Here is a 56,374-nt window from a genome sequence, read left to right on the forward strand (position 1 = left end):
GCGCCGGCCGTCTCCGGGACGCGCGTGTGATCGAGCGCGCGCGTCCCGGAACGGTCACCCCGCACCCGGGGCACCCAGATGCAACCCATACGGGAACCGGATGCGGCCCACTCCGTCCTCCTGGTCCCTCCCCGACGCTCGGCCCCGCCCGAGCGGGAGGCACCCCACGCAAGCCCCGCACCACCTCCCTGAAACCCGCGTCAGAGCCGACGCGCACCCGACCGGAGGAGAGCCGCAGTGGCCGACCACCCCGTAGACGAAACGCTTCCACCACTCAAGATGGCGACCACCGGCCTGCAGCATGTGGCCGCCATGTACGCGGGAGTCGTCGCCCCGCCCCTGATCGTCGGCGCGGCCATAGGCCTGTCCGCCACCGACCTGACCTTTCTCACCGGCGCCTGCCTGTTCACCGCGGGCCTCGCCACCCTGCTGCAGACCATCGGCATCTGGAAGATCGGTGCCCGGCTGCCCTTCGTCAACGGCGTCACCTTCGCCGGTGTCGCCCCCATGACCGCCGTCGTCGCCGCCACCCCCGACAAGGACGACGCCCTGCCGATCATCTTCGGCGCGGTCATCGTCGCCGGACTCCTCGGCTTCCTCGCGGCGCCCTTCTTCAGCAAGGCGGTCCGCTTCTTCCCGCCGGTCGTCACCGGCACCGTCATCACCCTGATCGGCATATCCCTGCTGCCCGTCGCCTTCGGCTGGGCGCAGGGACCCGACCCCTCCGCCGACGACTTCGGCTCCGCCACCAACCTCACCCTGGCCGCCGTCACCCTCGTCATCGTGCTGGTGCTGCGCCGCTTCACCCGGGGCTTCGTCAAGCAGATCGCCGTACTGCTCGGCCTGGTGGCCGGCACCCTCGTCGCCATCCCGTTCGGCGTCACCGACTTCTCCCCGGTCGCCGAGTCGGCCGTCGTCGGCTTCCCCACCCCGTTCCACTTCGGCGCCCCGCAGTTCCAGCTCGCCGCGATCGTCTCGCTGTGCGTGGTGATGGTCGTCTCCATGACCGAGTCCACCGCCGACATGCTCGCCCTGGGCGAGATCGTCGAGCGCCCCGCCGACGAGAAGACCATCGCGGCCGGCCTGCGCGCCGACACCCTCGGCTCCGCCCTCGCCCCGGTGTTCAACGGCTTCATGTGCAGCGCCTTCGCCCAGAACATCGGCCTGGTGGCGATGACCAGGATCCGCAGCCGCTATGTGGTGGCCACCGGCGGCGGCTTCCTCGTCCTGATGGGCCTGTGCCCCATGGCCGCCTCCCTGATCGCGGTTGTGCCGCGCCCGGTCCTGGGCGGCGCCGGCGTGGTCCTGTTCGGCTCGGTCGCCGCCAGCGGGATCCAGACCCTGGTCCGCGCGGGCCTGGAGAAGGACAACAACGTCCTGATCGTGGCCGTCTCGCTCGCCGTCGGCATCATCCCGATCAGCGCGCCGCAGTTCTACCACGCCTTCCCGGAGACGGCCCGCATCGTCCTCGACTCCGGCATCTCCACGGGCTGCGTGGTCGCCGTCCTGCTGAACTTCGTCTTCAACCACATCGGCAACGGCCGCAGCGACGCCGCCGAGGTCACCCATCCCATGGAGACGGACGTCAGCCGTCCCACGGAGACGGACGCTCATTCCACGGAGACGGAAGCCCATTCCACGGAGACGGAGGAGGAGATCACCGGCTCGCCGAAGACGGCCCGGACCACGCCATGAGGTTCGCCAGCAGCTCCGCCTGCTCGATGGCGTCGTCCAGCGCATGGTGCGTGTGCCGGCGCCGCGACAGCAGCTCCCGCGGCATCGTCCCCTTGACCACCGCCCTCAGCGGCAGCCCCGCCCGGGCGGCGTACAGGGTCTTCATGTCCAGGCATCCCGAGTGCCCGAAGGGGCTGGCCCCGGTGAACCGGATCAGATACCAGTACAGGAACGTCCAGTCGTAGGAGGCGGGGTAACCGCACATCACCGGCTGCGCGCCCGCCTCCGCGGCGCACTCGCGCACCCACGCGGTGAACTCGCTCATCGCCCGGCCCGGCTCGGCACCCTCGGTGCCGAGCCGGTCGCGGTCCAGCCCGCTGACCGCCAGCGCCTCCGGCACGAACTCGCCGCTGATCGGCTTCAGTTCCCGGTAGAACGTCCGCTCCCCGGGATCGGCCGCGGCGAACCCGTCGGCACTGTGCACCCCGGCGACGGCCGCCCCGAGGCTCAGCATCGAGTACGGACCGGGGATCGGCCCGTCGGCCTCGATGTCCACGGAGATGTACAGGCTCGGTCTGAGGCGTCGTGGGGCCATGACAGCAAAGCATTCCAGGCGGCGAGGCCCCACCGCACCCGCGTTTCGCGCTACAGCCCGAACAGCGCCGGGTCCTTGGCCAGCTCCCGGAACACCTTGTCGGGCTCCGCCACCAGCCTGCGCTCCTTGAGGTCCAGCAGCCCGCCGACCGCGGTGATCTCGGCCGCCACCGTGCCGTCCGTCCTGGTGACGGCCTGCTCGATGCCGAACGTCTTGCCGCCGCCCCAGGTGAACACGCAGCTCACATCGACCTCGTCACCGGCGAGCAGCTCCCTGCGGAACCGGATCGTCGTCTCCAGCGCGACCGGCCCCACCCCGTGCGCCTGCAGCCCCGCCTGGGTGATCCCCGCCTCCTGGAGCAGCGACCAGCGGGCGTGCTCCGCGTAGTTGAGATACACGGCCTGGTTGAGGTGGCCCTGCACATCGGTCTCGTAACCCCGCACGGTCACCCGGACGGTAAACGGTTTGCTCACGGCGTCCCCTCACGCTGCTGTGATCGACTGACCTGTCCGACGATCCTGACACGGCGCCTCAGACACGACGCGGCGAGGCCAGCACATACCGCACCCGCGTCCTCGGCTCGGTGTACTCCCCGGCCTGCCAGCCGGCCCGCTCCAGCGTCGCCGCGCAGGCGCTCAGCTCGGCACCATCGGGCGCGTACACCGCGACCGCCTCCGGCTGCGGCGTCTCCCGCACCCGGTAGCCGTCACCCTCCGGCCCGGCCGGGCGGTGCCCGGCCGCCTCCAGCGCCAGCGCGGCGGCCTGCACCAGATGCGTGCGCTCCCACGGGCAGGGCCGGTCCGTGGCACCGTCGGGGTGGGTCATGCGCCGCAGCTCCAGCATCCCCTGCCAGGCGCTGTGCACCTCCCGCCGCCGCGCCGGCCCGGACTCGGGAGCCGCCTCCTCACCTCCGACCCGCGCGGTGAACACCCCGCCGGAGGAAGCGGGCGGCTCGGACGCGGGCGCCGGCTCGGACTCCTTCTCCCGGATCCGGTGCCCGGCCGGTGTCAGGAAGTGGTCGTGCGGCGGGCGCGGATGCCGGAACGCCAGCCCGCTGCGGACCAGCGCCGCCAGCTGCGCCTCGGTGCCCTTCAGCCGCCCGGTGACCGGATCGGCACTCTCGATCACACGCCGCTGCGCGGCGGTCGGCGGTCGCGACACGGCATGCTCCTTCCCTCTCCCGACGGCACCCGGAAGCGAGCCCCACCAGCTCGAAGCCTACGACGGGGCACCGACAGTCCGGCCCGCTCCGGCGTGCGGTGACCGGCGCGCGGGTGAGCTTGATCTCATGGACGCCCGGCCGCAGCCGAGGGGGCCGGGTGCGTGACCGGGCCGTGCCATGATGGATGCGCAGGGTTCGCATACCTGCACGTCGGAAGGCCGACACAGCACAGCGAGGAGTTCGCCATGGCCACCGGATCCGCAGACAGCCCTGCGACTCTCTACGGGCCCGTATCACTCGTTCTCGGTGTCCTCGCGCTGCTCACCGCGGTGTTCGCCGGCTTCATCGGGATCGCGTTCCCGCTCTTGTTCGGCAGCCTCGCAGTCACCTTCGCTCTGCTCGGCCTGGGGCGGAAGCTCAACCGGCGGCAGTGCTTCACCGGCCTCGTCCTGGGGTCCCTGAGCGTGCTCTACCCGATCGTCGCCACTGCGTTCGTGACTGCCTGATTCTGATTCTGTGACCGTCTGAGTCTCGCCGCCGTCGGTCGCGGCGGCTCGTGCCTTGCGCTCTGGCATCGGGAACCCCCTGAAGGGGTCGGAAGTGTCATGTCCCTGACAATGCCCTGCCCTTTGAGGCACTGCCCGACAGGGCACTGCCCAAGGAGACACTTACGCCGCAATCCCCGTCCTTCCTAGGGTCGTTGGCATGACCTCTGCCAGACAGAAGCCGTGGCGGTCAGCCACTTCGCACGGCCGTTGATGCCGTAGGCCTCACTCCACCCTCGTCCGACGCCGCGCGCCTGCCCGGACACGATCCCTCGGCAGCGCGCTGTGCGTTCAGCCCTTTCATCCGCGCCGACCGGGCGTGCCTTCGCCTGCCGCACAGCAACGGCGGATGCCCCTCGGCCACGCGGACCGGAGCGGTGAGGCCGGGAGCCCCTGGCAGGGAGGTGCGGGAACCGCCCGCGCCCATCGGATCAGCAGTGGCACGCAGAGTACGGAAGGACAACCCATGCACCTTTCTCGTTCCGCCAGGACGGCAGCCCTGTCCCTGGCGCCGCTCACCCTTCTCGCGGGCGGAGTCCACGCGGCTGCCGCACCTCACCCCGACCCCCGGCCCGGCACCGCCGCGTTCTCCCTGTCCACCGTGTCTGCCGGCGGACTGAAGGACGTGACCGGCTTCGGCAAGAGCAGCGCCCAGGGCAAGATGCTGGCGGCGCAGGGGTTCGGCGTGATGCGGGCGGACTCGGGAGAGACCGCCGTCGTCGACCGGTCCTCGGCGCGCGAGGGGATCGTCGCCGCAGCCGGCAGCTCCTTCGTGGAGCTGTCGTGGAAGGCGTACGCGCCGGACGCCCGCTATGTGGTGACCCGGGACGGCAAGGAGATCGCCCGCCTGGCCGCCGGGCAGGAGTCCTTCCGCGACACGGACGTGGTAGCGGGCGCGGACTACCACTACCAGGTCGCGCCGGAACTGCCGGAGAACGGAGCCCCGGGAGCGAGGCTGTGGGGCATGAACGTTTCCGTCCCGGCCGCCGGGTCGGCCAGTGCTCTGCGTGAGCACGCGGTCTCCCGGGCCGCCGCTGCAGGCGTCGCCAAGACCTCCACCCTCTCCTGGATCGCTTTCATCCCGCAGAAGCGCATCGACGCTCCCCTCGCCGGCTGTGACTACGGCCGCAACTTCCAGTTCGGTGGCGACGGGCGGAGCAAGTTCGACTGGAAGTCGGACAAGTACCGCACGGCCCTGCACGCCACCATCACCTGGAAGACGAAGAAGGTGCAGGGCAACAAGCACATCAACCCGACCAACGTGTATGTGAAGAAGACCGGCAAGAAGGTCGCCACCAAGACGGCCACCACCAAGCACATGTCGGTCAAGAAGCTCGGATCCGGCTCCAACTACGTCGATGTCCGGATGAATCTGCACGCCACCAACCCGTTCTGCAAGGGCCTCGGCGGTGTCAAGGGCGCCATCGACGGGGCCCTGACGATGAATCTCACCAAGAGCGGCAACTACACCATCCGCTCGGGCAAGCACCGCCTGATGCCCAATCACCACATCTACATCTACGACGGCGGCAAGGTGACCAACGTCTACACGCGGAAGTACGCCGACCCCAAGTGCCTCGTCGGTTCGATAGCCTGCCCCGAGGCCGATCTGACGGGCCGTTACGGCAAGTTCTGAGTCACGCGGTCGCACAGGCCTGGTCGCACAGGCCTGGCGCCCGGATACCGGCGTGCTCCTGTCAGAGCGGGCGGCTAGGTTAGGTCTTGATCGCTGGTGCCACCAGACCACGGGGGTCTGCTGGAGAGGAACCGCGATCAGGAGGGACCACCATGACCAAGCGGTCCGATGGGGGAGTTGCGCCGTGTCCGTACCTGCGTACGGGACATGATCCCGGTTTCGGGGTGTGGCGGCTGGAGAGTCTCACCGACCGGGAGAGGGAAGTCCTCCTCCTGCTGGGCACAGGCCTGGGCAACCGGGAGCTGGCACGCCGACTGGGCATCGCCGAACGGACGGTGAAGGCGCACATCGCGAACATCGTGGGAAAGACCGGCCAGGAAACACGAACGCAGGCCGCGATCGTGTCCGCACTCGCCCATGACGTGCTGTGCTCGGACGACTCATGCACGCGGCACCTTGCCGGTGGATCCGGCCGGCGCCGGCCCACAGCCGCATGACCGAGGGCCTTGCGCCCGCACTCGACCAGTGCGGGCGCAAGGCCGCACGGGCGCCCGCACCCATGGTCCGTGAAGCCCAAGTCCCCTGCACCGAAAGACAAGTTGGGCGGGTGCGCCCGTCGGTTCAGTCCGGCTGGATGCACTGTGCCGTCTGCTTGATCGGCGCGACGAGCGCCGACAGTTCGATGAGTGCGGCATCGGGAGCGCTCATCGACCCCGTGAAGGTGACCTCCGTGGCCGGACTGCGGCCGTAGGTGGTGATCACCTTCTCGCCCTCGGTGCTCCTTCTGTCGTCCAGCACCCAGTCGACTCCGTCGGCGGCGAAACACGGGTCGGTGGTGGGGCCGAGTTCCGGCACACCGCAGCGCAGGACGATCTCGCTGTCCCCCCAGACGACCACACCGGGTATGCCCGTGCTGTGATGCGGTTTTCCGGCCAGTCGGTCCGGGGCCTCCTCGACCATACGGGCGCAGTGGGCGTTCTGGGCCCTGGCGCCCGGCCGAATGTCGTAGTGAGGGTCCTTCGTCGCGATGAAAGCGAGCGCCGCGACGACGGCAAGGGCCGCGGCTGCCAGGGGCAGGGTCGTGCGTTTTCTGGGGATGCTCAACGGTCCGTTTCCCGGCGAGTGGTGGCAGTGGTCGGATGCCACGCTATTGCATGCACCACTGCCGGCCGTACACCGGCCGGGCCCCTTGCCCCCTCGGGCAATGACCTTTTGGTCACCTCCCCAACAGACCTGGTGGGACGGGGAGTTCGAATCTAGCTTCGAGTGCGACGGTCGTCTTTCCGGTCATTCCATGAGGGAGTAATTGATGCGTAAAGCAGTCGGGTCGTTGGCCATGGTCGCGATAGCCGCGGGCTCGATGACGGTCCTGTCCGCGCCTGCGCATGCGGCCGCCCCGGCGAAGAAGGATCCGTACGCGCACACGCGTCTCGAGCGCGTCTGGGCGCCCGGCAAGTGCCTGTCGATGGGCGGCAGCAAGAAGAACAACGCGCGGCTGGTTCTCGGTAAGTGCGCCAAGAGCGACAAGACGCAGCGCTGGACTCTGAAGCGGCTCTCCAAGAACAGCTCGGTGTTCACCATCAAGAACGACAAGTCGGGGAAGTGCCTGGCCGTGGGGGCCAAGAACCGCCTGGTGCAGTACACGTGCAGCTCCGGCAAGAAGAGCCACCAGTGGGTGCTGGGCGGTTCGAAGATCTACAGCAAGGCGAATGGGAAGGTCATCGCCTCGAACTCGACGAAGGCCGGTTCGCACCCCTACCTGGAGAAGAGCGGTGGGTCCGACAAGGCGCGTGTCCGCCAGGAGTGGGGCCTGTCCTGAGCCGACGGGGAGCCGAACGCCGGGAGGGGGAGGCCACAGCCAGTGGCACTGCCCCTCCCCGGGGGCGTGACGCGCTGACAGGGATGCGATGCTGACCAGCATGAAGAGCATGCGAGCCGCAACCACCGTCGGCCTTCTGCTCGCTGGGCTGGCGGCCTGCTCGGCACCCGCTCCCGCGCCCGGGGCGGACGCACCCGCGGTCTCCCCGCTGAAGCAGTACGCGCCCGCGAAGCGGGTCGCGATGCCGGAGCTGTCGGGGGAGACCGTGGACGGCGGCAGGGTGAGCATCGAAGGACTGCGCGGCAAGGTCGTGGTGGTCAACGCCTGGGCGTCCTGGTGCGGGCCGTGCCGTGCGGAGGCCCCCGGTCTCTCGCGGGTGCACAAGGAGCTGTACGGCAGGGGCCTGCGGGTCGTGGGGGTGAACGCCGACACCTCGCTCGCCGACGCCCGCGCCTTCGAGAAGGAGGCGAAGCTCGCGTATCCGAGCCTGCACGACCCGAAGGGGCGTCAGCTGCTGCGCCTGCCGAAGGGCATGGTGAATCTCACCGCGTATCCGTTCACGCTCGTCGTCGACCCGGAGGGCCGGATCGCGGCGGCACGGATCGGGGCGATCGGCGAGAAGGAGCTGAAACGGGTCGTCGCACCGTTGCTGCCGTAGGGCGCCTGCTCAGCCTTCCCGCGGACGCCGCACCACCCTGAAGCCCGTGTTCCCGCTGGAGCTGTCCAGGGAGTTGCCCATGCGGGCCGAGGCGCGGGGACAGGCCGGAGGCATTGGGCGGGAAGGCATCCACCGGGCAGGTGCCGCGGTAGCGACTCGGCGTGGCCGGGGTCGTCCTTGACCAGGGAGGCGGCTATGTCGACGCGGAAGTTGGTTCCGTAGCGGGGGGCGACGGTGGAGTAGTCGGAGACGTCGTGGCCGGCGTCCCGGAGGGGCGAGGCGAAGCACGGGTTGAGTCAGATCTCGTACGCGCCGGACCGGCCCAGGTCTCGTACGCAGGGAGCGGCCCGGCACCCATCGGCGCCGGGCCGCTCCCGCGAATCGTGTGCTGCTGTCCTGCTGTGGCGCTGTCCTGCTGTGGCGCTGTGGTGCTGTGGTGCTGTGGTGCGGTACGTGACGTCGGGCGCTGACTACAGGGCTGCAGCCACCTCCTCGCGCAGCCGGGGCAGCATGTCGTGGTACACGCCCGGGCAGAGGGTGGTGCCGTGGTCCTTGTGGCCGGTGATCTGCACCGGGGCGATCCCGTACTGGGTGCAGACGTACGCGCACAGGGTGACCAGCACGTCCCACTGGGCGTCGGGCGGCAGTGCGCCCGCGTGGTAGGAGCCCTCGTTGGCGATGCCGAGGGTGCGGTCGTTCTGACCGGAGGTGTGCGCGCCGAGCACGAAGCTGCTTCCGCCGGTCAGGGCCGAGAGGCTGCCGTGCCGCCCCTCGGTGATCCAGCCGCCCCGGCTGACCAGGAAGTGGTAGCCGGTGTCGGCCCAGCCGTTCTTGTCCAGGTGCAGATCCTGCACCCAGCGGGCGTGGGCGTGCGCCTGGGCGCGGGAGAAGTCGGTGGAGTTGGTGCTCGCCGTGTGGTGGACGACGATGCCGGTCGGCCGGTAGCGCAGCACTGTGATGGTGCCCTGCGGGGCGCGGGCGCCCCAGGTGCGGGTGCTGTCGATGTCCGGCTGGACGGCACCCGCGCCGCCCCCGGTGCCCTGCGCGCGGGCCGTGCCCGGCAGCAGGGCGGCGGCCAGACCGGCGACTGAGGCCGCACCGGTGCGCAGCAGCCTGCGGCGGCGGAAGCCGGTCGGCTTGAACGTGCCGCCGGGGCTGTCCGGGTTTGCTGGGGCGGCCTGATTCGGTGGGGTCGCTGGGGTCACGAACACTCCTCGGGAAGTGGGGGGAGGGGAGTGAGGAGAGGAGGGGCGGGCGGGTGCCGTCCTGCCACGAGCGGCTGGTGCGAGGTGCCGGCCTACGTGTTGTTGGCCAGCGCCAGCAGCCGGTCGCGCGAGCCGTTGAACTTGTTGCGGTCGACGTTCCCGGACACTCCGGAGACCGAGCCGGTGCTGGTGTACTGCCACACGGTCCAGGTCGGGAAGCCGACGGGGAGGGTCGGCGAGGAGGCCGAGGTCCAGTGCGCCACCCACAGCGGGCTCTTGGCGGACATGCCGGTCCAGTTGCCGGTGCAGGTGTTCCACCAGCTCGCGGTCGTGTAGATCACCACGTCACGGGTGGTCCGTGCCTTGTAGGTGGTGTAGAAGTCGTTGATCCAGGTGCGCATCTGGGTGGTGGACAGGCCGTAGCACATCGCCCCGTACGGGTTGTGCTCGATGTCCAGGACACCCGGGAGGGTGAGGTTGTCGCGCGACCACGCGCCGCCGTTTGACGCGAAGTAGTTCGCCTGGACGGCGCCGCTGGAGACGTCGGGCCGGGCGAAGTGGTAGGCGCCGCGGATGACTCCGGCTGCGTGCGCGGCCGGGTAGTTGGTGTTGAAGCCGCTGTCCTTGTAGCTGGTGCCCTCGGTCGCCTTGATCCAGGCGAACTGGATGCCGGCGTTGCGCACGGAGGTCCAGTTGACGGCGCCCTGCCAGTGCGAGACGTCGATGCCCTGGACGCCGTCGGTGGGGGCGAGGGCGCCGAGGGAGTCCTGGGCGGCCGGGACGCCCTGGTGCACCTTGATGCCGACGCCCATGTAGGCCTGGCCGGGGGTGACGCGGACGCGGTCCGGGTCGGGCGGCGGTGCCGCGACGGAGCTGCCGGCCGTGCCGGCCAGGAGGGTGAGGGCCGCGCCGAGGACTCCGGCCGCGGTGGCCGTGCGTCTGGCGGGACGCCTGAGCAGGGAACGGAACGCGAACATGTCTGCCTCCGGATACGGGTGGGGTACGGAACTGGAGGTGACGTCGACGTTTCTTGACGTGCGCGCGTCATCAGTTACGCACGTAGATTCTCCGTGTGTAAAGGGCTTACAACCTTCTCTGGTGGTCTGGTCCACTGTAAGAGCGGAGGGCCTGGAAACTTGTGATTTGAGCGTGCGAAAACTTCATCGGATGAAAATGGAATCGCACGTCTCGAGCGCTTTGAACACGCGTCGGCAGCGGTGGTCGGGAGGGTGAGCCGCGGTATCGGGGGGCGGCGGAGTGTCAGGAAGCAGTCGGGGGGAGGTTTTTCACGGCGGCGTCGCCCAGTCGTCGCTGACGGACCATCACCGATCCGGCTGAGTCACGGCTTCGCGCCGACTGCTGACTGCCCCTTAGCTCCGCAGCTCTGCAAGGCGCACAAGGTCGTCGTGGACCGAGTCCCGTTCCTCGGCGGTGAGCTGGATCGCGGCGGCCTTGGTGAGTGCGGATGTCGCGGTCTCCTCGTCGCCGAGGCGCCTGGCCGCATCCGCACGCAGCACCAGGAGGCGCAGCAGCTGCACACGCGTGGGCCGCTCGTCCTCCCTGCGCAGTGCCTGGTCGAGGACGGGTGAGGAGCCGGACGGTGCGGGGGAGCAGGGCGCCGCCCAGGGCGATGAGCGGGAGGTCGATGTAGAGGACGCTCAGGTCGCGGCGCAGGCCCTCGAAGCCGCCGTGGACGTTGAGGCGTGCCTCCGGTGCCCAGGCGAGCGAGGCGGTGGCGGCGCCGACCGCGGCCCACAGGACGGTCACGCAGCCGTTCGCCGTCCGGTCTCGTGTCTCATGAACCATCGGGACCGGCGCCCAGCCGCTGGTTCCCCGGGCTTCGGACCCCTGGCACCGGGCTTCGGACCCCGGGCCCTGGGTTTCGGACCCCGGACCCCGGACCCCGGACCCCGGACCCCGGACCCCGGACCCCGGACCCCGGACCCCGGACCCCGGACCCCGGACCCCAGACCCCAGACCCCAGACCCCAGACCCCAGACCCCGGGCCGGGGCCTACTGCCGGTAGCCGCTCAGGAAGCGGCCGATGCGGCCGATCGCCGCCTCCAGGTCCTCCGCGTGCGGGAGGGTCAGGATGCGGAAGTGGTCGGGGGTCGGCCAGTTGAAGCCGGTGCCCTGGACCACCTGGATCTTCTCCCGCAGCAGCAGGTCCAGGACGAACTTCTCGTCGTCGTGGATCTTGTGGACCTTGGGGTCCAGGCGGGGGAACGCGTACAGGGCGCCCTTGGGCTTGACGCAGGTCACGCCCGGGATCTCGTTCAGCTTCTGCCAGGCCACGTCCCGCTGTTCGCGCAGCCTGCCGCCCGGGGCGGTCAGCTCGCGGATGGACTGGCGGCCGCCGAGGGCCGCCTGGATGGCGTACTGGGCGGGCGCGTTGGCGCACAGACGCATGGAGGCCAGCATGGTCAGGCCCTCCAGGTAGTCCTTGGCGTGCTGCTTCGGGCCGGTGACGACCAGCCAGCCCGAGCGGAAGCCGGCCACCCGGTAGGTCTTCGACAGGCCGCAGAAGGTGAGGACCACCAGGTCGGGGGCGAGGGCGGCGGCCGAGTGGTGGACGGCGTCGTCGTAGAGGATCTGGTCGTAGATCTCGTCGGCGAAGACCATCAGGCCGTGGCGGCGGGCGAGGTCGAGGATGCCCTCGACGATCTCCTTCGGGTAGACGGCGCCCGTGGGGTTGTTGGGGTTGATGATGACGACCGCCTTGGTGCGGTCGGTGATCTTCGACTCCATGTCGGCGAGGTCCGGGTACCAGTCGGACTGCTCGTCGCACAGGTAGTGCACGGCCTTGCCGCCCGCCAGGGTGGTCACCGCCGTCCAGAGCGGGAAGTCGGGGGCCGGGATGAGGACTTCGTCGCCGTCCTCCAGCAGCGCCTGCACGGCCATCGACACCAGCTCCGACACGCCGTTGCCGAGGTAGACGTCGTCGACGCCGACCTCCAGGCCCAGGGTCTGGTAGCGCTGGGCGACGGCCCTGCGGGCGGAGAGGATGCCGCGGGAGTCGGTGTAGCCGTGCGCCTGCGGCAGCATCCGGATCATGTCCTGGACGATCTCCTCCGGCGCCTCGAAGCCGAACAGCGCCGGATTGCCGGTGTTCAGCCGCAGCACATGGTGCCCCGCCTCCTCCAGCGCGTCGGCCTGCTCGATCACCGGGCCGCGGATCTCGTAACAGACCTCGTTGAGCTTGCTCGACTGCCGGAACTCCATGCGCCGCCACCTCTCAGATCACTGCTGCTGCTTGGTTTTACCAAGTAGGCGCTTGGAAAGTCCAACAACTTGTCTAGACTGCGCCGCATGTCACCTCGCGCTCGCCGTAGCTACGACCAGTACTGCTCCGTCGCCCGTGCCCTCGACGCCGTGGGCGACCGCTGGACCCTGCTGATCGTCCGGGAGCTGCTGGCCGGCCCGCGGCGCTACACCGACCTGCACGCGGACCTCCCCGGTGTCAGCACCGACGTCCTCGCCTCCCGGCTGCGGGACATGGAGCGCGACGGGCTGTCCACCCGGCGGCGGCTGGCCCCGCCCGGTGCCGCCTACGTCTACGAACTGACCGCGCGGGGCCGGGAGTTGCTGCCCGTGCTGCAGGCGCTCGGGGCCTGGGGGCAGGAGGCGCTGGGGGAGCGGCGGCCCACCGACGCCGTGCGGGCGCACTGGTTCGCCCTGCCGCTGCTGCGCTCGCTGGAGGGCGAGGGGCTGGTCGAAGTGCGGCTGGAGGAAGGGCAGTTCCATCTGTACGTAGGTGCCGAGGACGGCCCCGTCTACGGCGACGGTCCGGCGCCCGACGAGGCCGACGCCGTGCTGGTGCTCGACACCGCGACCTGCACCGCGATCAGCCGCGGCGAACTCCCGCTCGGCGAAGCGGTCGGCACCGGCCGGGTCCAGGTGACCGGCGAGGGCACCCTCGCCAAGTGGCTGCGGGAGAACGCGGCAGAAGGCACCGCCGGGGCGACGCCGGAGACCTGAGCGGACTGCCGGCGCCCGCCGGCAGGATGACCGGCATGACGATCATGAATGAGGCCCTGGACGGGGCGACTGGTGATCGCCCTCTCGGACCGTGGGACCATCCCGACGGGGCCAAGGAGGAGTAGTGCAGCTGCGGAACGTCTCACCGGACGACGTCGATGCCTACATCCGGATGCGGTGCGACCCCGTGATGATGGCTGACCTGGGTGGGCCCGTTCCGCGTGAGGGGATGGCGGACAAGGTCCGTCGGGATGCCCGGAAGGCAGCGGACGACCTCGCATGGTTCAAGATGATCATTCCCGATGGGGCCACCCCAGAGGTAGTGGCCGGGACGGTGACCATCTGGTCCCACGACACCGGCGACGGGCCGATGTCCGAGATCGGTTGGATGGTTCGGCCCGCATTTCAAGGGCAGGGCTTCGGTAAACGCGCAGTCCGCACCCTTCTGGAACAAGCCAGGGACCAGAACCGCTGGGGCCTGGTGCATGCCTTTCCGGCAACGAACAACGCGGCGTCGAACGGTATCTGCCGTTCCGTCGGGTTCCGCCTCCTCTCGCAAACCGAGGCGACCGTCGCAGGGCGAGTCCTCAAGACCAACCACTGGGCCATCGACCCGGCGAAGGACTTGCGCTGACGCCAGCACTCACAGGTCTGGCCCCGGCTCACGCCGCACCGGTGTGAAGGGGGTTGGGCAGTTCGGTCCACAGGTCGGCGGGGGTGCGGGGTGACAGGCGCATCAGGGTCAGTGCCTTCGCCGGGATCGGTTCGTCGAGCAGCGCCGGCAGGTCCGCCGTGCGGGGCAGGTCGTCGGTCACGGCCGCCCGCAGCGCAGCCCCGAGCAGCCCGGCCGAGCCGGTGGCGCCGGCCAGCGATCCCGCCACCAGGGATCCGAACAGCTTACGGCGCAGCACCCGTTCGTCGTCCGTGAGCATGCGGGCCGGCAGGCCGGGGACGGGGATGCCGTGGCGGGTCAGCCGCGCCGGGCTCACCCGCAGGTCGGCCAGGTCCCGGTAGACCAGCCTCAGCGGCTCGCCCTCGCCGGACAGCACGACGAGGAGGTTCTGGCCGTGTGCCTCGAGGGCCACGCCCAGCTCCAGCAGCCGCAGACCGACGGTGAGCGTCAGCCGGGCGAAACGCGCCGACCAGGCGGGGGAGCCGGGCAGCCCGGTGGTCGCCAGGACGGCCACCGGGAGGACGCGTTTGCCGGGTCCCGCGTACCGCTGCGGTGACTCGCGCAGCACCGCGGCGAGGTCGGGGGAGCCCGCGGCGGCGCCCAGCGTGCGGGTGATGTGCAGCAGACCGCCGGTGTGCTCCGCCATCGCCTCCCCGAAACGCGACAGCTCCGCGGAGGCGGTGATCGAGCCGAGCGAGATGTCCCGCACCGAGGACGTCAGCCGGGCGGTCAGCGCCGTCTTGACGTGCGGGCCGCCGCCGGGCAGCGCGAGGGTGCGCAGCGCCATCAGCGGATGCGCGCCCAGCCGCGCCTCGCAGCCGCGCTTGAGCACGTGCTCCGCCTGCCAGGGATGGACCGGGATCAGCAGCCGCCCACCGTCCCGCAGCCGGCCGGGCCAGTCCCCGCTGACCACGCACTCCCCGGCCGGCACCGGCAGCAGACCCAGGTCGACCACCGGTCCGTGCTCGGGAGCGTAGGCCAGCTGCTCGGCCACCGAGAAGCCGGGCCGGGAGCGGCAGTTGGGGTGGAAAGGGTGCCCGTCGGTCACCCGCTGCTCCCACTCCCAGTCGGTGTCCGGCCACTCGTCCGGATGATCGTCGCCGGCCCGTGAGAGGGCCAACGAGGCGACGCTGTGGGCGAGTTCGGCCCCGAAGGACGCCGACCGGGGTACGGCGAGATCGGTCATCAGCCGCGCCGGATCGTCGTAGTCCGTCTCCCCGAGCCGTACGACCGCGGCATACGCGTCCGTCGCGTAGGGATCCGCGCACGGGCCGTGCAGCCGGCGCCCGTCCGTCAGGTGCAGGGTGAGCCCGTCACCGCCACGTTCCCGGCGGTCGATCCACGGCAGGGGCTCATGCGCGAGGCCCCGCCACAGCCGGGTCAGCACGGCCGCACGGGCTCCGGGCAGTTCCCGCTCGTACCGGGGCAGCAGGGCGGGCCGTACGGCGGCCAGCTCGTCGGCCACCGCGGTCTCGGCGGCGGAGGGACGGTGCACGGGCGGACTCCTCGGGGTACGCAAGGTGGACGGACGGGACGAAGGGGAGGTGCACGGCAGACATACTGATCGTCTCCGCCCGGACAGACCGTAGGGAACCAGTGGAACGCGTTGACCGCATGCCCCCGCACGCAGACGACGACTCGGGGTTGCGCGCCGATCAGGCCGGGCGCGCCGACGCCTACGCGGCCGTGCCCCTGCTGAACTGCCTGCTGCGGGAGGTGGCCGAACGGCTCCCCGGGGACGGCACGGGCGACCGCCGCACCTACCGGCTGCCCGGCACCGGGCGCCTGCTGCGGGTCCGCGGCGGGCGGCGCCCCACCGGGCCCGAGGTGTTCACCGACGGCGCCTGGCAGCGCATCGGCCACGTCGAACTGGTGAAGCTCGCCGCCGAGGAGCTGCGCCGCCACACCGGCGTGTCCAACCACGAGCTGCCCGGTGAGATGATCGACAGCCGGGACGCGGTGGCCGCGCTGCTCGCCGCCCGCGCCGCCGCCACCCCGCCCGGCGACCCCTACCTCCGCTCCGAGCAGAGCCTGGTCACCGGCCACACCCACCACCCGGCACCCAAGGCCCGCGGCGGCGGCCCCGCGGCCAGCTGGCTGCCGTACGCGCCCGAGGCGCACGCCCGGTTCCCGCTGACCCTGCTCGCCCTGCGCGAGGACGCCGTCGTCGAGGACGGCGACACCGCGGCGCTGGACCTCCTCGGCACCGCCCCGCCCGGCTACCGGCTGCTGCCCGCCCACCCCTGGCAGCTGGAGCTGGCGGCCCGCGATCTCGCCCCGGCCTTCGCCGACGGCCGGCTCCTCCGGCTCGGCACCACCCCGTTCCCGGTCTGGCCGACCGCCGCGATCCGCACCGTGTACGCGCCGGAGCTGGACCTCTTCTGCAAGTTCAGCCTGGATGTGCGCATCACCAACGACATCCGGCGGCTGTGGCGGCACGACCTGACCCGGCTGCGCGCCACGGACGACGCGGTGCGCGCCGCCTTCGCCCGGTGCGCCGGGCCCGCCGCACCGGGCGCCGGCACGGCGGCCTGGCTCAGCGACCGCGGCCACCGCACCGCCGATTTCGCCTACGAGCAACTGGCCGTCGTCGTCCGGGACGGACTGGGCGCCCATCTGCTGCCCGGCGCCACGCCGTATCTCGCCGCCGCGCTGGTCGAGGGCTTCGACGGCAGCCCGCTCCCCACGGAACCTCCCGGCCCGGACGCCTGGTGGCAGGCGTATCTGACCCAGGTGGTTCCGCCGGTCCTGGCCGTCTTCGCACAGCACGGAGTGGTCCTGGAGGCGCATCTGCAGAACACCCTGATCGCCGTGGACGGCAGCGGCACCCCCGTGCAGGCCCTGTTCCGGGACGCCGAGGGCGTGAAGCTCGTGCGAGGGGCGGCGGGGACGCCGCGCCCGCCCGAGGTGTCCCGGGAGGCAGGCTGGGAACGGCTGGTGTACTGCCTGATCGTCAATCACCTCGCCGAGGTGGCCGCCGCCCTCGCCGATCTCCACCCCGGATTCGACCCCTGGCCCGCGGTACGTCACGAGGTCGCCCGCCACGGCCTGCCCGAGGCCGCCGCCCTGCTCACCGCGCCCACCCTCCCCGGCAAGACGAACCTCCTGCTGCGCTGGACCGCCGCGGACGGCGCCGCCGCCCGCTACCGCCCCCTGCCCAACCCGCTGCGCGCGCCCGCCCCGGGCGCGCCTACTTCAGGGGATCGTGGCCCCAGTTCATGAGCGAGTGACGCCAGGTGGTGCCGGTGACATCGCCGCCAGGCCGCTGGGCGAGGTGCCGGTGGACGTAGCCGACGACCTTGCGCATATGGCCCAGGTCGTCCTCGGTCAGGTCGTCCTTCCTGGTGCGCAGCAGCTCCACGATGCGCCGTCCGGAGGCATGGCCGACGCTCTCGCCCCCGTCGCTCTGCCCCGCGCTCTTCGACTCCTCGGTGCCGAGCCACTTCTCCAGCTCGGCGGCGGTCATGTTCACCGCCTCACCGAACGCCTTGCGCGTCTCGTCCCGGTCCTCGCCGGAGCCCTTCGCGGCCGTCACGAGCGCTCGTCCGCACCGCTGTCCCGGCGGCGCAGCGCCTGCGGCTCGTGCACGGCCGTGCGGCCGGACTTGTCGCTCTCGACCTCGTACTGCGGCTCGTCCTGCGAGGCGTCCACGGTCCGTCCCGAGGCCCGGGTGCGCTCCGTGATCTTCTTCTTGACCTTGCCCGGCACGTCCTGCCCGTGACTGCTCCACGAGACCTTCTCGCCCCTGCTCAGGTCGTCCTTGTCCTTCTTCTCGGCCACGATCCACTCCTTCGCCGGCACCGGAGGCCGGTCCTTCTTCAGGTTGTGGCACCACCTGCGGGACTGCATCCGGGCACGAAGGCGGCACGCGGGCGGAGGCGGTCACGGCGGTCGAGGCACTGGTCGGAAGGTGACCCTCGGTTACGGCCCTCGGTTACTATGCACTCTTCGTGCCGAACGCCGGGAGTCTGGGAGATGCTGACCGAGGTCACCGCGACCCGCTATGTCGAGCCCCTGCACACCGGTGGCAGCGTGCCCGGTGTGGTCGAGGCCGATGACCTGGGCACCTACGTCGTGAAGTTCACCGGCTCCGCGCAGGGGCGCAAGGCGCTGGTCGCCGAGGTGATCGTGGGGGAGCTGGCGCGGGCGCTCGGACTGCGGTTCCCGGAGCTGGTGCTGGTGCACTTCGACCCCTCGATCGCCGGGGACGAGCCGCACCAGGAGGTGCGGGAACTGCACGCCTCCAGCGCCGGGGTCAATCTCGGCATGGACTTCCTGCCGGGGGCGCGCGACTTCACCCCCGAGGTGGCCGAGGAGTTCACGGTCGACCCGGTGGAGGCCGGGCGGATCGTCTGGCTCGACGCGCTCACCGTGAACGTCGACCGCACCGTGCACAGCTCCAACCTGGTGCTGTGGCCGACGCTGGGCGTGGCCCCGCCCCGGCTGTGGCTGATCGACCACGGCGCGGCGCTCGTCTTCCACCACCGCTGGGACGGCAGCGACCCGGCGAAGGCGTACGACTTCCGGCATCACGCGCTCGGCCGGTACGGGCCCGATGTGCGGGCCGCCGACGCGGAACTCGCGCCCAGGGTGACCGAGGAGCTGCTGCGGTCCATCGCGGCCGAGGTGCCGGATGCCTGGCTGGCCGACGAGCCGGGGTTCGCCACGCCCGACGCGGCCCGCGAGGCGTATGTGAGCCACCTGCACGCGCGGGCGCGGGCCTCCGCCGCGTGGCTGCCGACCGACTTCCCCTCGGCCGAGGAGATCGCAGCGGAGAACGCCCTCCGTGCGGCACGGACGCAACAGGGCCGCCCGGACTGGCTCAAGCAGGTGCCCGACCTGCACGGCCGGCCGGCGGTGGAACAGGACGGGACGGTGCACCTGCGATGACAACCGGCGACCGGCGCGTGGAGATCGAGTACTGCACCCAGTGCCGCTGGCTGCCCCGGGCGGCCTGGCTGGCGCAGGAGCTGCTGACCACCTTCGAGCAGGAGCTGACCGAGCTGGCGCTCAAGCCCGGAACCGGCGGCGTCTTCGTGGTCCGGGTCGGGGACGAGGTGGTGTGGGACCGGCGGGAGCAGGGCTTCCCGGAGCCCACGGCGGTGAAGCGGGCCGTACGCGACCGAGTGGCCCCGGGGAAACCCCTGGGCCACTCGGAGAAGTGAACCGCCTGAACGGCGGCGCCGGCCCTCGAGCCGCTGCGGGCCCTCGAGCCGCTGCGGGCCCTTGGGTGCTGTCAGCCCTTGAGCTGCTCGTACGCCGGCAGGGTGAGGAAGTCGGCGTAGTCCTCGTCGAGGGCGACCTTCAGCAGCAGGTCGTGCGCCTGCTGCCAGTTGCCCGCGGCGAACGCCTCCTCGCCGATCTCCGCGCGGATGTTCGCCAGCTCCTCGGCGGCGACCTTGCGGGCCAGGTCGGCGGTGACCTTCTCGCCGTTGTCGAGGACGACACCCGCGTTGACCCACTGCCAGATCTGCGAGCGGGAGATCTCCGCGGTGGCCGCGTCCTCCATCAGGTTGAAGATGGCGACCGCGCCGAGGCCGCGCAGCCACGCCTCGATGTAGCGGATGCCCACCTGCACGGCGTTGACCAGGCCGTTGTACGTCGGCTTGGCGTCCAGGGAGTCGATGGCGATGAGATCCTCGGCCGTGACGTGTACGTCCTCGCGCAGCCGGTCCTTCTGGTTGGGCTTGTCGCCGAGGACCCTGTCGAAGGACTCCATGGCGATCGGCACCAGGTCGGGGTGGGCGACCCAGGAGCCGTCGAAGCCGTCGTTGGCCTCGCGGTCCTTGTCGGCGCGGACCTTCTCGAAGGCGACCTTGTTGACCTCCGGGTCGCGCCGGGAGGGGATGAAGGCCGCCATGCCGCCGATGGCGTGCGCGCCCCGCTTGTGGCAGGTGCGGACCAGCAGTTCGGTGTAGGCGCGCATGAACGGGGCGGTCATGGTCACCGCGTTGCGGTCCGGCAGTACGAACTTCGGCCCGCAGTCACGGAAGTTCTTGATGATGGAGAACAGGTAGTCCCAGCGGCCGGCGTTCAGCCCGGAGGCGTGGTCGCGCAGCTCGTAGAGGATCTCCTCCATCTCGTAGGCGGCCGTGATCGTCTCGATGAGCACGGTGGCGCGGACGGTGCCCTGCGGGATGCCCAGGTAGTCCTGCGCGAAGACGAAGACGTCGTTCCACAGACGGGCCTCGAGGTGCGACTCCGTCTTCGGCAGGTAGAAGTACGGGCCCTTGCCGAGGTCGAGCAGACGCTGGGCGTTGTGGAAGAAGTACAGGCCGAAGTCGACGAACGCGCCGGGGACCGGGGTGCCGTCGGCGTCGACGAGGTGACGCTCGTTCAGATGCCAGCCGCGCGGGCGCACCACGACCGTGGCCAGCTCCTCGTTCGGGCGCAGGGCGTAGGTCTTGCCGGTGCGCTCGTCCGTGAAGTCGATGTTCCGGGTGAACGCGTCGATCAGGTTGAGCTGGCCGAGGACCACGTTCTCCCAGGTGGGAGCGGAGGCGTCCTCGAAGTCGGCGAGCCACACCCGGGCGCCCGAGTTGAGGGCGTTGATGGTCATCTTGCGGTCGGTGGGGCCGGTGATCTCGACACGGCGGTCCTCCAGGGCCGGGGGAGCCGGGGCCACCTTCCAGGAGTCGTCCGCGCGGATGGCGGCGGTCTCCGGGAGGAAGTCGAGGGTGGAGGTGCGGGCGATCTCGGCGCGGCGTACCGCGCGGCGGGCGAGGAGCTCGTCACGCCGGGGCGTGAACCGCCGGTGCAGCTCGGCCACGAAGGCCAGGGCCGGCTCGGTGAGGACCTCCTCCTGCCGGGGCAGGGGCTCGGCGTCGACGATGGCCAGCGGGGACGGCGCTGGTGCGGACATCAGCTGTCACTTCCTTACGCGTGCAGGGCGTGGCACCGGGTGCCAGTCGACCCGGGTACGGCTGGGAACGCCCGGAGAGGGGCCGGGCCCTTCTGAGCAGTGGATAGTAGTTTTCTCATAGTGGAAGTTCAATGGTTTGTTGATGTCGAGATTCTCTGGGTCGAGCGAAGGTGGCGCTGAGTGCCACGCCGCTCACTCGGGGTGGGGCGGGCTCGGACGGGCTCACTCCAGGTGGGCCGGGCCGGCTCACTCGAGGTCGGGTGGGCCGGTTCACTCAAGGTGCGCCAGGTCGGCCTCGGTGTCGATGTCGTGGGGATCGGCCACGTCCCCGCACTCGACGAGCGCGATCCGCTCCTCGTGCTCCTTCAGATAGGCGCGTGCCCCCCGGTCGCCGGTCGCAGTCGCGGCGACGCCGTCCCAGTGCGCGGCGCCGAGCAGCACCGGATGCCCGCGGACCCCGCGGTAGGTGGCGGAGGCCAGCGAATCCGGTGTCTCGTATGCGGCGAGCACCCGGGCGACCGCCCGCTCGCCGATGCCGGGCTGATCGACCAGCGTGACCAGCGCCGCCCGTGCACCGGTCCCGGCCAGCGACTCCAGCCCCGCCCGCAGGGAGGTGCCCATGCCCTGCTCCCAGCCGGGGTTGTCCACGAGCACACAGCCGGGCAGTGCGGCGCGCTCCCGCACCTCCTCCGCCCGCGCCCCCAGCACCACATGTACGTGCGCGCAGCCGCCCTCGCGCAGCACCCGCACCGCGTGCTCCACCAGCGGCCGCCCGCGGTGGGTGAGCAGTGCCTTGGGCCTCCCGCCGAGGCGGCGCCCGCCGCCGGCCGCGAGCAGCAGCCCCGCGACCGGGGCGCGTCCGCCGCCCGTCCCTCGTGTCGTCATGCCTCCTCCCTACCCCACGCTCGCCCGCGCGCCGATGTCACGCTGCGGAGCAACTCGATGACGCAGCGGGCTGGCGCGCGCGGCACTGGGTGGCGTTTACTGGCGCGCACCGAAACCGGCGGGGAGACGGAGTGCCGGGGCGGCGAGCGCACAACGACGTACCTGGGGGAGGACTGTGTTGCGGAGCGTGGAGCAAAGACGCGTGGCCGGCGGTCACGAGGATCCGCGGGTGACGGAGCTGCGCACGGCCGTGTCCCGGCTGCGCCGCCAACTCGCCGCCCATCCGGCGGAGTTCCCCGACCGGGGCATCGCGGAGGAAGAACTGGCCGCCCTGGACGCCATGGCCCTGAGCGGCAGCCCGGACGTGCCCCGCCTGCGCCGCTCCTTACTTCTCATCGCCGCCGCGATCGGCTCCGTGAGCGCCCTGCGCGGCGCCCTCCGCGAGGTCCGCGAGGCGGTGGAGCTCTTCAGTCCGTCATCCCGCAATTGACGCACACCCGTACGAGCACCTCCCGGGCGGGTGAAGCGGGGTGATCGTCGCCTACGCGGGGTGACCGCTTCCTTTTCAGGGGCCTGTGTGTTTCAGGAAGCCGGTGTGTTTCAGGAAGCCTGTGTGCCGCCCGAGGTCGTGAGGACCTCGGAGAGTTCCGTGGCCACTTGCTGCAGGACCGGGACGATCCTGTCCGTGGCCGACTCGGTGACGCGGCCCGCCGGGCCGGAGATGGAGATGGCCGCGGGCGTGGGCGAGTCGGGGACCGGGACGGCCAGGCAGCGGACGCCGATCTCCTGCTCGTTGTCGTCGATCGCGTAGCCGCGGCGCCGTACCTCCTCCAGGGCCGCGAGGAAGCCCTCCGGCGTGGTGATGGTCTTGTCCGTCGCCGCCGGCATGCCGGTGCGGGCGAGCAGGGCCCGTACCTCCTCCGGCGGGAAGGTGGCCAGCAGCGCCTTGCCGACGCCGGTGGAGTGCGGCAGCACGCGCCGGCCGACCTCCGTGAACATCCGCATCGAGTGCTTCGACGGCACCTGTGCCACGTACACGACCTCGTCTCCGTCGAGGAGCGCCATGTTGGCCGTCTCGCCGGTCTCCTCGACCAGGCGGGCGAGGTAGGGGCGGGCCCAGGTGCCGAGCAGCCGGGACGCCGACTCGCCGAGCCGGATCAGCCGCGGCCCCAGCGCGTAGCGGCGGTTGGGCTGCTGGCGGACGTAGCCGCAGGCCACCAGGGTGCGCATCAGACGGTGAATGGTCGGCAGGGGCAGTCCGCTGCTCGCCGACAGCTCGCTCAGACCGACCTCCCCGCCCGCGTCCGCCATGCGTTCGAGCAGATCGAAGGCGCGCTCGAGGGACTGCACGCCACCGCTGGGGGCGGCGGTCCTGGCGGAGTCGGTGGTGCTGGCGCTGGACGTCGGCACGGCGCGTTCCTTTCGGGACTGGCAGGAAGGGCCAAAGCCTACCCGGCAGCAGGTTGACTGCCCGTTTGTGCGTCACTACGTTCTGCGTGGCGGAATTCTATTTCCGAGTTGTGGAAATGTCTAGGGTGGCTGCCGGTGGGCCCCGGAGGGGAAGTGTGCCCTTGACGGGGCCGGAGCGGGAGTGAAGACTCCTTCAACAGAACGTTGAATTTCGCCAGGTGGAAAACCGTCAGATGGAAAGCCGCCGGGCGGGAAACCCGCCGGGCGACGACCGCTCGGCGGCCACCGCGAACAGGTCAGGAGGGTCCGGGTGTCCGACGCCGAACTGGTGCTGCGCTCGACGCGTGTCATCACCCCCGAGGGGACGCGCCCCGCGACCGTCACGGTCGCCGACGGCACGATCACCGCCGTCGGCCCGCACGACGCCCCCGTGCCGGCCGGCGCCCGCCTGGAGGACCTCGGCGACGACGTCCTGCTGCCCGGCCTGGTCGACACCCACGTGCATGTCAACGACCCCGGCCGCACCGAATGGGAGGGCTTCTGGACCGCCACCCGGGCCGCGGCGGCCGGCGGCATCACCACCATCGTCGACATGCCGCTCAACTCGCTCCCGCCCACCACGACCGTCGACCACCTGCGCGTCAAGCAGAAGACCGCCGCCGACAAGGCACACATCGACGTCGGCTTCTGGGGCGGCGCCGTGCCCGGCAACGTCGAGGACCTGCGCCCGCTGCACGAGGCCGGTGTCTTCGGCTTCAAGGCGTTCCTGTCGCCCTCCGGCGTCGACGAGTTCCCGCACCTCGACCAGGAGCAGCTCGCCCGCTCCCTCGCCGAGATCGCCGCCTTCGACGGGCTGCTGATCGTGCACGCCGAGGACCCGCACCACCTCGCCGCCGCCCCGCAGCAGGGCGGACCCAGGTACGCCGACTTCCTCGCCTCCCGTCCGCGCGTCGCCGAGGACACCGCCATAGCCCACCTGGTGGCGCAGGCGAAGCGTTTCGGTGCCCGCGTGCACATCCTGCACCTGTCCTCCGGTGACGCACTGCCGCTGATCGCCGAGGCGAAGGCCGAGGGCGTGCGCGTCACCGTGGAGACCTGCCCCCACTACCTGACCCTCACCGCGGAGGAAGTCCCGGACGGGGCCAGCGAGTTCAAGTGCTGCCCGCCCATCCGCGAGGCCGCCAACCAGGACCTGCTGTGGCAGGCGCTGGCCGACGGCACCATCGACTGCGTGGTCACCGACCACTCCCCGTCCACCGCCGACCTCAAGACCGACGACTTCGCCACCGCCTGGGGTGGCATCTCCGGCCTCCAGCTCAGCCTCGCCGCCGTCTGGACCGAGGCCCGCAGGCGCGGCCACACCCTCGAGGACGTGGTGCGCTGGATGTCCGGGCGCACCGCCCGCCTGGTCGGCCTCGACGACCGCAAGGGTGCCATCGCCCCGGGCCGTGACGCGGACTTCGCCGTCCTCGCGCCCGACGAGACCTTCACCGTCGACCCGGCCGCCCTCCAGCACCGCAACCGTGTGACCGCCTACGCGGGCAGGACCCTGTACGGCGTCGTCAGGTCCACCTGGCTGCGCGGCCGGCGCATCGTCGCCGACGGCGAGTTCACCGCACCGCAGGGCCGGCTGCTCACCCGCACCCGCTGACGACGCCCAGAAGACGAAAGGCAGGAACAGACCACCGTGACGGCGATCGAGACCTTCACCGGCGACGCCAGCCCCTACCAGGGCGGCGACCCCTACGCGGACTACCGCACCGCCGACTTCCCCTTCACCCACTACGCCAACCTCGCCGACCGCCGCCTCGGTGCCGGTGTCATCGCCGCCAACGACGAGTTCTTCGCCCAGCGGGAGAACCTCCTGCTGCCCGAGCGCGCCGAGTTCGACCCCGAGCACTTCGGCCACAAGGGCAAGATCATGGACGGCTGGGAGACCCGCCGCCGGCGCGGCCGCTCCGCCGACCACCCCTGGCCGGCCGAGGACGACCACGACTGGGCGCTGATCCGGCTCGGCGCACCCGGCGTGGTCCGCGGGATCGTCGTGGACACCGCCCACTTCCGCGGCAACTACCCGCAGGCCGTGTCCGTCGAGGGCACCTGCGTGCCCGGCTCCCCGTCACCCGAGGAACTCCTCGGCGACGACATCAAGTGGACCACCCTCGTCCCGCGCACCCCGGTCGGCGGCCACGCGGCCAACGGCTTCGCCGTCTCGGTCGAGCAGCGCTTCACCCACCTGCGCCTCAAGCAGCACCCCGACGGCGGCATCGCGCGCCTGCGCGTCCACGGCGAGGTCGTCCCGGACCCCGCCTGGCTCCAGGCCCTCGGCACCTTCGACGTCGTCGCCCTGGAGAACGGCGGCCAGGTCGAGGACGCCTCGAACCTCTTCTACTCACCGGCCACCAACACCATCCAGCCGGGCCGCTCCCGCAAGATGGACGACGGCTGGGAGACGCGCCGGCGCCGCGACCGGGGCAACGACTGGATCCGGTACCGGCTCGTCGAGCAGTCCCGGATCCGCGCCATCGAGATCGACACCGCGTACCTGAAGGGCAACAGCGCCGGCTGGGCGTCGGTGTCGGTCAAGGACGGCGAGGACGGCGAGTGGGTCCAGGCCCTGCCGCGCACCCGCCTCCAGCCCGACACCAACCACCGTTTCGTGCTGCCCGAGCCGGTCACCGGCACCCATGCGCGGCTGGACATCTACCCCGACGGCGGCATCTCCCGGCTGCGTCTGCACGGCTCGCTCACGGAGACCGGCGCGGGACGCCTGACGGCCCGTCACCAGGAGCTGGGCGGCTGACCTTTGACGAGGTGGCTGCCTTTGCTCCTTTGATCCTTTGACGAGATTCTCGAAAACTGACTGACCCTCACCGGGTCGTCCGGGCGGCCGACCCGCATCGCTGACCGATTACGTGAGAAGGTCACGGTGCGGGCGGTCGCCATGTGGTATCGCGGCCAGGCGTCCGGCCACGGGAAGTCGGTTCCCGCCTACCGCTTCTCCTCAGCCCCCACCGTGAGGAACACCTGCTGCAGGGAGCGGCAGGCGCCGTCGAGATGGGCGCGCATCCGGGCGATCGCCTCGTCGGCGTCTTTGGCCTGGAGCGCCTGCAGGATCCGGCGGTGCTCGGCGACGATGCGATCGCGTCCCAGGGTGTGCCGGGTCTGCACCATGCACAGGTGTATCTCGCCCTTGATGCCCCGGTACAGCCGGCTGAGCCGGGGGCTGCCGACGGCATCGATCAAGGACTGGTGGAAGCGCAGATCCGGTTCGACGAAGGCGCTGTGCGGCGCGTCCTCCTCCAGCCGGTCGAGGTCCTCCAGCGCGCGCTCGGCGGGGCCCACGGGCACGGTGCCGCGCTCGAGCAGAACCCGCACCACCTCGGTCTCCAGCGGAGTGCGGACCAGGAAGAGATCCTCGACGTCCTCACGGGTCAGGCGGGGCACATAGGCGGCCTTGTTGGCCTCGCGGTGCAGGAGTCCCTCGTACACCAGGGCGGTGATGGCGCTGCGGGCCGTGGGGCGGGAGACACCGTACTCATTCGCGATCTCGGTCTCGGCGAGGGTGGTGCCGGGCGGGATCTGCCCGTCGAGCACGCGGTCGCGCAGTGACGCGGCGAGGGCCTCGACGACCGAGACCGTGGACAGCCTGAGGGCGGCGTCCTGGGCCATGAACACCTCCGTGAAGGGACGGCCCCATTCTCCCATATGTCAGGTCAGACCCGTTGACGGACAGGTGTCACTGTCTGACAATCGCCGGATCACGTGAAACGGGGGCCGTGCAGAGGCGCCCGTTGAGGCGAGGAGCTCGCCATGGCCGACTCCCTCTACCGCCGTCTTTATTGCCGTTGCCGATTGTGTCGGCGGCCCGGTCGCCGGGTCGCCCCGAAGGCATGCGCTGTGTGCCGCGCCGTTCCTGCCGCTGGGCTGAGTCCGCCCCACGTCGTGGGTCTGAATCGCCATCTGTGACCCGCGAGCAAGTCGTGCCGGATCCATTGACAGACAAGAGTCATTGTCAAACAATCAACCCGCCCTGTGGGGTGACGGGGGCCACAAGCAGCCCATCGAGAGAGGCAAGGATCTGCCATGACCGGTTACCAACAGGTTTTCGACCCTGTCGCCGGATCCCTGGGGTGGAGCGCGCTGTGCGCCGCACTTCCCCTGGTCACGCTGTTCGTACTGCTGGGCGGTCTGCGCTGGAAGGCATGGCAGGCCTCACTGGTGGCGCTCGCCGCAGCCCTCGGCGTCGCCGTCTTCGCCTATGAGATGCCGGTGGGCCAGGCGGCCCTGGCGGCGGGGGAGGGGGCCGCCTTCGGTCTGTTCCCGATCATCTGGATCGTGCTGAACGCCCTGTGGATCTACAAACTGACCGAGCTCACGGGCTGGGACGCGGTACTGCGGCGGGCGTTCGGCTCGCTCTCCGACGACCAGCGCGTCCAGGCCGTCATCATCGCCTTCTGCTTCGGCGCGCTCCTCGAGGCGCTGGCCGGCTTCGGGACCCCGGTCGCGGTCTCCTCGGTGATGCTGATGGCGGTCGGGCTGCGGCCGATGAAGGCGGCGGCGGTCTCGCTGGTGGCCAACACGGCGCCCGTGGCGTTCGGCGCCATCGCCGTCCCGATCACCACCCTTGCCAAGATCACCGGGCTGGACGCCGCGGACCTGGGCGCGATGGTGGGGCGTCAGACGCCGCTGCTGGCCCTGTTCGTGCCGCTGGTGCTGGTGTTCATGGTGGACGGCCGGCGCGGTGTGCGGCAGACCTGGCCGGTCGCCCTCGCCGGCGGATTCGGCTTCGCCGCCGCCCAGTTCGTCAGCGCCAACTTCCTCTCCTACGAGATCGCCGACATCGTCGCGGCCTTCGCCGGCGCCCTGGCCGTCGTGCTGATGCTCCGCGTCTGGCAGCCCAAGGAGACGCTGGCGGCGCGGGCCGGGACACCGGCCGCGGCCGGCGGAGGCTCCGCCGGCACGGGTGACGCAACGGACTCCGGCTCCGGGGAGTCCGGCTCCGCGGACGCGGGCGCCGCGAAGGCGGGTTCCACGGACGCGGACGCGGGCGCCGCGAACGCGGGCTCGACCGGCGTGAACTCCACGGCCGCAGACCGGCGCAGGCGCACCGGTGAGGGATCCGCCCTGATGGCCTTCGCTCCCTACCTCGCCGTGGTCGTGCTGTTCGCCGTGGCCACCTTCGGACCGGTGAAGACCTGGCTGGACGCGCACTCGGGGTGGAAGTTCGCCTGGCCCGGCCTGGACGTGACCGACGGCTCCGGCAAGCCGCTCGCCTCCGCGACTTTCACCTTCAACCTGCTCAACGCCGGCGGCACGATCCTGCTGCTGGCCGGTCTGATCACCGCCGCGCTCTACGGCATCGGCGTCATGCGGGGCGTGCGGGCCTACGGCGACACCGTGCGCCAGTTCCGCTGGACCGTGGTCACGGTCATGGCGGTCCTCGCCCTCGCCTACGTGATGAACATGTCCGGCCAGACCGTCACCCTCGGCCTCTTCCTGGCCCAGACCGGCGCGGCGTTCGCCCTGCTCTCTCCCATCGTCGGCTGGCTGGGTGTCGCCGTCACCGGCTCCGACACCTCCTCCAACTCCCTGTTCGGCCTGCTGCAGCTCACCGCGGCCGAGAAGACCGGGATGTCCCCCTATCTGCTCGCCGCGGCCAACACCACCGGCGGGGTGCTGGGCAAGATGATCTCCCCGCAGAGCCTGGCCATCGCCGCCGCGGTGGTGGGGCTCGAGGGCCGCGAGGGCGAACTCTTCCGGCGGGTGGTCGGCTGGGGCCTCGGCCTGCTCGCCGCGATCTGCCTGCTGATCTACCTGCAGTCCACCCCGGTGCTGGACTGGATGGTGGTGCGCTGATGGACCGCAAGGACCTGGCCCGAGACCTGGCCGCCATCGTGGGGCCGGACCACGTACGGGTGGACGACGGCGCGCTGGCCGCCTACGCGCGCGACGCCACACCGCTCTTCCACTCCCTGCCACAGGCGGTGGTGCTCCCCGGCAGCACCGAGGAGGTCGCCGCCGTCCTCAAGTACGCCACCGAGCGGGCCGTCCCGGTCGTGCCCCGCGGCGCCGGTTCCAACCTGTGCGCCGGCACCGTGCCGCTGACCGGCGGCATCGTCCTGGCCCTGACCCGGCTGGACCGCATCCTGGAGGTCAGCTCCGAGGAGCTGCTGGCCCGCGTCCAGACCGGGGTGACCACGGCCCGGCTCGCCGACGCCGCGGCCCAGGCCGGGCTGCTTTACGCGCCGGACCCCGGAAGCCGCACCGTGTCCACCGTCGGCGGCAATGTGGCCACCTGCGCCGGCGGTCTGCGCGGGCTGAAGTACGGAGTCACCCGCAACTACGTGCTCGGCCTGGAGGCCGTGCTGCCCACCGGTGAGATCATCCGCACCGGCGGGCGGCTGTGGAAGGACGTGGCCGGATACGACCTGACCCGGCTGCTGACCGGTTCCGAGGGCACCCTGGCGGTGATCACCGAGGTCACCGTGGCCCTGCTGCCCGCACCCGCGGAGACCGGCACCGGCGTCGCCTACTTCCCCTCGCTCGCCGACGCCTCCCGGGCCGTGGCGGACGTCATCGCCTCCGGCATCGTCCCGGCCACGCTGGAGTTCCTGGACCGCAAATGCATCTCCGCGGTCGAGGAGTTCGCCGGGCTCGGCCTGCGGCAGGACGCCGGGGCACTGCTGCTGTTCGGCGACGACGGCGATGCCCGTGCCGTGGCCACCAACCTCGGCCGCATCCAGGAGGTGTGCGACCGGGCCGGTGCGCTGGAGGTCACCCTCGCCGAGGACGTGGCCCGCGCCGACGCCCTGCTGGCCGCCCGGCGCTGCTCGCTGCCGGCCCTCTCCCGCCTGGGCTCGGTGACCATCCTGGAGGACGCCACCGTGCCCCGGCACCGGCTCGCCGAGATGGTCGACCGCATCGACGAGATCGCCGCCCGCCACGATCTGACGATCGCCACCTTCGGGCACGCAGGGGACGGCAACCTCCACCCCACCTGCGTGCTCGACCCCGACGACCACGAGGCCGTCGACCGCGCCCACGCCGCGTTCGCGGAGATCTTCGCCGCCGCCATCGCCCTGGACGGCACCATCACCGGCGAACACGGAGTGGGCGCCGCCAAGCTGCCGTATCTGGCCGACCGGCTCGGCGCCGACCAGGTCGCACTGCTGCGCCGCATCAAGAACGCCTTCGACCCGGCAGGAATCCTCAACCCCGGAAAGCTCGGCTCATGACCGATCCCACCAACGACCACGGCGCCGGCCCGGAGCAGAACGACCACGGCGCGGGGCCGGAGAAGGGCCGCGGCATCTTCGACAAGGACCTGCTGGACAGGTGCATCTCCTGCGGTTTCTGTCTGCCGGCCTGTCCCACCTACGCCCTGACCGGCGAGGAGACCTCCTCTCCCCGCGGCCGCATCACCCTGATGCGAGCGCTGGAGACCGGTCGCCTCGACGAGGACGACCCGACCCTGGCCGAGGAGTCGTCCTTCTGCCTGGGCTGCCGTGCCTGCGAGACCGTCTGCCCGGCGGGCGTGGAGTACGGGCTGCTGCTGGAGCAGTGGCGCGACCACCAGTGGCGTGGCCGCCACCGGCCCTGGCTCGCCCGCCTCCTGATGGCCCTGGTGTCACGCCCCTGGCTGCTGCGGCTCCAGGGCCTGGTACGGCGCCACGCCCGCGCCGGGGACAGCCCCGCCGGGAAGCCACCGGAGACACAGACCGCGGAAGAGCCCGCATCCCTGGTGCTCGGCTGCGTCGAACGAGGCCTGTACCCCAAGGTCTCGCGCGCCGTCCAGCAGCTGTGCCCCGAGGTCACCGTCCCGCCCGGGCAGGGCTGCTGCGGTGCGCTGCACGCCCACAACGGCGACTCCCGCACCGGCGCGGAACTGGCCGAGGCCCTCGGCGAGCGGCTGCCCGGCACCATCGTGACCACGGCCGGCGGCTGCGCCGCCCATCTGGCCCACCACCTCGGCCGGGACCGGGTCCGGGAGCTGAGCGAGTACCTCGACCGGGACGGCCACCGGCCCACCGGCCAGGTCACGGTCGACGGGCGCAGGGCCAGGGCCACCCTCCAGGACTCCTGCCATCTGCGGAACGGGCTCGGCGTGAGCCGTCCGCCCCGTGACCTCATCGCCGCGGTCGCGGACTTCGTCGAACTGCCCGGCGCGGACCGGTGCTGCGGCGCCGCCGGCACCTACTCCCTGCTCCGGCCCTCCGACAGCCGTGCCGTGCTGGACCCGAAACTCGAGGATCTGGACCGCATGGACGTCGACTTCATCGTCGCCGTCAACCCGGGGTGCCTGCGCCAGCTCCAGCAGGGACTGCGCCGCCGCCGCTCCCGTGTACGCGCCGTGCACCTCGCCGAATTCCTCGCGATGGCGGGCGCACCCGGCGCCGTGGGCGAGACCGGAGCTCACCAGCCCTGAGAAAGCCGACGCCCACCGGTCAGGCTCCGGGCCGCGACCGCACTCGCGGCCCGGAGCCTGTGACGACGCCGACCCGCCCCGGACTCAGGCCGCGTGGCCGCCGTCCACCGCGAACTCCGCGCCGGTGACGTACGAGGCCGACGCCAGGCGGGCGATCGTCGCCGCCACCTCGTCGGCCGGCCGAACCGGCCGAGCACGGTCAGCGAGGCCTGGGCCCCGGCGAACGGGCCGTCGGCCGGGTTCATCGCGGTGTCCACCGGGCCGGGGTGGACGATGTTGGCGGTGATGCCCCGCGGCCCCAACTCCCGTACCAGCGCCTTCGTCAGGCCGACCAGGGCCGACTTCGTCATCGCGTACAGCGTGGCGCCGGGGCCGGGCACGCGCAGCGCCAGGCAGCCGCCGACGGTGATGATCCGGGCGCCCCGGTCCATGCAGGCGGCCGCCGCCCGGGAGGTGAGGAAGACGCCCCGCACATTGACCGCCAGCACCCGGTCCACGTCGGCCGGCGAGATGTCCCCTCGACCGGCCGAGCAGTCCGACACCCCCGTTGTTGACCAGCACATCGAGCCCGCCCAGCGCGTCCGCCGCGCCTTCCGCCGCCCCCGCCGCCTCCGCCGCGTCGGCCTGGTCCGCCCACAGCGCCACGGCCCGTCGGCTCATCGCCTGGATCTCCCGTACGACGTCCTCGGCGGCGTCCTTGCCCTGCACATAGGTCACGGCCACGTCCGCGCCCTCCCGCGCCAGCCGCAGGGCCGTCGCCGCGCGGATGCCGCGGCCGCCGCCGGTCACCAGGGCCGCCTTGCCGGACAGGTCCGTTGTCACGTTCGACCGTGTCTTCTTGCCTCCATCCCAGCGGCCCGGTCTTCATGCCTCCATCCCAGCGGCCCGGATCCGGCGGCGCCGGCGGCGAACGGACATCGAATTCCCGCCGCACCGATGAGTTGCGGGCCCCGCCGCGGTCTGAGCTGATGACCGAGAAACCGCACCGGACAGACCGCCCCGGAGACAGCACTCCGGGAAGGCACATCGAGAAGGGCAGGCACCCGTCATGGGCAAGCTCGTTGTCACCACCTTCGTCACCCTGGACGGCGTCTACCAGGCACCCGGCGGGCCCAATGAGGACACCCGCGACGGCTTCGAGCACGGCGGCTGGAGCGTCCCGTACGGCGACGAGGACTTCGGCCGGTTCATGGGCGACGTCTTCTCGCGCGTGGGCGCCTTTCTCCTCGGCCGCCGCACCTACGACATCTTCGCCGCCCACTGGCCGAAGGTGACCGACCCCGAGGACCCGGTGGCCGGCAAGCTGAACTCCCTGCCCAAGTACGTGGCCTCCAGCACCCTCACCGACCCCGCCTGGTCCAACACCACCGTGATCGCCGGGGACCTCGCCAAGGAGGTCACCGCGCTGAAGGAGCGCACCGAGGGCGAGCTCCAGGTGCACGGCAGCGGCGCCCTCGCCCAGTCCCTGTTCGCCGCCGACCTGGTGGACACCCTCCATCTGCTGACCTTCCCGGTCGTCCTCGGCGCCGGCCGCCGCCTGTTCCCGGAGGGCTCACGGCCGACCGCCTTCCGGCACACCGGCGGCAGCATCACCAGCACGGGCGTGTCCATCCAGTCGTACGACCGGGTCGGCCGCCCGGAGTACGGCACCTACGAGCTGCCGGAGAACGCGTGATCGCGCTGCTCCGGTGACGAGCGCCGCCGCCCGGCGCGGGGGACCGGGCTGCGGCGCGCGGTGAAGGCTCTGCGACCGCGGCCTGTCGATAAGGGGGAGAAACAGGGAAGGTCTTCAACCTTGTCGTTGACATGCCAACGTCTACGCGCGTCAGTATGAAGGCCATGCGATTCCCCCCACGCGCCGCACGGACCGGCGCCGCAGCCGCAATCCTGTCCGCCCTCCTCGTGGGCGGCACCGTCACCGCGACCCCCGCAGGCGCCGGCACGACCGCCGTCGGCGACATCTGCTCCAGCGACCTCCCCCCACAGGCGCACGACACCCTCGACCTGATCGAGCAGGGCGGCCCCTTCCCGTTCGAGCAGGACGGCTCCGTCTTCCAGAACCGGGAAGGCATCCTGCCCAGTCAATCCACCGGCTACTACCACGAGTACACGGTGATCACGCCCAACTCCCCCGACCGCGGCGCCCGCCGGATCGTGACCGGCCAGGAATACCAGGAGGACTACTACACCGCCGACCACTACGCCTCGTTCGACCTCGTCGACTACGGCTGCTGACGGCTCGCCGCCGCAGCGAACAGAGCGCCGCCCAGCACCAGCAGGGCGGCGCTCACATACACCCCGTAGCGGTCGAGGAAGCCGATCCGCTGCACCAGTCCCCACCGCCAGCCGGTGAACTCGTGCAGCAGACCGGCCACACCCTGCAGCACGGCGAGGACGCCCAGGAACTCCAGCAGTCGCTTCATGACGCCCAGCCTCGCCCGTGCCCCTCGCGTGCACATCGGCCGCCGGGCGGGAGGCGGAGCTACCGAAGAAGGCGTTCCGCGGCGGCCGGTGCGCCGAAAGTCTGCGCCGGTGCGACTTCGGTCGCCGATCCGGGCCGCGCGGCGGCTCAGCGGCGTCGCCCTGCGTAGATTTGCCGACCGTGAGGACAGACGAACAGGCCCCGGCCACCGCGGTGTTCCCGTCGCGGCGCTGGCTGCTGCCGTCGGCACTGGTCGCGGCGCTCGATCCGGAGTCGCAGCGGGAGGGCGGCCGGCGCCCCCGCCGCACCGTGCGCGACTGGGGCGTCGACTTCACCTGCTTCCTGATCGCCGTCTTCATCGGACTGCTCTCCATCGACTCCATGGAGAGTTCCGACCTGTCGCCGGGCCTGCAGGTCGCCGACCAGCTGATCGGCGCGCTGGCCTGCGGCGCCGTCTGGCTCCGCCGCCGCCGGCCGCTCGGCCTGGCGGTGGCGATGATCCCCGTCAGCTATGTCTCGGTCACCGCGGGCGGCGCCTCCCTGATCGCCCTTTTCACCCTCGCCGTGCACCGGCCCTTCCGCTACGTGGCCTGGGTGGCCGGCGTCGACTTCGTCTCGCAGCCCCTCTACTACTGGCTGCGCCCCGAACCCGGACTGCCCTACATCGCGGCCGTCCTGTTCACCTGGGTGCTGATCGCCGCCGTCGCCGGCTGGGGCATGCTCGCCCGGTCCAAACGGCAGCTCCTGCTCAGCCTGCGCGACCAGGCCCGGCGCGCCGAGACCGAGGCCCGGCTGCGCGCCGAACAGGCGCAGCGGCTGGCCCGCGAGGCCATCGCCCGGGAGATGCACGACGTCCTCGCCCACCGGCTGACCCTGCTCAGCGTGCACGCCGGTGCGCTGGAGTTCCGGCCCGACGCGCCCCGCGAGGAGATCGCCCGCGCGGCCGGCGTCATCCGGGAGAGCGCCCACGAGGCACTGCAGGACCTGCGGGAGATCATCGGCGTCCTGCGGGCCGGAGAGGCCGACGACGCGGGCCGGCCGCAGCCCACCCTCGCAGCCCTGGACACCCTGGTCGCCGAGTCCCGCGAGGCCGGCATGAAGGTCGTCCTCGAGCACCGTGTGAGCGACCCCGCCGCCGTCCCCGCCTCCATCGGCCGCACCGCCTACCGCATCGCCCAGGAGGGCCTGACCAACGCCCGCAAGCACGCTCCCGGCACGGAGGTCACCGTGCACGTCTCCGGCGGCCCCGGCGAGGGCCTGACCGTCGCCGTGCGCAACCCCCGCCCCGAGGGAGAGGTCCCGCATGTGCCCGGGGCCGGGCAGGGCCTGATCGGGCTCACCGAGCGGGCCACCCTCACCGGCGGCACCCTGGAGCACGGCCCGACACCCGACGGCGGCTTCGAGGTACGCGCGCATCTGCCGTGGGCGTGAGCGGATGCCGCGCCCCGGCGAGCGACGGTGAGCATGTCCATGCACCCCGGCAACCATGATTACGTAGGGCCCATGACAGCGATCAGACTGCTCCTCGTCGACGACGACCCGCTGGTGCGCGCCGGACTGTCCTTCATGCTGGGCGGCGCCGACGACATCGAGGTCGTCGGCGAGGCCGCGGACGGCGGCGAGGTCGAGGAGCTGGTGGACCGCACCCGCCCCGACGTGGTCCTCATGGACATCCGGATGCCGGGCACGGACGGTCTGACCGCCACGGAGCGGCTGCGCGGCCGCCCGGACGCGCCGCAGGTCGTGGTCCTCACCACGTTCCACGCCGACGAGCAGGTGCTGCGCGCGCTGCGCGCCGGAGCCGCCGGCTTCGTCCTCAAGGACACTCCGCCCGCCGAGATCATCGACGCGGTGCGCAGGGTGGCCGCCGGGGACCCCGTGCTCTCGCCCACCGTCACCCGGCAGCTGATGCAGCACGCGGCCGGCACCGCCGCCGACACCCGGCACGCCCGCGCCCGCGAGCGCCTCGCCGCCCTCAACGACCGCGAACGCGCGGTCGCCGTCGCGGTCGGCAAGGGCCTGGCCAACGCCGAGATCGCCGCGCGGCTGTTCATGAGCGTGGCCACCGTGAAGACGCATGTCTCCCGCATCCTGGCCAAGCTCGATCTCAACAACCGGGTGCAGATCGCCCTGCTCGCCTATGACGCGGGCCTGTTGGAGGACGCGGAGGAGCACTGAGGGAGACTGAGGCGCGTCGTCGTCCGATGTGGTCGCCCGCCCGAAGGAGTCCCTCTCCCATGACCGAGATCGCCGCCCTCGACCTCGACACGGCCCGTCAGGCGCTGGACAGCCAGCCCTTCAGCCGGCTGGTGGGCGCGCGGCTGACCGCCTTCGGCGACGGCGGCGCCACCCTCGAACTCGACGTGCGCGAGGAACTCCACCAGCAGCACGGCTTCCTGCACGGCGGTGTCCTCTCCTACGCCGCCGACAACGCCCTCACCTTCGCCGGCGGCGCCGCACTCGGCCCGCACGTCCTCACCGGCGGCTTCTCCGTCCAGTACCTGCGCCCGGCGGTCGGCCGGACCCTGCGGGCCCGCGCCGAGGTGGTGCATGCGGGCAGGCGCCAGGCCGTGGTCCGCTGCGACCTGTTCATGATCGGCGACGACGGCACCGAGACGCTCTGCGCGGTGGCCCAGGGCACGGTGCTGCCGATCCCGGCACGCTGACGCACCGGCGCCGGCTGCCGCTCAGACACGCGGCTTTCGCCGCATGGCCGTTGTTACGGCGGCGCGGGTGTGCCGGCCGCATGGCCGCCGTTCAGACACGCGGCTTTCGCCGCATGGCCGTTGCTACGGCAGCGGCGGCGTGCCGGCCGCATGGTCGCCGCTTTCGCCGCATGGCCGTTGTTACGGCAGCGGCGGCGTGCCGGCCGCATGGTCGCCGCTTTCGCCGCATGGCCGTTGTTACGGCGGCGCGGGTGTGCCGGCCGCATGGCCGCCGTTCAGACACGCGGCTTTGGCCGCATGGCCGTTGTTACGGCAGCGGCGGCGTGCCGGCCGCATGGTCGCCGCTCCCGCCGCATGGCCGTTGGTGCCGCGGCACGGGCGTGCCCGCCGCACGGCCGTCGCTCCCGCCGCACGGTCGCCGTGCCAGCGGTACGGCCGCTGCCACTGCTGCACGGCCGCCGTTCCCGGCGCACGGCCGCCGCCCCCCGACGACCGTGCCGCACCCCTGACACCCGTCCCTCTCCGGACCCCCGGTTCCGCAACCCAGAAGCGCTGCCCCTCAACGCCGGTTCCGCAGCCCGAAGGCGGCCCCTCAACGGGCGGTTCCGCAACCCACACGGCGCTGCCCCGCAACGGCCGTTCCGCAGCCCCGAAGGCGGCCCCTCAACGGGCGGTTCCGCAACCCAGAAGGCGCTGCCCCGCAACGGCCGTTCCGCAGCCCCGAAGGCGGCCTCAACGGTGGCTCCGCAACCCAGAAGGGGCTGCCCCTCAACGGCCGTTCCGCAACTCAAGAAGGCGGCCCCACATCGGCCATTCCGCGATCCCGGAGGCCGCGCCTCACCCGAAGGGCACCGGTGCCCCGCCCTGGATCTCCGCCAGCCGGACCGGACGGTGCTCGCGCCGGGAGATCTCGCACGCCTCCGCGATGCGCAGCGCCTCCAGGGCCTCCCGCCCGTCGCAGGGGTTGGCCCGCTCGCCCAGCACCACCTCGACGAAGGCGCTCAACTCCGCCTCGTAGGCAGGGCCGAACCGCTCCAGGAACCCGGTCCACGGCTTGTCCGCGGCCGGCGGCCCGGTCGGTTCGGTGGACGCGATCGGGGTGCGGTCGTCCAGCCCGACGACGATCTGGTCCCGCTCACCGGCCAGTTCCATGCGCACGTCGTAGCCCGCGCCGTTCAGCCGGGTCGCGGTGACCGTCGCCAGCGTGCCGTCGTCGAGGGTGAGCAGCGCCGCGCCGGTGTCGATGTCGGCCGCGTCCCGGAACATCGCGGGCCCGGCGTCGGAGCCGGTGGCGTACACCTCGGTGACCTCCCGGCCGGTCACCCAGCGCAGGATGTCGAAGTCATGGATCAGCGTGTCCCGGAACAGCCCGCCCGACTGCGGCAGATACCCGGCGGGCGGCGGCTCCGGGTCACTGGTCATCGCCCGCACGGTGTGCAGCCGGCCCAGCCGGCCCGACCGCACCGCCTCGCGTGCGCCCGCGTACCCGCGGTCGAACCGGCGCTGGAACCCCATCTGCAGCACGGTCCCCGCCGTCTCCACCTCCCCGATCGCCTGCAGGGTGCCCGGCAGGTCGAGGGCGATGGGCTTCTCGCAGAACACCGGCAGACCGGCGCGCGCCGCGCGTCCGATCAGCTCGGCGTGGGCCGAGGTGGCTGCTGTGATCACTACCGCGTCCACACCCCAGGTGTAGATCTCGTCCACGCCCGGTGCCGCGGTCTCGCCGAGCCGGTGGGCGAGCGCCTGGGCGCGCTTGGGATCGGCGTCCGTGAGGATCAGCGAGCCGACGTCGCGGTGCCTGCTGAGCGTGTGGGCGTGAAGGGTTCCGATGCGGCCTGTACCGATGACCCCGATGCGCATGGAAACAAAGTGCGGGTCGCACCCCTCCCTGTCAATCAGTATGTCCGGACAATGTGACTTCACAACTTCCCGTCAACAGCTCACAGAGCTACGCTCGGGCCGTGCCGAAACCAGATGTCGACCCGACCGTGCAGCTGGAGCTGAGCGTCGACCGCAGCTCCCCCGTGCCGTTGTACTTCCAGCTGGCCCAGCAGTTGGAGGCCGCGATCGAACACGGCACGCTGACCCCAGGCAGCCTCCTGGGCAACGAGATCGAGCTGGCCTCCCGGCTCGGCCTGTCCCGCCCGACGGTCCGCCAGGCGATCCAGTCGCTGGTCGACAAGGGCCTGCTGGTGCGCCGCAGGGGGGTCGGCACCCAGGTGGTGCACAGCCAGGTCAAACGCCCCCTGGAGCTGAGCAGCCTCTACGACGACCTGGAGTCGGCCGGCCAGCGCCCCGCCACGAAGGTGCTGGTCAACACGATGGTCTCGGCCTCCGCCGAGGTCGCCGCCGCGCTCGGCGTGCCCGAGGACAGCGAGGTTCACCGCATCGAACGCCTCCGCCTGGCCCACGGCGAGCCGATGGCGTACCTGTGCAACTTCCTCCCGCCCGGACTGCTCGACCTGGAGACCGCCCAGCTGGAGGCCACCGGCCTGTACCGCCTGATGCGCGCCGCCGGCATCACCCTGCACAGCGCCCGCCAGACCATCGGCGCCCGGGCCGCCACCCCGGCCGAGGCCGAGCGCCTCACCGAGGAGCCCGGTGCCCCCCTGCTCACCATGCAGCGCGTCACCTACGACGACACCGGCCGTGCTGTGGAGTACGGCACACACACCTACCGCCCGTCCCGCTACAGCTTCGAGTTCCAGCTGCTGGTCAGGAGCTGAACCGCCGGGACGCCCGCGCCCGCCCGGCACCCGGACGTTCGGCACCCGGGGGAGCGGTACGGCAGAATCGCACCCGATGAGCACCTACCGCGACTTCACCGCCCCTATCGGCTCCCGGCGTGCACCGGTCCTCCGAACCGTCGGCACCCGGGAACGCCGGTCCCACCTGTCGGCACCCCGCGTCCCGACGGTGGGCATCGACATCGGCGGTACCAAGGTCATGGCAGGTGTCGTCGACGCGGACGGCAACATCCTCGAGAAGGTCCGCACCGAGACCCCCGACAAGTCCAAGAGCCCCAAGGTCGTCGAGGACACCATCGTCGAACTGGTCCTCGACCTCTCCGACCGGCACGACGTGCACGCCGTCGGCATCGGCGCCGCCGGCTGGGTCGACGCCGACCGCAACCGGGTGCTGTTCGCCCCCCACCTCTCCTGGCGCAACGAGCCGCTGCGCGACCGCATCGCCGACCGCCTCGCGGTGCCCGTCCTGGTGGACAACGACGCCAACACCGCCGCCTGGGCCGAATGGCGCTTCGGCGCGGGGCGCGGCGAGGACCACCTGGTGATGATCACCCTCGGCACCGGCATCGGCGGCGCCATCCTGGAGGACGGCCAGGTCAAGCGCGGCAAGTACGGCGTGGCCGGCGAGTTCGGCCATATGCAGGTCGTCCCGGGCGGACACCGCTGCCCCTGCGGCAACCGCGGCTGCTGGGAGCAGTACAGCTCGGGCAACGCCCTGGTGCGTGAGGCCCGCGAGCTGGCCGCCGCCGACTCGCCCGTCGCCTACGGGATCATCGAGCACGTCAAGGGCAACATCGCCGACATCACCGGCCCGATGATCACCGACCTGGCGCGCGAGGGCGACGCCATGTGCATCGAGCTGCTGCAGGACATCGGCCAGTGGCTCGGCGTCGGCATCGCCAACCTCGCCGCCGCCCTCGACCCGTCCTGCTTCGTCATCGGCGGCGGCGTCTCCTCCGCCGACGACCTGCTCATCGGACCCGCCCGCGACGCCTTCAAACGGCACCTCACCGGACGCGGCTACCGCCCCGAGGCCCGCGTCGTGCGCGCCCAGCTCGGCCCCGAGGCCGGCATGGTCGGAGCGGCCGACCTGGCCCGCCTGGTCGCCCGCCGCTTCCGCCGGGCCAAGCGCCGCCGCGTCGAGCGGTACGAGAAGTATGAGAAGTACGCACAGTTCCGCAGGACGACCCGGGAGGCCCTGTGACCAGTGACCTTCCCCGTCAGAGCGGCGTCCCCGAGCGGCCCCGGCCGCCCGAGGACCGCCGGCACATGATCCGCCGCCGGGCGCTCACCCTGCTGATCATCGTGCTGCTCATCGGCATCCCGGCCGGCTATCTGGTGATCTCCGCGAACCAGAGCCGCGCCAGCGGCAAGGACAAGGAGGCGAAGTACGCCTCCACCGGCCTCGCCGAGGGCTGGCCCTCCAAGGTGCAGCGGCGCATCTACGAGGTGCCGATCCCGCACCCCGCCTGGTGGGTGGCCTACTACGAGACCAACAACTGGAAGACCAGCCGCCTCTACGTCGAGTTCGAGACCACCGACGCGGGCCTGGACGCGTTCCTCACCAGCATGGGCGTCACCGAGGCCGACCTGAACCGCGGCGACGTCACCATCGGCGAACGCGACCGCAGGATCACCGGCTGGCGCTTCGACGGCCCCGGCACCTGGTCCGGCCTGGTCCACAAGCAGAAGAACCCCAAGCCCACCCGGGAAGTCATGGTCAACCACAACAAGCCCGGCTACCCCAGGGTGTACGTCGTCTCCCGGACCGTGCCCTGACAGGGCCCGTGCCCTGGCGACGGACCAGGCCCCGAGGGCGACCGCCCCGGCGGTGAACGGCGGCCAACGAGGCCGTGAACTCCGGCGCGGCCGACCGGGCTCGTCCGCCGCCGGCCGGCCGCCGGGGCCGGTTGTCAGACCCCGCCCGTAGAGTCGAAGACGACTGACCGGGCAGACGGGCGGGAGGTGACAGGGCGTATGACCGAAGGGGCCGCGGCAGCCGCGCCGGCCGAGCGTGCGACCACACCCCGATCCGCGCCCGGGTCCACCGGCTCGGGCGAGCCGGACGCACCGCTCCACCTCCCGGCCGTCTTCCAGCCCGCACCCCTCCCGCGCGACGGACGCATCGCCTTCTACGACCCCGAGGGCGACCCGCCGCCCGACCCCGGAGGCGGGGGAGCGGAGCGGGCCACGGAGCTGACCGTCGTCCGCCCCCACGGCAGCGGAGTGCGGCGCCGCACCGTCCCCGCCCTCTCCCTGCCCCTCGACGAGGCCCTCCCGCTGCTGGTCCGGGCGCGGCACCATCCCGGCGCCCACCCGGCCACCGCCTGCTGGGGCGCCGCCGCCCTGCACGCCCTGCGGCTCACCGCCCGCGGCCGGCTGCTCCCCGGGCTCACGCCCACCGGACACGACGCCTGGCGGGCCGGCCCGCTGGAACCGGACGACGTGGCCCACCTGCGAGCCGTGGCCGCCGCCCTGCCGTACGAGGGACATGCCGTCCCGCTGCCCGGCCCCGGCCCGGTCCGCCTGCCCCAGCCCGGGGCGCTGGTGCGCGCCTTCCTCGACGCCGTCGCCGACGCCCTGCCCCGCACCCCGGCCGCCCCCTACGCCTCCGGGCTCCCCTTCGCCGCGCGAGCACCCCAGCGGCTGCCCCAGGCGCGCGACTGGGCCGCCGAGGTCGCCGCCGGCATGGACGCGGGCGTCCGCATCTCCCTGCGCCTCGACCTGTCCGCCTACGACCTCTTCGACGAGACCGGCCCCTCCGGCGCCTCCGCCGGCACCCGCAGCGCCGGCGCGGCGATCGTGCAGGTGCACAGCCTCGCCGACCCCACCCTCGTCGCCGACGCCGCGGCCCTGTGGGCGGGCGAGGCCGACGGCGCCTTCGGCCCCCGCGCCCGCGTGGACACCGCCCTCGCCGTTCGCCGGGCGGCCCGGGTCTGGCCCCCGCTGGACCGGCTCTCCGACCAGGACGTCCCCGATGTGCTGGCCCTGTCCGAAGACGAGCTGAACGACCTGCTGGGCGTGGCCGCCACCCGCCTCGCGGCCGCCGGGGTCGCCGTGCACTGGCCGCGCGACCTGGCCCAGGACCTGACCGCCAAGGCAGTGGTCCGCCCCGCGCCCGGCTCGGCGACCGACGGCACCGGCTTCTTCGAGAGCGAGGACCTGCTGCGCTTCGGCTGGCAGCTCGCCCTCGGCGGGGACCCGCTCACCGACGCGGAGATGGACGCCCTCGCCGAGGCGCACCGCCCGATCGTGCGGCTGCGCGACCAGTGGGTGCTCGTCGACCCGGCGCTGGTGCGCAAGGCCCGCAAACGGGACCTGGGCCTGCTCGACCCGGTCGACGCGCTGTCCGTCGCCCTCACCGGGAGCGCCGAGGTCGACGGCGAGACCGTCGAGGCCGTGCCGACCGGCGCCCTCGCCGCCCTGCGCGACCGCCTCACCGCCGGCGTACGCCCCGCCGAACCACCGCCCGGACTCGCCGCCACCCTGCGCGACTACCAGCTGCGCGGCCTGGCCTGGCTGGAGCTGATGACCTCGCTGGGCCTGGGGGGCTGCCTCGCCGACGACATGGGCCTCGGCAAGACCGTCACCCTCATCGCCCTGCACCTGAAGCGCGCCCGCAGCGAGCCGACCCTGGTCGTCTGCCCCGCCTCCCTGCTCGGCAACTGGCAGCGGGAGATCACCCGCTTCGCACCCGGCGTCCCCGTGCGCCGCTTCCACGGCCCCGACCGCACCCTGGACGACCTGGACGGCGGCTTCGTCCTCACCACCTACGGCACCATGCGCTCCGCCGCCCCCGAACTGGCCGCACAGCGCTGGGGGATGGTCGTCGCCGACGAGGCCCAGCACGTCAAGAACCCCCACTCGGCCACGGCGAAGGCGCTGCGCACCATCCCCGCACCCGCACGCGTGGCCCTCACCGGCACCCCCGTCGAGAACAACCTCTCCGAGCTGTGGGCCCTCCTCGACTGGACCACCCCCGGACTGCTCGGCCCCCTCAAGTCCTTCCGCGCCAGGCACGCCCGCGCCGTGGAGACCGGCGAGGACGAGGAGGCGGTGCAGCGCCTCCACCGCCTGGTGCGGCCCTTCCTGCTGCGCCGCAAGAAGTCGGACCCGGGCATCGTCCCCGAGCTGCCGCCGAAGACCGAGACCGACCACCCCGTGCCGCTCACCCGCGAACAGGCCGCGCTCTACGAGGCGGTGGTGCGCGAGTCGATGCTCGCCATCGGGACCGCCCGGGGCATGGGCCGCCGCGGCCTGGTGCTGAAGCTGCTGACCTCGCTCAAGCAGATCTGCGACCACCCCGCCCTCTACCTGAAGGAGGAGCACACCAGCGCCGGCGCCGACCGGCTCGCGGCCCGCTCGGGCAAGCTCGCCCTGCTCGACGAGCTGCTGGACACCCTCCTCGCCGAGGACGGCTCGGCCCTCGTCTTCACCCAGTACGTCGGCATGGCCCGCCTCATCACCGCCCACCTCGCCGAGCGGGCGGTCCCGGTCGACCTGCTGCACGGCGGCACACCCGTACCGGAACGGGAGCGCATGGTGGACCGCTTCCAGTCCGGCGCCACCCCGGTGCTGGTCCTCTCCCTCAAGGCGGCCGGCACCGGCCTGAACCTCACCCGGGCCGGCCACGTCATCCACTTCGACCGCTGGTGGAACCCGGCCGTCGAGGAGCAGGCCACCGACCGCGCCTACCGCATCGGCCAGACCCAGCCCGTCCAGGTCCACCGCCTGATCACCGAGGGCACCGTCGAGGACCGCATCGCCGAGATGCTCCACTCCAAGCGCGCCCTCGCCGACGCCGTCCTCGGCACCGGCGAGTCCGCCCTCACCGAGCTCACCGACCGCGAGCTGGCCGACCTGGTCTCCCTCCGGAGGCCGTCATGACCGAGCGACGCCCCTCCGACAAGGTCCGTGAGGCGCTGCGCGCCGCCCGGGAGCTGGAGATCGCCGAGGAGGTTTCGCAGCGGAAGGAGCAGCAGGAGGCTGCCCGGAAGCAGGGCCCGGCCGCTGCGGCCCGCGCCGCCCTGCGCGAGGCCCTCCGGGCGAACTCCGAACGGTCCGAACGGGGTGACACGGACACCGGCACCGAGGCACCCATCAGCGGTGGCCCTGGCAGGGACGTCGGTGGCCCGGGCGCCGACGGGAACGCCGTTGCCGCACCGGATGCCGCTGCCGACGGGGGCGGTGCCGCCCCCGATGCGCCGGCGGTCGCACCCGAGGCCCCCGCAGCCGCCGGCAAGCCCGGCCGCCCTCCCGCACACCGGCCCGGTGACATCGCCCGCGAGGCCCTGCGATCGGCCCGCGCGGAGGCACTGCGAGCGCGCAGGGCCGCCGAGGGCCACGCCACCGACGACACGCCACGCGGTACGTCCACGCCGTCGGCCCTTCCCCGGACACCCCGCACACCCCGCACATCCCACTCGTCTCGCACGCCGAAGGCCGACCGCACCGCCGAGAACCGTGCGCGCGAGCTGCGGAAACTGCTCGCCGACGCCTTCCGCATGCCCGCCTCCGCCGACGAACCGGACACCGCCGAGGAGCGGGACACCGGCGCGCGGGACGCCGCACCCGCAGCAGAGACCGCCCGTCCCTCGACGGACAACCCACGCGCACGGCCCCGCCCCCGCCCCACCGGCGATGCGAAGCCCGCGGAAACAGCGGCAAGGGACGAATCCGCCCCCACCCCCGCCTTCACCGCCCCGCGCTCCATGGCCGCCCCCGCCCGCGACTCGGACGTCCGCCGGACCTTCCCCGCGTTCCCGGCCCGGCCCACCGGCGAGGGGACACACGAGGGCACGTTCGCCGAGACCTGGTGGGGCAACGCCTGGGTCACCGCACTGGAGGAGGGCGCCCTGGACGCGGCACGGCTGGCTCGGGGGCGGACGTATGCCGACCGGGGGAACGTCGACGCGATCACCGTGACCCCGGGGCTGGTGCTCGCCTACGTCCGGGGCAGCCGGCCCCGCCCGTACCGGGTCCAGGTACGGTTGCGCACCTTCACCGACGCCGACTGGGAGCGCTTCCTGGACACCGCCGCCGACCGGCCCGGTCATATCGCGGCCCTGCTGGACAAGGAGATGCCCCAGTCCCTGGCCGAGTGCGGCGTCCCCCTGCTGCCCGGCCCCCGTGACCTCGATCCGCACTGCAGCTGCCCCGACCGCGGCCACCCCTGCAAGCACGCCGCCGCCCTCTGCTACCAGACCGCCCGCCTGCTCGACGCCGACCCCTTCGTCCTGCTTCTCCTTCGCGGCCGGGGCGAACGCGCGGTCATCGACGACCTGTCCCGCCGCAGTGCCGCCCGCGCGGCCCGCGCCGCCCAGGAGAAGGAACCGGAGCCGCTGCCCGGGGTACGCGCCAGTGACGTCCTCGCACACGGCGCCCGGCCTCCGCTGCCCGCCCCGCTGCCGCCGCCCCCGCATCCCGAACAGCCGCCGGTGTATCCGCCGGCGCCCGGCGGCCCGGACCCCTTCGCGCTGGACCAGCTGGCCAGTGACGCCGCCGCCCGCGCGCACGCCCTGCTGACCACCGGACGCGACCCGGTCGGCGGCCTCAGCCTGTGGCAGGACGCGGTGCGGCTCGCCGCCGCCCGTCCCGGCTCCGGCCTCACCGCGGCCACCCGCTCCCTCTACGCCTCCCTCTCCAAGGCCGCCGGCCGCAGCCCCGCCGAGCTGGCCCGTGCGGTGGCCGCCTGGCGGCAGGGCGGCCCCGAGGGACTCCGCGTCCTGGAGGAGCCCTGGGACCCGCCGGCCGGCCGCTTCGACCGGGCCCGCCCGCAGCTCCTCGCCGCCGACCTGCCCGCCTTCCGCCCCTGGCGCAACCGTCTCACCCACCCCCGCGGGCACGTCCAGCTCCGTTTGGGCCGCGACCATCTCTGGTACGCGTACGAGTCCGAGCCCGGCCAGGACGACTGGTGGCCCCGCGGTACCCCCGACTCGGACCCGGTCGGCGCGCTGACCGGCCTGGACACGCCGGGCGACCTGTAACAGAGCCGACGGAAAAGGCCCTCCGGCACCGCGTCCCAAGGCCGCCTAGAATGGTCACAAAACAGTCACGGGTCACGTGTCCGGGCGTCCGCCACCGCGGAAGGAAGGCAGGCCGATGATCACCGAACTGGCTGTGGAGCGTGTCGAGTTCACCTGCGGGCACTGCTGGCACAAATGGAGTGCCGACTACGACGTGCAGTACTACCGCGACGACAACGGCGACGAATGGGAGTACTTCACCCGCGACGGACTTCCCGTGCCGTCCCCCTACGACCCGCAGGGCGCGCCGCCCTGCCCGATCTGCGGCCGCCGCTGGGTGGGCCGCCTGATCGCCCGCAGGCCGATCCCGGTTCCGCCGGGCGACGCGGACACACCCCGGAGCCGGGTCACCGTGCCGCGCGACCAGCACCGCATGGACCGCTACACCGCGCCCCCGCTGGGAGCGGACGCCCACGACCAGCCTGCCCAGCAGGCCTCCGCCGGCTCACCCGGCGACCACTGACCCGCCACTGACCGGCGACCTGTCCCACCGCCCGGCGGCCGCGCCCACCCCGACCGGCGCGACCGCCGGGCACGGCCCCTCCACGCCGCGACACAAGGCATGACCCACGCGAAGCGGTCAAGGGCCTGGTGCACCGGCATCCCCTTCTCCGAGGCCCTGGTCGAACCCCACACCCCGTGACCGACCCCTACCGCCGTGCCCGGCGGTCGCGCCGCCACGCAATGATCAACCCGAGCAGCACGCCCACGAGCAGCGTCACGGTGAGAATCCCCCACATCGGCAGCGTCACGTCGGACACCCACAGCGTGACGGTGACCGAACCGGTGTTAGCGGCGATGAACCAGATGGCCACGGCGGCGAGCACGACGAACCCGATCGTCCGCAGCCGAATGTCCCGCCCCTTGACGGTCAAGGTCGACGGACCGTGCGCATGTGCGTCATTCCGGGCCATGAAGCCATTATCGGCGGGTTCAACAGGGCCGGCGACTTGGAGACATATCGAAGCGTGTCATTCCAAGTGCACGCGCTGGAGGGATGACTCCAAAAGGACGATGCCAGCCGGTGAACTTGAGAGATTCCCAAAGGGAGAAGGCAGAAGGCAGCGGTTTCTGACGGTCCGTTAACCTCAGGTCCACCAGCAGAATTCGAGCAGCGAGCCGAGGGCGGGGCGTTCAACAAGTCCTCCTTGCCGTTGCGTTGCGTTGCTGGATATCGACTCGCTGGAGGCTGGGGCCAGCGGGTTTTGTGCGCGTTCGCAGGACGATGGTCCCGGTGGTCGGGGCCGGTCGGCCCGGGGCGGGAGCGCGGGCGGAGCTGCACGCTGGGGAGTGATCGAATCGCGATGGCCCGCGCCGGAGCGGGCGGTCGCCCTCCGTCTCGGCCGACGACCCCATCCCCCGTCTCAGGCCGACGCGGGCGGCGGGCCTGCGGTGCGTGGCATTCGGTCCGGTCACTGCGTCCGGTCGCCCCCTCGCGGCCGGACGCGATCACTCACGACCCCTCACGCCGCGCTGTACGTCCCCTGGAGTTCGCGCCCGGTGACCAGCTCCGACTCGATGCGGATGATCACCGAATCCGGCAGGGGCATCCAGGACGTGGGTCCGGTGCCCGACAGCCGTTTCAGTTCGGCGGGGTCGGTCACCAGCGCGGCCCGGCCGGTGACGATCACGCTCCAGCCGGTCCGGGTCACCGGGTCGAAGTCGTCCGCCTCGAAGGCGACCACGAAACCGTTCACCGCGCGCACCAGCTCGGAGCCGGGCGAGGTGCGCAGCAGCACGGAGGCGTCCGTGTCGAGGGCGAAGTTGACGGGCAGCACGGCGGGCAGCGCGCGCAGGGTGTAGACGACGCGGCCCACCGGGACCTTGGCGAGGAGCCTGAGGCACTCCTGCCGGTCCAGGGGGCGGAAGGCGTCGTCGGTGAACACGCCTTCATGCTTTCCACGGCGGCGTCCGCCCGATAGGGTCGACAGGCCCCTCTCGCCCATTCGGGGCCGTCCGTCCGGTCATAGGGACCTATGGCCCCTGCCCGCGCGGCGGCGGCAGGCGGAGTGTGGTGACAGGAGGCCGCACGGCAGCCACATCGGCAGCAGCGCTGCCGTCGGCGGTCGATCCGAGAACACGGTCAGAGCACTGTCAAGGTCACCCACGACGCAGGGGACGGACGAGATGGTCCTACCAGTGAAGTCCGAGCAGGGCAGGCACCCCTCGAAACCCGCGGTGCCGGGCCGGGCCTGGCTGATGCTGGCGCTCGCCACGATCGGCTTCGCCCTGAACTTCTGGGGCTGGGCGCTGCTCAGCCCGCTCGGGCCGCGGTTCAAGGACGACCTCGGCCTGTCGTCGTTCGAGCAGTCGCTGCTGGTGGCCGTGCCGGTCGTGGTGGGCTCGCTGGGCCGGATCCCGGTGGGCGCGCTGACCGACCGGTTCGGCGGGCGGGTGATGTTCCCGCTGGTGTCGGCGGCGACCATCGTGCCGATCCTCTACCTGGGCCTGGCGGGGCATTCCTCACTCGCCGCGCTGCTGGTGGGCGGCTTCTTCCTCGGCATCGGCGGCACCGCGTTCGCCGTCGGCGTGCCCTTCGTCAGCGCCTGGTTCCCGCCCGAGCGGCGCGGCCTGGCCAACGGCGTGTTCGGCGTCGGCATGGGCGGCACCGCGCTCGGTGCCCTCACCACGGTGAAGCTCGTCGAGGCCGGAAGCATGGCCACGCCGTTCCTGATCACCGCCGGTGTGCTGGCGCTGTACGCGGTCACCGCCGCCCTGCTGCTGCGTGATGCGCCGGGGCGTACCGTGCCGACGGAGTCGCTGGTCCGCCGGATGGCCGCCACTGCCCGGCTGCCGCTCACCTGGCAGGCCTCCGCGCTGTACGCGGTGGTCTTCGGCGGCTTCGTCGCCTTCTCGGTGTATCTGCCGACGTACCTCAAGACCGGTTACGGACTGACTCAGGCCGACGCCGCCGACCGGATGGCCGGGTTCGTGCTGCTGGCGGTGGCGATGCGGCCGGTGGGCGGCTGGCTGTCCGACCGGCTGGGGCCGGTGCGGGTGCTGGCCGGGTCGCTGGCGGTGGTGATCGCCGGTGCGGTCGTGCAGGCGTTCAGCCCGGCTCTGATGCCGGTGGGCACCATCGCCTTCCTGTCGGTGGCCGCCGCGCTCGGCGCCGGCAGCGGTGCGACCTTCGCGCTGGTGGCCCTGCTGGCCCCGGCGAACAAGGTCGGCGCGATCACGGGTGTGGTCGGGGCCGCGGGCGGGCTCGGCGGGTTCCTGCCGCCGCTGGTGATGGGCGCCCTGTACGGCGCGTACGGCACGTACGCCATCGGGCTGGCCCTCCTCGCCGTGGTGGCCGGCGCGGCCCTCGTCCTCACCCTGACCGGGGTCCGGGCGGCGGCTCGGGGCGGGGGCACCGGGGGCCGGGAGACCGGCAAGGGCCAGGGCGGACGCGGGGACGGTGGGCGGCTCACCGCCCGCGCCGGGTCCACCGGTCGCGCTGAATCCACCGCCCGCGCCGGGTCCGGCGGCCCGCCGGGGTGAGCGGCGACGACGGCGTCGGCCCCGGCCTCGCGCACCGGCACTGGCACCGGCACGCAGTGAACCCAAGCCTGAGCTGAACCGACCGAAGTCGACCGGCCCGAGGCCGACCGGCCCGAGGTCGAGCGGCGCGAGTGAACCAGCTCGAGTGAACCAGCCCCATGAACAGCCCGGAGTGTGAAGGAGCAGAAGCCGTGTGCGAGTACTGCGGCTGCCAGTCGCTGACATCGATCGACGAGCTGACGCGTGAGCACGAGGAGGTGGTCCGGCTGATCAGCCATCTCCGCCCCGCTCACGCCGCCGGGGACGTGCCCGCGATGGCACGGGTCGCCCGCCGGATCGCGGCCATCCTGGCTCCGCACACCCGGGTGGAGGAGCAGGGCCTGTTCCCGCCCCTCGCGGACGAGTTCCCCGAGCAGATTGCCGCGCTGCAGGCCGAGCACCGCCGGATCGAGGCGGTGCTGGCGGAGGCCGCCGGCGAGGGCGCTACACCCGCCGACCCGAGCTGGCCGGACCGGCTGATGGAGCAGATGGCGGTGCTGCGCGACCACATCCTCAAGGAGCAGGACGGGGTGTTCCCGGCGGCGCTCGCGCTGCTCGGCACCGAGGAGTGGCAAGCGGTGGCGGATGTCCGGGCCGAGGCGGGCGGCGTCCTGCCCCGGACGGTCCCGGCCGCCGACGGGGCGGCGCAGGCGTGAGCGGCAGAAGCAGCACGTCGCGGACACCCCCTGGGGATCCCGCCCCGGAGAGCAGCCGGCCCGGTGGCAACCGGGCGATCCCGGCGCCGCCATCCGGGATGGGTGGTGTCGCAGGCCCCGTCGCGGGGCCGTACGGCCGTAGAGTCGAGGCGGCCGTAACCGATCACAATTCGAACGGGTGTCAGGGCCCGGAGCGGAGTGGCGCGGTGAGTACGGAGACCGGTAACCGGGCGCGGGCCGAGACGGGCGCCGAGACGGGCATGGACGGTGCCCTCGCGGAGGCGCTGGTGCGCAGCCGCCGCTACTTCACCCGGGCGGAGGTCTCCGACGACCTGCGCACCCTGCACAAGAAGGGCGGCCGGCAGGGCGACGAGTTCTACCGGGACCGCTGGTCCCACGACAAGGTGGTCCGCTCCACCCACGGAGTGAACTGCACCGGCTCCTGCTCGTGGAAGGTGTTCGTCAAGGACGGCATCATCACCTGGGAGGCGCAGCAGACCGACTACCCGTCGGTGGGCCCGGACCGGCCGGAGTACGAGCCGCGGGGCTGCCCCCGCGGCGCCGCCTTCTCCTGGTACACGTACTCGCCGACCCGGGTGCGCTACCCGTACGTACGGGGTGTGCTGCTCCAGATGTACCGGGAGGCCAAGGCCCGGCTCGGCGACCCGGTGGCGGCCTGGGCCGACATCGTCACCGACCCCGAGCGCGCCCGCCTGTACAAGCGGGCCCGCGGCAAGGGCGGCCTGGTGCGGGCGAGCTGGGCCGAGGCTGCGGAGCTGGCGGCGGCCGCGCACATCTACACCATCAAGCGGTACGGGCCGGACCGGCTGGCGGGCTTCTCCCCGATCCCGGCGATGTCGATGGTGTCGCATGCGGCGGGGGCCCGCTTCTACTCCCTGCTCGGCGGGGCCATGCTCTCCTTCTACGACTGGTACGCCGATCTGCCGGTGGCCTCGCCGCAGATGTTCGGCGACCAGACCGACGTACCGGAGTCGGGCGACTGGTGGGACGCCGGCTACCTGATCATGTGGGGGTCCAATCTTCCGGTGACGCGCACCCCGGACGCGCACTGGATGGTGGAGGCCCGCTACCGGGGGCAGAAGGTCGTGGCCGTGTCGCCCGACTACGCGGACAATGTGAAGTTCGCCGACGAGTGGCTGTCCCCGCAGCCGGGGACCGACGGCGCGCTGGCGATGGCCATGGGGCATGTGATCCTCAAGGAGTTCTTCGTCGACCGGCCCACGCCGTACTTCACCGAGTACGTCAAGCGCTACACCGATCTGCCGTTCCTGGTGGCCCTGGAGGAGCGGGGCGACGGCGTGTTCGCGCCGGGCAAGTTCCTCACCGCCGCCGATCTCGGGGGCGAGCACGCGCGCGCCGAGCACGCCGAGTTCCGTACGGTGCTGCTGGACGGTGCCACGGGCGCGCCCGTGGTGCCCAACGGCACCCTCGGCGACCGCTTCGGCGAGTCCGGCGCCGGCCGCTGGAATCTGGACCTGGGCGGCATCCGGCCGTTGCTCTCCGCCGAGGGCGGCGAGGAGCCGCCCGTGATCGTCGGGTTGCCGCGCTTCGACGGCCTGGACGGCGGCGCGGGATCACTGCGGCGCGGGGTGCCGGTGCGCCGGATCGGCGGCCGCACGGTGACCACGGTGTACGACCTGCTGCTGGCCCAGTACGGAGTGGCCCGCGAGGGACTGCCGGGCACCTGGCCGTCCGGCTACGACGACGCCTCCGAGCCCTGCACTCCCGCCTGGCAGGCGGCGATCACCGGTGTCGACGCGGGCAGGGCGGCGCGGATCGCCCGCGAGTTCGCGGCCAACGCCGAGGAGTCCAAGGGCCGTTCGATGATCGTGATGGGGGCGGGCACCAACCACTGGTTCCACTCCGACACCATCTACCGCTCCTTCCTGACCCTGACCACCCTGACCGGCTGCCAGGGCGTCAACGGCGGCGGCTGGGCCCACTACGTCGGGCAGGAGAAGGTCCGCCCCATCACCGGCTACACGGCGATCGCCACGGCCGCCGACTGGAACCGCCCGGCCCGGCTGATGATCCAGACCGCCTACTGGTACCTGCACAGCGACCAGTTCCGCTACGACCCTTTCTCGGCGGACACCCTCGCCGCCGCCCCAGCGGGCACAGCCGGAGGGGGCGCTGCAGCGGGGGCCGGCCGGGCCGGTCCCTTCGCCGGGAAGACGACCGCCGACGTCATCGCGGCCTCCGCCCGCATGGGCTGGATGCCCTCGTACCCGACCTTCGACCGCAACCCGCTCGACCTGGCCGACGAGGCCGAGGCGGCCGGCCGGAGCGTCGCCGAGCACGTGGTGGAGGAACTCAGGGCCGGGCGGCTGCGGTTCGCCTGTGAGGACCCGGACGCGCCCGAGAACTTCCCGCGCGTCCTCACCGTGTGGCGGGCCAATCTGCTCGGCTCCTCGGCCAAGGGCAACGAGTACTTCCTGAAGCATCTGCTGGGCACCGACTCCTCGGTGCGGGCCGCCGAGGCACCCCCGGAGGCCCGGCCCCGGGACGTGGAATGGCGGGAGGAGGCCCCCGAGGGCAAGCTCGACCTGCTGCTCACCCTCGACTTCCGGATGACCAGCACCACGGTCTACTCCGACGTGGTGCTGCCCGCCGCCACCTGGTACGAGAAGCACGACCTGTCCAGTACGGACATGCATCCCTTCGTGCACGCCTTCACCCCGGCGATCCCGCCGCCCTGGCAGACCCGCACCGACTTCGACATCTTCCGCACCCTGGCCGAGGAGTTCAGCCGTCAGGCCGCCCGTCACCTCGGGGTGCGAAGGGACGTCGTCGCCGCGCCGCTGCTGCACGACACCCCCGACGAACTGGCCACCCCGCACGGCCGGGTGAGGGACTGGAAGGCGGGGGAGTGCGAGCCGGTGCCCGGCCGCACCCTGCCGAAGCTGATCACGGTGGAACGCGACTACCCGGCGGTCGCCGAGAAGATGGGCGCCCTCGGGCCGCTCCTCGACACCCTCGGGGCCACCACCAAAGGGGTGACTTTCAAGGTCGACCGCGAACTGGAGTATCTGCGGCACAAGAACGGCACGGTGCGCGGCGGGGTGGCCGACGGCAGGCCCTCGATCGCCCGCGACACGCAGGTGTGCGAGGCGATCCTCGCCCTGTCCGGCACCACCAACGGGCATCTGGCCACCCAGGGTTTCCACGCGCTGGAGGCGCGTACCGGCACGCGGCTGGCGGATCTCGCCGCCGAGCACGAGGGCAAGCAGATCACCTTCGCCGACACCCGCGCGGCCCCCGTCCCGGTGATCACCTCACCGGAGTGGTCCGGCTCGGAGACCGGAGGACGCCGCTACTCGCCGTTCACGGTCAACGTCGAGCGGCTCAAACCGTGGCACACCCTCACCGGCCGCCAGCACTTCTACCTGGACCACGACTGGATCCTCGCGCTCGGCGAGCAACTGCCCGTCTTCCGGCCGCCGTTGCACATGGACGCCCTGTTCGGCGAGCCGGGCCTCGGCGAGGTCGGCGAACTCGGCGTCACCGTGCGCTATCTGACCCCGCACAACAAGTGGTCCATCCACTCCGAGTACCAGGACAACCTGTTCATGCTGTCGCTGTCGCGGGGCGGCCCGACGATCTGGATGAGCACCAAGGACGCGGCCAAGATCGGGGTGAGGGACAACGACTGGGTGGAGGCGGTCAACCGCAACGGCGTCGTCGCCGCCCGGGCCGTCGTCTCGCACCGGATGCCCGAGGGCACCGTCTACATGCACCACGCCCAGGACCGCCTCATCGACGTGCCCCGCACCGAGACCAGCGGCCGGCGCGGCGGCATCCACAACTCCCTGACCCGGCTGCTGATCAAACCGAGCCATCTCATCGGCGGCTACGCCCAGCTGTCGTATGCCTTCAACTACCTCGGCCCGACCGGCAACCAGCGCGACGAGATCACCGTCGTCCGCCGCCGCGCCGACCAGGAGGTGACGTACTGATGCGCGTGATGGCCCAGATGGCGATGGTGATGAACCTGGACAAGTGCATCGGCTGCCACACCTGCCCGGTCACCTGCAAGCAGGCGTGGACCAACCGCACCGGCGTCGAGTACGTGTGGTTCAACAACGTCGAGACCCGCCCCGGCCAGGGCTACCCGCGCCGCTACGAGGACCAGCAGCGCTGGCGCGGCGGCTGGCAGCTGAACAAGCGGGGCCGGCTCACCCTCAAGGCGGGCGGCCGGTTCAAGAAGCTGGCCACCATCTTCTCCAACCCCGTCCTGCCGTCCCTGGACGACTACTACGAGCCCTGGACCTACGACTACGAGACCCTCACCAACGCCCCGCTCCAGGAGCACACGCCGGTCGCCCGCCCCAAGTCGCTGATCACCGGCAAGGACATGAAGATCTCCTGGTCGGCCAACTGGGACGACGACCTGGGCGGCTCGGAGACGACGCAAGAGAAGGACGTGCTGCTCGGCCAGGTCTCCGAGCGGATCAGATTCGAGTTCGAGCAGACCTTCATGTTCTATCTGCCGCGCATCTGCGAGCACTGCCTCAACCCCTCCTGCGCGGCCTCCTGCCCCTCCGGCGCCATCTACAAGCGCGAGGAGGACGGCATCGTCCTCGTCGACCAGGACCGCTGCCGCGGCTGGCGGATGTGCGTCACCGGATGCCCGTACAAGAAGGTCTACTTCAACCATCGCACCGGCAAGGCCGAGAAGTGCACCTTCTGCTTCCCGCGCGTCGAGGTCGGGCTGCCCACCGTCTGCTCCGAGACCTGCGTGGGCCGCCTGCGCTACATCGGCCTGGTCCTCTACGACGCCGACAAGGTCCTGGAGGCCGCCTCCGCGCCCGACGAGACGGATCTGTACGAGGCGCAGCGGCAGGTGTTCCTGGACCCGCACGACCCGCAGGTCGCCGAGGCGGCGGAGCGGGCGGGCATCCCGTACGACTGGATGGAGGCCGCCCGGCGCTCCCCGGTGTACGCGCTGATCAACACCTACCGGGTGGCGCTGCCGCTGCACCCGGAGTACCGGACGCTGCCCATGGTCTGGTACATCCCGCCGCTGTCGCCCGTGGTCGACGCGGTGCGCGAAACCGGCCACGACGCCGAGGACCACCGCAATCTCTTCGCCGCCGTCGACGCCCTGCGCATCCCCGTCGACTACCTCGCCCAGCTGTTCACCGCCGGCGACCCGGCCCCCGTGGACCTGGTGCTGCGGCGCCTCGCCGCCATGCGCTCCTACATGCGCGACATCAACCTGGGCCGCGAACCGCAGGACGCCATCGCCGAGGCGGTCGGCATGACCGGGGAGCAGCTCTACGACATGTACCGGCTGCTGGCCCTCGCCAAGTACGACGAGCGGTACGTCATCCCGCCCGCCCACGCCGAACAGGCCCACCGGCTTGAGGAGCTGGCCACCGAGTGCAGCCTGGACTACGAGGGCGGCCCCGGCATGGGCGGCTCCGGCCCCTTCGGCGAGACCTCCGGCGGCGCGGCACCCATCGCCGTGGAGAACTACCGCGCCCTGCGCGACCGGCAGACCTCCGACACCCCCGCGCCCACCGTCCGCAGCGGCCCCCGCGTCAACCTCCTCAACTGGGACGGCAGAGGCACACCACCGGGCCTGTTCCCGCCCAGAAGCACCGACGGCGGCGACGACAGCGGAGGGGAGCCGAAGCCGTGAAGCGGACGATCAAGCCGGCGGCACGTCAGCGGATCGAGTCCTGGCATCCGTACGCCTGGCAGATCCAGTCCCTGCTGCTCGGATACCCCGACGACACGCCGTCCCGGACGGCGCTCGCCGAGCGTGTGGCACCGGTCCTGC

52 protein-coding genes and 2 pseudogenes (1 of these 54 cut by a window edge) are annotated in these 56,374 nt (G+C 72.1%); 33 read left to right on the forward strand and 21 right to left on the reverse strand.

Translation table 11 applies throughout. The annotated features are described in order from the left end of the window. Window positions 1–237: 237 nt before the first annotated feature. On the forward strand, window positions 238–1,695 hold the full coding sequence (locus tag ABD207_RS11675; protein ID WP_344012247.1) for a nucleobase:cation symporter-2 family protein: 1,458 nt from the start codon (window positions 238–240) through the stop codon (window positions 1,693–1,695). Here ABD207_RS11675 and ABD207_RS11680 read toward each other — a convergent pair. The 3 genes from ABD207_RS11680 to ABD207_RS11690 are packed head-to-tail and all read right to left on the reverse strand — an operon-like array spanning window position 1,658 to window position 3,430. Then, window positions 1,658–2,269 (reverse strand): exonuclease, encoded by a 612-nt coding sequence (locus tag ABD207_RS11680; protein WP_344012249.1) that lies wholly within the window; start codon window positions 2,267–2,269, stop codon window positions 1,658–1,660. The two genes, ABD207_RS11675 and ABD207_RS11680, sit on opposite strands and share 38 nt — an antisense overlap. Before the next feature lie 50 nt (window positions 2,270–2,319). Then, window positions 2,320–2,742: an acyl-CoA thioesterase gene (locus ABD207_RS11685; protein WP_344012250.1), complete on the reverse strand. Its 423-nt coding sequence runs from the start codon at window positions 2,740–2,742 to the stop codon at window positions 2,320–2,322. 58 nt (window positions 2,743–2,800) lie between these two features. Beyond that, a complete protein-coding gene (locus tag ABD207_RS11690; protein WP_344012252.1) occupies window positions 2,801–3,430 on the reverse strand; it encodes a hypothetical protein in 630 nt (209 codons plus the stop codon). A 246-nt stretch (window positions 3,431–3,676) separates the two neighbouring features. On the opposite strand from ABD207_RS11690, the gene ABD207_RS11695 reads away from it, so the two are divergent. The 3 genes from ABD207_RS11695 (at window position 3,677) to ABD207_RS11705 (ending at window position 6,109) form a co-directional block, all read left to right on the forward strand. Then, complete coding sequence (locus ABD207_RS11695) at window positions 3,677–3,937, forward strand: hypothetical protein (RefSeq protein WP_344012253.1); 261 nt, start codon at window positions 3,677–3,679, stop codon at window positions 3,935–3,937. Window positions 3,938–4,442: 505 nt separating this feature from the next. Next, on the forward strand, window positions 4,443–5,612 hold the full coding sequence (locus tag ABD207_RS11700) for a hypothetical protein (RefSeq protein ID WP_344012254.1): 1,170 nt from the start codon (window positions 4,443–4,445) through the stop codon (window positions 5,610–5,612). 152 nt (window positions 5,613–5,764) lie between these two features. Further along, on the forward strand, window positions 5,765–6,109 hold the full coding sequence (locus tag ABD207_RS11705) for a LuxR C-terminal-related transcriptional regulator (protein ID WP_344012255.1): 345 nt from the start codon (window positions 5,765–5,767) through the stop codon (window positions 6,107–6,109). Window positions 6,110–6,233: 124 nt separating this feature from the next. Here the strand turns inward: ABD207_RS11705 and ABD207_RS11710 are convergent, their stop codons facing one another. Continuing rightward, complete coding sequence (locus ABD207_RS11710) at window positions 6,234–6,716, reverse strand: DUF3515 family protein (protein ID WP_344012257.1); 483 nt, start codon at window positions 6,714–6,716, stop codon at window positions 6,234–6,236. Between the two features lie 205 nt (window positions 6,717–6,921). On the opposite strand from ABD207_RS11710, the gene ABD207_RS11715 reads away from it, so the two are divergent. Together ABD207_RS11715 and ABD207_RS11720 are read left to right on the forward strand one after the other, a co-directional pair. Beyond that, the gene (locus tag ABD207_RS11715; RefSeq protein WP_344012259.1) at window positions 6,922–7,431 is read left to right on the forward strand and encodes an RICIN domain-containing protein; all 510 of its coding nucleotides are present in this window, start codon (window positions 6,922–6,924) and stop codon (window positions 7,429–7,431) included. Window positions 7,432–7,540: 109 nt separating this feature from the next. Further along, entirely contained in the window at window positions 7,541–8,089 is a 549-nt protein-coding gene (locus ABD207_RS11720) for a TlpA family protein disulfide reductase (protein WP_344012261.1), read from the forward strand. 470 nt (window positions 8,090–8,559) lie between these two features. On the opposite strand, the gene ABD207_RS11730 is transcribed toward ABD207_RS11720, so the two are convergent. From ABD207_RS11730 to ABD207_RS11750, 5 genes and pseudogenes are all read right to left on the reverse strand, one after another. Further along, window positions 8,560–9,201: a peptidoglycan recognition protein family protein gene (locus ABD207_RS11730; protein ID WP_344012383.1), complete on the reverse strand. Its 642-nt coding sequence runs from the start codon at window positions 9,199–9,201 to the stop codon at window positions 8,560–8,562. Between the two features lie 185 nt (window positions 9,202–9,386). Continuing rightward, the gene (locus ABD207_RS11735) at window positions 9,387–10,271 is read right to left on the reverse strand and encodes a lysozyme (protein ID WP_344012262.1); all 885 of its coding nucleotides are present in this window, start codon (window positions 10,269–10,271) and stop codon (window positions 9,387–9,389) included. A gap of 393 nt (window positions 10,272–10,664) precedes the next feature. After that, the gene (locus ABD207_RS11740; RefSeq protein ID WP_344012398.1) at window positions 10,665–10,832 is read right to left on the reverse strand and encodes a hypothetical protein; all 168 of its coding nucleotides are present in this window, start codon (window positions 10,830–10,832) and stop codon (window positions 10,665–10,667) included. Window positions 10,833–10,878: 46 nt separating this feature from the next. Further along, a pseudogene (locus ABD207_RS11745) lies at window positions 10,879–11,100 on the reverse strand (hypothetical protein); the annotation flags it as partial. 207 nt (window positions 11,101–11,307) lie between these two features. After that, window positions 11,308–12,516, reverse strand: coding sequence for a pyridoxal phosphate-dependent aminotransferase (locus tag ABD207_RS11750; RefSeq protein WP_344012264.1), 1,209 nt, complete (start codon window positions 12,514–12,516; stop codon window positions 11,308–11,310). 87 nt (window positions 12,517–12,603) lie between these two features. Between ABD207_RS11750 and ABD207_RS11755 the strand changes: the two genes are divergently transcribed. Together ABD207_RS11755 and ABD207_RS11760 are read left to right on the forward strand one after the other, a co-directional pair. Beyond that, window positions 12,604–13,272 (forward strand): winged helix-turn-helix transcriptional regulator, encoded by a 669-nt coding sequence (locus ABD207_RS11755; protein ID WP_344012266.1) that lies wholly within the window; start codon window positions 12,604–12,606, stop codon window positions 13,270–13,272. 124 nt (window positions 13,273–13,396) lie between these two features. Continuing rightward, window positions 13,397–13,906: a GNAT family N-acetyltransferase gene (locus ABD207_RS11760; RefSeq protein WP_344012268.1), complete on the forward strand. Its 510-nt coding sequence runs from the start codon at window positions 13,397–13,399 to the stop codon at window positions 13,904–13,906. Between the two features lie 28 nt (window positions 13,907–13,934). Here ABD207_RS11760 and ABD207_RS11765 read toward each other — a convergent pair whose 3' ends face one another. Then, complete coding sequence (locus tag ABD207_RS11765; protein WP_344012270.1) at window positions 13,935–15,440, reverse strand: IucA/IucC family protein; 1,506 nt, start codon at window positions 15,438–15,440, stop codon at window positions 13,935–13,937. A 119-nt stretch (window positions 15,441–15,559) separates the two neighbouring features. Between ABD207_RS11765 and ABD207_RS11770 the strand changes: the two genes are divergently transcribed. Continuing rightward, a complete protein-coding gene (locus ABD207_RS11770) occupies window positions 15,560–17,167 on the forward strand; it encodes an IucA/IucC family protein (RefSeq protein ID WP_344012272.1) in 1,608 nt (535 codons plus the stop codon). On the opposite strand, the gene ABD207_RS11775 is transcribed toward ABD207_RS11770, so the two are convergent. After that, the gene (locus tag ABD207_RS11775) at window positions 17,136–17,411 is read right to left on the reverse strand and encodes a DUF3140 domain-containing protein (RefSeq protein ID WP_344012385.1); all 276 of its coding nucleotides are present in this window, start codon (window positions 17,409–17,411) and stop codon (window positions 17,136–17,138) included. The genes ABD207_RS11770 and ABD207_RS11775 overlap by 32 nt on opposite strands. 65 nt (window positions 17,412–17,476) lie before the next feature. After that, the gene (locus ABD207_RS11780) at window positions 17,477–17,725 is read right to left on the reverse strand and encodes a hypervirulence associated TUDOR domain-containing protein (RefSeq protein ID WP_344012386.1); all 249 of its coding nucleotides are present in this window, start codon (window positions 17,723–17,725) and stop codon (window positions 17,477–17,479) included. A gap of 195 nt (window positions 17,726–17,920) precedes the next feature. On the opposite strand from ABD207_RS11780, the gene ABD207_RS11785 reads away from it, so the two are divergent. Both ABD207_RS11785 and ABD207_RS11790 read left to right on the forward strand, forming a co-directional pair. Continuing rightward, window positions 17,921–18,835 (forward strand): HipA family kinase, encoded by a 915-nt coding sequence (locus ABD207_RS11785; protein WP_344012274.1) that lies wholly within the window; start codon window positions 17,921–17,923, stop codon window positions 18,833–18,835. Then, on the forward strand, window positions 18,832–19,110 hold the full coding sequence (locus tag ABD207_RS11790; protein WP_344012276.1) for an Rdx family protein: 279 nt from the start codon (window positions 18,832–18,834) through the stop codon (window positions 19,108–19,110). Before ABD207_RS11785 ends, ABD207_RS11790 begins: the two co-directional genes overlap by 4 nt. Before the next feature lie 71 nt (window positions 19,111–19,181). Here ABD207_RS11790 and aceB read toward each other — a convergent pair whose 3' ends face one another. Then, window positions 19,182–20,807, reverse strand: coding sequence for a malate synthase A (gene aceB, locus ABD207_RS11795; RefSeq protein ID WP_344012278.1), 1,626 nt, complete (start codon window positions 20,805–20,807; stop codon window positions 19,182–19,184). A gap of 270 nt (window positions 20,808–21,077) precedes the next feature. Then, window positions 21,078–21,692, reverse strand: a complete 615-nt coding sequence (locus ABD207_RS11800; RefSeq protein ID WP_344012280.1) for a nucleotidyltransferase family protein — start codon at window positions 21,690–21,692, stop codon at window positions 21,078–21,080. A gap of 175 nt (window positions 21,693–21,867) precedes the next feature. Between ABD207_RS11800 and ABD207_RS11805 the strand changes: the two genes are divergently transcribed. Next, window positions 21,868–22,182, forward strand: coding sequence for a DUF5955 family protein (locus ABD207_RS11805; protein ID WP_344012282.1), 315 nt, complete (start codon window positions 21,868–21,870; stop codon window positions 22,180–22,182). 110 nt (window positions 22,183–22,292) lie between these two features. On the opposite strand, the gene ABD207_RS11810 is transcribed toward ABD207_RS11805, so the two are convergent. Beyond that, entirely contained in the window at window positions 22,293–23,102 is an 810-nt protein-coding gene (locus tag ABD207_RS11810; protein WP_344012283.1) for an IclR family transcriptional regulator, read from the reverse strand. A gap of 310 nt (window positions 23,103–23,412) precedes the next feature. On the opposite strand from ABD207_RS11810, the gene allB reads away from it, so the two are divergent. Both allB and alc read left to right on the forward strand, forming a co-directional pair. Further along, window positions 23,413–24,753 carry an allantoinase AllB gene (allB, locus tag ABD207_RS11815; protein ID WP_344012284.1) on the forward strand — a complete coding sequence of 447 codons (1,341 nt, stop codon included), beginning with the start codon at window positions 23,413–23,415 and terminating at the stop codon, window positions 24,751–24,753. A 36-nt stretch (window positions 24,754–24,789) separates the two neighbouring features. Next, window positions 24,790–25,905 carry an allantoicase gene (gene alc, locus ABD207_RS11820; protein ID WP_344012286.1) on the forward strand — a complete coding sequence of 372 codons (1,116 nt, stop codon included), beginning with the start codon at window positions 24,790–24,792 and terminating at the stop codon, window positions 25,903–25,905. A gap of 188 nt (window positions 25,906–26,093) precedes the next feature. On the opposite strand, the gene ABD207_RS11825 is transcribed toward alc, so the two are convergent. Next, a complete protein-coding gene (locus tag ABD207_RS11825; protein WP_344012288.1) occupies window positions 26,094–26,774 on the reverse strand; it encodes a GntR family transcriptional regulator in 681 nt (226 codons plus the stop codon). Window positions 26,775–27,188: 414 nt separating this feature from the next. Here ABD207_RS11825 and ABD207_RS11830 point away from each other — a divergent pair, with 414 nt between their 5' ends. From ABD207_RS11830 to ABD207_RS11840, 3 genes are read left to right on the forward strand one after another with little or no spacing between them, the layout of a single operon-like run. Next, complete coding sequence (locus tag ABD207_RS11830; protein ID WP_344012290.1) at window positions 27,189–28,961, forward strand: L-lactate permease; 1,773 nt, start codon at window positions 27,189–27,191, stop codon at window positions 28,959–28,961. Further along, complete coding sequence (locus tag ABD207_RS11835; RefSeq protein ID WP_344012292.1) at window positions 28,961–30,340, forward strand: FAD-binding oxidoreductase; 1,380 nt, start codon at window positions 28,961–28,963, stop codon at window positions 30,338–30,340. Before ABD207_RS11830 ends, ABD207_RS11835 begins: the two co-directional genes overlap by 1 nt. Then, the gene (locus ABD207_RS11840; RefSeq protein WP_344012293.1) at window positions 30,337–31,530 is read left to right on the forward strand and encodes a (Fe-S)-binding protein; all 1,194 of its coding nucleotides are present in this window, start codon (window positions 30,337–30,339) and stop codon (window positions 31,528–31,530) included. Before ABD207_RS11835 ends, ABD207_RS11840 begins: the two co-directional genes overlap by 4 nt. 84 nt (window positions 31,531–31,614) lie before the next feature. On the opposite strand, the pseudogene ABD207_RS11845 reads toward ABD207_RS11840, so the two are convergent. Then, a pseudogene (locus ABD207_RS11845) lies at window positions 31,615–32,352 on the reverse strand (SDR family NAD(P)-dependent oxidoreductase). Between the two features lie 226 nt (window positions 32,353–32,578). Between ABD207_RS11845 and ABD207_RS11850 the strand changes: the two are divergent. Then, window positions 32,579–33,205 carry a dihydrofolate reductase family protein gene (locus ABD207_RS11850; protein WP_344012294.1) on the forward strand — a complete coding sequence of 209 codons (627 nt, stop codon included), beginning with the start codon at window positions 32,579–32,581 and terminating at the stop codon, window positions 33,203–33,205. A 164-nt stretch (window positions 33,206–33,369) separates the two neighbouring features. Continuing rightward, window positions 33,370–33,765 carry a guanyl-specific ribonuclease gene (locus tag ABD207_RS11855; protein ID WP_344012295.1) on the forward strand — a complete coding sequence of 132 codons (396 nt, stop codon included), beginning with the start codon at window positions 33,370–33,372 and terminating at the stop codon, window positions 33,763–33,765. Here ABD207_RS11855 and ABD207_RS11860 read toward each other — a convergent pair. Beyond that, window positions 33,753–33,953, reverse strand: a complete 201-nt coding sequence (locus tag ABD207_RS11860; protein ID WP_344012296.1) for a hypothetical protein — start codon at window positions 33,951–33,953, stop codon at window positions 33,753–33,755. The genes ABD207_RS11855 and ABD207_RS11860 overlap by 13 nt on opposite strands. A 179-nt stretch (window positions 33,954–34,132) precedes the next feature. On the opposite strand from ABD207_RS11860, the gene ABD207_RS11865 reads away from it, so the two are divergent. The 3 genes from ABD207_RS11865 (at window position 34,133) to ABD207_RS11875 (ending at window position 36,618) form a co-directional block, all read left to right on the forward strand. Next, window positions 34,133–35,383 carry a sensor histidine kinase gene (locus tag ABD207_RS11865; protein WP_344012298.1) on the forward strand — a complete coding sequence of 417 codons (1,251 nt, stop codon included), beginning with the start codon at window positions 34,133–34,135 and terminating at the stop codon, window positions 35,381–35,383. Between the two features lie 72 nt (window positions 35,384–35,455). Then, window positions 35,456–36,130: a response regulator transcription factor gene (locus tag ABD207_RS11870; RefSeq protein ID WP_344012300.1), complete on the forward strand. Its 675-nt coding sequence runs from the start codon at window positions 35,456–35,458 to the stop codon at window positions 36,128–36,130. 59 nt (window positions 36,131–36,189) lie between these two features. Then, on the forward strand, window positions 36,190–36,618 hold the full coding sequence (locus tag ABD207_RS11875; protein ID WP_344012301.1) for a PaaI family thioesterase: 429 nt from the start codon (window positions 36,190–36,192) through the stop codon (window positions 36,616–36,618). Between the two features lie 837 nt (window positions 36,619–37,455). Here ABD207_RS11875 and ABD207_RS11880 read toward each other — a convergent pair. Continuing rightward, window positions 37,456–38,478: a Gfo/Idh/MocA family protein gene (locus tag ABD207_RS11880; RefSeq protein WP_344012303.1), complete on the reverse strand. Its 1,023-nt coding sequence runs from the start codon at window positions 38,476–38,478 to the stop codon at window positions 37,456–37,458. 128 nt (window positions 38,479–38,606) lie between these two features. Between ABD207_RS11880 and ABD207_RS11885 the strand changes: the two genes are divergently transcribed. The 6 genes from ABD207_RS11885 to ABD207_RS11910 all read left to right on the forward strand — a co-directional run bounded on the left by ABD207_RS11885 (window position 38,607) and on the right by ABD207_RS11910 (window position 46,853). After that, complete coding sequence (locus ABD207_RS11885) at window positions 38,607–39,344, forward strand: GntR family transcriptional regulator (protein ID WP_344012388.1); 738 nt, start codon at window positions 38,607–38,609, stop codon at window positions 39,342–39,344. A gap of 76 nt (window positions 39,345–39,420) precedes the next feature. Then, window positions 39,421–40,569 carry an ROK family glucokinase gene (locus ABD207_RS11890; protein WP_344012305.1) on the forward strand — a complete coding sequence of 383 codons (1,149 nt, stop codon included), beginning with the start codon at window positions 39,421–39,423 and terminating at the stop codon, window positions 40,567–40,569. Further along, window positions 40,566–41,144, forward strand: a complete 579-nt coding sequence (locus tag ABD207_RS11895; protein WP_344012307.1) for a sugar kinase — start codon at window positions 40,566–40,568, stop codon at window positions 41,142–41,144. Before ABD207_RS11890 ends, ABD207_RS11895 begins: the two co-directional genes overlap by 4 nt. Before the next feature lie 198 nt (window positions 41,145–41,342). Then, the gene (locus ABD207_RS11900) at window positions 41,343–44,252 is read left to right on the forward strand and encodes an SNF2-related protein (RefSeq protein WP_344012309.1); all 2,910 of its coding nucleotides are present in this window, start codon (window positions 41,343–41,345) and stop codon (window positions 44,250–44,252) included. Continuing rightward, on the forward strand, window positions 44,249–46,351 hold the full coding sequence (locus ABD207_RS11905) for an SWIM zinc finger family protein (RefSeq protein WP_344012311.1): 2,103 nt from the start codon (window positions 44,249–44,251) through the stop codon (window positions 46,349–46,351). The genes ABD207_RS11900 and ABD207_RS11905 overlap by 4 nt, the downstream gene beginning before the upstream one ends. A 115-nt stretch (window positions 46,352–46,466) precedes the next feature. Then, complete coding sequence (locus ABD207_RS11910) at window positions 46,467–46,853, forward strand: hypothetical protein (RefSeq protein WP_344012314.1); 387 nt, start codon at window positions 46,467–46,469, stop codon at window positions 46,851–46,853. A gap of 187 nt (window positions 46,854–47,040) precedes the next feature. Here the strand turns inward: ABD207_RS11910 and ABD207_RS11915 are convergent, their stop codons facing one another. Continuing rightward, complete coding sequence (locus ABD207_RS11915; protein ID WP_344012317.1) at window positions 47,041–47,304, reverse strand: lipopolysaccharide assembly protein LapA domain-containing protein; 264 nt, start codon at window positions 47,302–47,304, stop codon at window positions 47,041–47,043. 549 nt (window positions 47,305–47,853) lie between these two features. After that, on the reverse strand, window positions 47,854–48,276 hold the full coding sequence (locus tag ABD207_RS11920; RefSeq protein ID WP_344012319.1) for a pyridoxamine 5'-phosphate oxidase family protein: 423 nt from the start codon (window positions 48,274–48,276) through the stop codon (window positions 47,854–47,856). A 313-nt stretch (window positions 48,277–48,589) separates the two neighbouring features. Between ABD207_RS11920 and ABD207_RS11925 the strand changes: the two genes are divergently transcribed. The 5 genes from ABD207_RS11925 to narJ form a co-directional block, all read left to right on the forward strand. After that, a complete protein-coding gene (locus ABD207_RS11925) occupies window positions 48,590–49,873 on the forward strand; it encodes an MFS transporter (protein WP_344012390.1) in 1,284 nt (427 codons plus the stop codon). Between the two features lie 191 nt (window positions 49,874–50,064). Next, window positions 50,065–50,568: a hemerythrin domain-containing protein gene (locus ABD207_RS11930; RefSeq protein ID WP_344012321.1), complete on the forward strand. Its 504-nt coding sequence runs from the start codon at window positions 50,065–50,067 to the stop codon at window positions 50,566–50,568. Window positions 50,569–50,828: 260 nt separating this feature from the next. Then, window positions 50,829–54,545 (forward strand): nitrate reductase subunit alpha, encoded by a 3,717-nt coding sequence (locus ABD207_RS11935; protein ID WP_344012392.1) that lies wholly within the window; start codon window positions 50,829–50,831, stop codon window positions 54,543–54,545. Continuing rightward, entirely contained in the window at window positions 54,545–56,233 is a 1,689-nt protein-coding gene (gene narH, locus ABD207_RS11940; protein ID WP_344012322.1) for a nitrate reductase subunit beta, read from the forward strand. The genes ABD207_RS11935 and narH overlap by 1 nt, the downstream gene beginning before the upstream one ends. Further along, window positions 56,230–56,374, forward strand: partial view of a nitrate reductase molybdenum cofactor assembly chaperone gene (narJ, locus tag ABD207_RS11945; RefSeq protein WP_344012324.1) — the start only. 536 nt of this gene lie beyond the right edge of the window; the window shows 145 of its 681 coding nt (coding positions 1–145); its start codon is at window positions 56,230–56,232; its stop codon lies off the right edge, out of view. The genes narH and narJ overlap by 4 nt, the downstream gene beginning before the upstream one ends.

The organism is Streptomyces thermospinosisporus (assembly GCF_039526425.1).
In the GTDB taxonomy this organism is placed as follows: Bacteria; Actinomycetota; Actinomycetes; order Streptomycetales; family Streptomycetaceae; genus Streptomyces; species Streptomyces thermocarboxydovorans.

What these genes read in the sequence shown, in the direction of transcription:
- ABD207_RS11875 (WP_344012301.1), top strand. Translation starts at nt 36,190, where the DNA reads ATGACCGAGATCGCCGCCCTCGACCTCGACACGGCCCGTCAGGCGCTG.
- ABD207_RS11695 (WP_344012253.1), top strand. Translation starts at nt 3,677, where the DNA reads ATGGCCACCGGATCCGCAGACAGCCCTGCGACTCTCTACGGGCCCGTA.
- ABD207_RS11870 (WP_344012300.1), top strand. Translation starts at nt 35,456, where the DNA reads ATGACAGCGATCAGACTGCTCCTCGTCGACGACGACCCGCTGGTGCGC.
- aceB (WP_344012278.1), bottom strand. Translation starts at nt 20,807, where the DNA reads ATGTCCGCACCAGCGCCGTCCCCGCTGGCCATCGTCGACGCCGAGCCC.
- ABD207_RS11850 (WP_344012294.1), top strand. Translation starts at nt 32,579, where the DNA reads ATGGGCAAGCTCGTTGTCACCACCTTCGTCACCCTGGACGGCGTCTAC.
- ABD207_RS11700 (WP_344012254.1), top strand. Translation starts at nt 4,443, where the DNA reads ATGCACCTTTCTCGTTCCGCCAGGACGGCAGCCCTGTCCCTGGCGCCG.
- ABD207_RS11755 (WP_344012266.1), top strand. Translation starts at nt 12,604, where the DNA reads ATGTCACCTCGCGCTCGCCGTAGCTACGACCAGTACTGCTCCGTCGCC.
- ABD207_RS11800 (WP_344012280.1), bottom strand. Translation starts at nt 21,692, where the DNA reads ATGACGACACGAGGGACGGGCGGCGGACGCGCCCCGGTCGCGGGGCTG.
- ABD207_RS11860 (WP_344012296.1), bottom strand. Translation starts at nt 33,953, where the DNA reads ATGAAGCGACTGCTGGAGTTCCTGGGCGTCCTCGCCGTGCTGCAGGGT.
- ABD207_RS11855 (WP_344012295.1), top strand. Translation starts at nt 33,370, where the DNA reads ATGCGATTCCCCCCACGCGCCGCACGGACCGGCGCCGCAGCCGCAATC.
- ABD207_RS11905 (WP_344012311.1), top strand. Translation starts at nt 44,249, where the DNA reads ATGACCGAGCGACGCCCCTCCGACAAGGTCCGTGAGGCGCTGCGCGCC.
- ABD207_RS11775 (WP_344012385.1), bottom strand. Translation starts at nt 17,411, where the DNA reads ATGACCGCCGCCGAGCTGGAGAAGTGGCTCGGCACCGAGGAGTCGAAG.
- ABD207_RS11835 (WP_344012292.1), top strand. Translation starts at nt 28,961, where the DNA reads ATGGACCGCAAGGACCTGGCCCGAGACCTGGCCGCCATCGTGGGGCCG.
- narH (WP_344012322.1), top strand. Translation starts at nt 54,545, where the DNA reads ATGCGCGTGATGGCCCAGATGGCGATGGTGATGAACCTGGACAAGTGC.
- ABD207_RS11770 (WP_344012272.1), top strand. Translation starts at nt 15,560, where the DNA reads ATGCCCCCGCACGCAGACGACGACTCGGGGTTGCGCGCCGATCAGGCC.
- ABD207_RS11910 (WP_344012314.1), top strand. Translation starts at nt 46,467, where the DNA reads ATGATCACCGAACTGGCTGTGGAGCGTGTCGAGTTCACCTGCGGGCAC.
- ABD207_RS11750 (WP_344012264.1), bottom strand. Translation starts at nt 12,516, where the DNA reads ATGGAGTTCCGGCAGTCGAGCAAGCTCAACGAGGTCTGTTACGAGATC.
- ABD207_RS11790 (WP_344012276.1), top strand. Translation starts at nt 18,832, where the DNA reads ATGACAACCGGCGACCGGCGCGTGGAGATCGAGTACTGCACCCAGTGC.
- ABD207_RS11925 (WP_344012390.1), top strand. Translation starts at nt 48,590, where the DNA reads ATGCTGGCGCTCGCCACGATCGGCTTCGCCCTGAACTTCTGGGGCTGG.
- ABD207_RS11680 (WP_344012249.1), bottom strand. Translation starts at nt 2,269, where the DNA reads ATGGCCCCACGACGCCTCAGACCGAGCCTGTACATCTCCGTGGACATC.
- ABD207_RS11735 (WP_344012262.1), bottom strand. Translation starts at nt 10,271, where the DNA reads ATGTTCGCGTTCCGTTCCCTGCTCAGGCGTCCCGCCAGACGCACGGCC.
- ABD207_RS11720 (WP_344012261.1), top strand. Translation starts at nt 7,541, where the DNA reads ATGCGAGCCGCAACCACCGTCGGCCTTCTGCTCGCTGGGCTGGCGGCC.
- ABD207_RS11900 (WP_344012309.1), top strand. Translation starts at nt 41,343, where the DNA reads ATGACCGAAGGGGCCGCGGCAGCCGCGCCGGCCGAGCGTGCGACCACA.
- ABD207_RS11830 (WP_344012290.1), top strand. Translation starts at nt 27,189, where the DNA reads ATGACCGGTTACCAACAGGTTTTCGACCCTGTCGCCGGATCCCTGGGG.
- ABD207_RS11880 (WP_344012303.1), bottom strand. Translation starts at nt 38,478, where the DNA reads ATGCGCATCGGGGTCATCGGTACAGGCCGCATCGGAACCCTTCACGCC.
- ABD207_RS11785 (WP_344012274.1), top strand. Translation starts at nt 17,921, where the DNA reads ATGCTGACCGAGGTCACCGCGACCCGCTATGTCGAGCCCCTGCACACC.
- ABD207_RS11705 (WP_344012255.1), top strand. Translation starts at nt 5,765, where the DNA reads ATGACCAAGCGGTCCGATGGGGGAGTTGCGCCGTGTCCGTACCTGCGT.
- ABD207_RS11890 (WP_344012305.1), top strand. Translation starts at nt 39,421, where the DNA reads ATGAGCACCTACCGCGACTTCACCGCCCCTATCGGCTCCCGGCGTGCA.
- ABD207_RS11915 (WP_344012317.1), bottom strand. Translation starts at nt 47,304, where the DNA reads ATGGCCCGGAATGACGCACATGCGCACGGTCCGTCGACCTTGACCGTC.
- ABD207_RS11715 (WP_344012259.1), top strand. Translation starts at nt 6,922, where the DNA reads ATGCGTAAAGCAGTCGGGTCGTTGGCCATGGTCGCGATAGCCGCGGGC.
- ABD207_RS11840 (WP_344012293.1), top strand. Translation starts at nt 30,337, where the DNA reads ATGACCGATCCCACCAACGACCACGGCGCCGGCCCGGAGCAGAACGAC.
- ABD207_RS11935 (WP_344012392.1), top strand. Translation starts at nt 50,829, where the DNA reads ATGGACGGTGCCCTCGCGGAGGCGCTGGTGCGCAGCCGCCGCTACTTC.
- ABD207_RS11825 (WP_344012288.1), bottom strand. Translation starts at nt 26,774, where the DNA reads ATGGCCCAGGACGCCGCCCTCAGGCTGTCCACGGTCTCGGTCGTCGAG.